The sequence below is a fragment of the Deinococcus planocerae genome (assembly GCF_002869765.1).
GTDB classification, from domain to species: Bacteria; Deinococcota; Deinococci; order Deinococcales; family Deinococcaceae; genus Deinococcus; species Deinococcus planocerae.
The window spans coordinates 1-53316 of sequence record NZ_PNOR01000021.1; the positions used below are offsets into that span (position 1 = coordinate 1).

At 70.9% G+C, this 53316-nt stretch carries 60 protein-coding genes; 32 read left to right on the top strand and 28 right to left on the bottom strand.

Going from position 1 to position 53316, the window contains the following annotated elements:
- Positions 1-1137: outer membrane protein assembly factor BamB family protein (locus A7B18_RS12890; protein ID WP_102127107.1), on the bottom strand; the 1137-nt coding region annotated here is incomplete at its 3' end.
- A 98-nt stretch (positions 1138-1235) separates the two neighbouring features.
- On the opposite strand from A7B18_RS12890, the gene A7B18_RS12895 reads away from it, so the two are divergent.
- Both A7B18_RS12895 and A7B18_RS12900 read left to right on the top strand, forming a co-directional pair.
- On the top strand, positions 1236-1856 hold the full coding sequence (locus A7B18_RS12895) for a hypothetical protein (RefSeq protein ID WP_245872864.1): 621 nt from the start codon (positions 1236-1238) through the stop codon (positions 1854-1856).
- A 240-nt stretch (positions 1857-2096) separates the two neighbouring features.
- Entirely contained in the window at positions 2097-2564 is a 468-nt protein-coding gene (locus tag A7B18_RS12900; protein ID WP_102127109.1) for a metallophosphoesterase family protein, read from the top strand.
- Positions 2565-2573: 9 nt separating this feature from the next.
- Here the strand turns inward: A7B18_RS12900 and A7B18_RS21460 are convergent, their stop codons facing one another.
- Complete coding sequence (locus tag A7B18_RS21460; RefSeq protein ID WP_146009538.1) at positions 2574-2966, bottom strand: hypothetical protein; 393 nt, start codon at positions 2964-2966, stop codon at positions 2574-2576.
- An 82-nt stretch (positions 2967-3048) separates the two neighbouring features.
- Here A7B18_RS21460 and A7B18_RS12905 point away from each other — a divergent pair, with 82 nt between their 5' ends.
- The 4 genes from A7B18_RS12905 (at position 3049) to A7B18_RS12920 (ending at position 5943) form a co-directional block, all read left to right on the top strand.
- A complete protein-coding gene (locus tag A7B18_RS12905; protein ID WP_102127110.1) occupies positions 3049-4038 on the top strand; it encodes an MBL fold metallo-hydrolase in 990 nt (329 codons plus the stop codon).
- Positions 4039-4094: 56 nt separating this feature from the next.
- Positions 4095-4802, top strand: coding sequence for a class I SAM-dependent methyltransferase (locus A7B18_RS12910; RefSeq protein ID WP_102127111.1), 708 nt, complete (start codon positions 4095-4097; stop codon positions 4800-4802).
- Positions 4803-4872: 70 nt separating this feature from the next.
- A complete protein-coding gene (locus A7B18_RS12915; protein WP_102127112.1) occupies positions 4873-5319 on the top strand; it encodes a type III secretion system chaperone family protein in 447 nt (148 codons plus the stop codon).
- A gap of 198 nt (positions 5320-5517) precedes the next feature.
- Positions 5518-5943, top strand: a complete 426-nt coding sequence (locus A7B18_RS12920; protein ID WP_102127113.1) for a hypothetical protein — start codon at positions 5518-5520, stop codon at positions 5941-5943.
- A gap of 62 nt (positions 5944-6005) precedes the next feature.
- On the opposite strand, the gene A7B18_RS12925 is transcribed toward A7B18_RS12920, so the two are convergent.
- Complete coding sequence (locus tag A7B18_RS12925; RefSeq protein ID WP_102127114.1) at positions 6006-7166, bottom strand: citrate/2-methylcitrate synthase; 1161 nt, start codon at positions 7164-7166, stop codon at positions 6006-6008.
- Positions 7167-7266: 100 nt separating this feature from the next.
- Between A7B18_RS12925 and tsaB the strand changes: the two genes are divergently transcribed.
- The 5 genes from tsaB (at position 7267) to A7B18_RS12950 (ending at position 12419) form a co-directional block, all read left to right on the top strand.
- Positions 7267-7839 (top strand): tRNA (adenosine(37)-N6)-threonylcarbamoyltransferase complex dimerization subunit type 1 TsaB, encoded by a 573-nt coding sequence (gene tsaB / locus A7B18_RS12930; RefSeq protein WP_180970149.1) that lies wholly within the window; start codon positions 7267-7269, stop codon positions 7837-7839.
- A 169-nt stretch (positions 7840-8008) separates the two neighbouring features.
- Complete coding sequence (locus tag A7B18_RS12935) at positions 8009-9241, top strand: ABC transporter substrate-binding protein (RefSeq protein ID WP_102127116.1); 1233 nt, start codon at positions 8009-8011, stop codon at positions 9239-9241.
- 18 nt (positions 9242-9259) lie between these two features.
- Positions 9260-10195 carry a carbohydrate ABC transporter permease gene (locus A7B18_RS12940; RefSeq protein WP_102127117.1) on the top strand — a complete coding sequence of 312 codons (936 nt, stop codon included), beginning with the start codon at positions 9260-9262 and terminating at the stop codon, positions 10193-10195.
- A 1-nt stretch (position 10196) separates the two neighbouring features.
- Positions 10197-11039, top strand: coding sequence for a carbohydrate ABC transporter permease (locus A7B18_RS12945; RefSeq protein ID WP_245872865.1), 843 nt, complete (start codon positions 10197-10199; stop codon positions 11037-11039).
- 246 nt (positions 11040-11285) lie between these two features.
- A complete protein-coding gene (locus A7B18_RS12950; protein WP_102127118.1) occupies positions 11286-12419 on the top strand; it encodes an LLM class flavin-dependent oxidoreductase in 1134 nt (377 codons plus the stop codon).
- Between the two features lie 57 nt (positions 12420-12476).
- Here A7B18_RS12950 and A7B18_RS12955 read toward each other — a convergent pair whose 3' ends face one another.
- A complete protein-coding gene (locus A7B18_RS12955) occupies positions 12477-12824 on the bottom strand; it encodes an FUN14 domain-containing protein (protein ID WP_102127119.1) in 348 nt (115 codons plus the stop codon).
- A gap of 73 nt (positions 12825-12897) precedes the next feature.
- Here A7B18_RS12955 and A7B18_RS12960 point away from each other — a divergent pair, with 73 nt between their 5' ends.
- Positions 12898-13473 (top strand): RNA polymerase sigma factor, encoded by a 576-nt coding sequence (locus A7B18_RS12960; protein WP_102127120.1) that lies wholly within the window; start codon positions 12898-12900, stop codon positions 13471-13473.
- Positions 13474-13535: 62 nt separating this feature from the next.
- Complete coding sequence (locus A7B18_RS12965) at positions 13536-14543, top strand: CAP domain-containing protein (protein ID WP_245872866.1); 1008 nt, start codon at positions 13536-13538, stop codon at positions 14541-14543.
- 172 nt (positions 14544-14715) lie between these two features.
- On the opposite strand, the gene A7B18_RS12970 is transcribed toward A7B18_RS12965, so the two are convergent.
- The 3 genes from A7B18_RS12970 to A7B18_RS12980 form a co-directional block, all read right to left on the bottom strand.
- On the bottom strand, positions 14716-15048 hold the full coding sequence (locus A7B18_RS12970; protein WP_102127122.1) for a DUF3060 domain-containing protein: 333 nt from the start codon (positions 15046-15048) through the stop codon (positions 14716-14718).
- A gap of 108 nt (positions 15049-15156) precedes the next feature.
- The gene (locus A7B18_RS12975; RefSeq protein WP_245872867.1) at positions 15157-16389 is read right to left on the bottom strand and encodes a sensor histidine kinase; all 1233 of its coding nucleotides are present in this window, start codon (positions 16387-16389) and stop codon (positions 15157-15159) included.
- Complete coding sequence (locus A7B18_RS12980) at positions 16386-16934, bottom strand: hypothetical protein (protein ID WP_245872868.1); 549 nt, start codon at positions 16932-16934, stop codon at positions 16386-16388. The genes A7B18_RS12975 and A7B18_RS12980 overlap by 4 nt, the downstream gene beginning before the upstream one ends.
- 139 nt (positions 16935-17073) lie before the next feature.
- On the opposite strand from A7B18_RS12980, the gene A7B18_RS12985 reads away from it, so the two are divergent.
- Positions 17074-17973, top strand: a complete 900-nt coding sequence (locus A7B18_RS12985) for a DUF4384 domain-containing protein (RefSeq protein WP_102127123.1) — start codon at positions 17074-17076, stop codon at positions 17971-17973.
- A gap of 5 nt (positions 17974-17978) precedes the next feature.
- On the opposite strand, the gene A7B18_RS12990 is transcribed toward A7B18_RS12985, so the two are convergent.
- On the bottom strand, positions 17979-18446 hold the full coding sequence (locus tag A7B18_RS12990) for a hypothetical protein (protein ID WP_102127124.1): 468 nt from the start codon (positions 18444-18446) through the stop codon (positions 17979-17981).
- Between the two features lie 318 nt (positions 18447-18764).
- Between A7B18_RS12990 and pdhA the strand changes: the two genes are divergently transcribed.
- The 4 genes from pdhA (at position 18765) to A7B18_RS13010 (ending at position 23395) form a co-directional block, all read left to right on the top strand.
- Complete coding sequence (gene pdhA, locus A7B18_RS12995; RefSeq protein WP_102127125.1) at positions 18765-19859, top strand: pyruvate dehydrogenase (acetyl-transferring) E1 component subunit alpha; 1095 nt, start codon at positions 18765-18767, stop codon at positions 19857-19859.
- A 169-nt stretch (positions 19860-20028) separates the two neighbouring features.
- Positions 20029-21030: an alpha-ketoacid dehydrogenase subunit beta gene (locus A7B18_RS13000; protein ID WP_102127126.1), complete on the top strand. Its 1002-nt coding sequence runs from the start codon at positions 20029-20031 to the stop codon at positions 21028-21030.
- Positions 21031-21132: 102 nt separating this feature from the next.
- On the top strand, positions 21133-22368 hold the full coding sequence (locus A7B18_RS13005) for a C39 family peptidase (protein WP_102127127.1): 1236 nt from the start codon (positions 21133-21135) through the stop codon (positions 22366-22368).
- Between the two features lie 55 nt (positions 22369-22423).
- Positions 22424-23395, top strand: a complete 972-nt coding sequence (locus tag A7B18_RS13010; protein WP_102127174.1) for a prenyltransferase/squalene oxidase repeat-containing protein — start codon at positions 22424-22426, stop codon at positions 23393-23395.
- 94 nt (positions 23396-23489) lie between these two features.
- Here A7B18_RS13010 and yidC read toward each other — a convergent pair whose 3' ends face one another.
- The 4 genes from yidC to rpmH all read right to left on the bottom strand — a co-directional run bounded on the left by yidC (position 23490) and on the right by rpmH (position 25937).
- On the bottom strand, positions 23490-25067 hold the full coding sequence (gene yidC / locus A7B18_RS13015; protein WP_180970150.1) for a YidC/Oxa1 family membrane protein insertase: 1578 nt from the start codon (positions 25065-25067) through the stop codon (positions 23490-23492).
- Complete coding sequence (gene yidD / locus A7B18_RS13020; protein WP_102127128.1) at positions 25064-25318, bottom strand: membrane protein insertion efficiency factor YidD; 255 nt, start codon at positions 25316-25318, stop codon at positions 25064-25066. Before yidD (A7B18_RS13020) ends, yidC begins: the two co-directional genes overlap by 4 nt.
- Positions 25315-25701 carry a ribonuclease P protein component gene (gene rnpA / locus A7B18_RS13025; RefSeq protein WP_102127176.1) on the bottom strand — a complete coding sequence of 129 codons (387 nt, stop codon included), beginning with the start codon at positions 25699-25701 and terminating at the stop codon, positions 25315-25317. The genes yidD (A7B18_RS13020) and rnpA overlap by 4 nt, the downstream gene beginning before the upstream one ends.
- A gap of 92 nt (positions 25702-25793) precedes the next feature.
- On the bottom strand, positions 25794-25937 hold the full coding sequence (gene rpmH, locus A7B18_RS13030; protein ID WP_011530697.1) for a 50S ribosomal protein L34: 144 nt from the start codon (positions 25935-25937) through the stop codon (positions 25794-25796).
- A gap of 533 nt (positions 25938-26470) precedes the next feature.
- Here rpmH and A7B18_RS13035 point away from each other — a divergent pair.
- From A7B18_RS13035 to A7B18_RS13045, 3 genes are read left to right on the top strand one after another with little or no spacing between them, the layout of a single operon-like run.
- A complete protein-coding gene (locus tag A7B18_RS13035) occupies positions 26471-27520 on the top strand; it encodes an Mrp/NBP35 family ATP-binding protein (protein ID WP_102127129.1) in 1050 nt (349 codons plus the stop codon).
- Position 27521: 1 nt separating this feature from the next.
- Positions 27522-28184 (top strand): helix-turn-helix transcriptional regulator, encoded by a 663-nt coding sequence (locus A7B18_RS13040; RefSeq protein ID WP_102127130.1) that lies wholly within the window; start codon positions 27522-27524, stop codon positions 28182-28184.
- A 23-nt stretch (positions 28185-28207) separates the two neighbouring features.
- Positions 28208-28786, top strand: coding sequence for a 2'-5' RNA ligase family protein (locus A7B18_RS13045; RefSeq protein ID WP_245872869.1), 579 nt, complete (start codon positions 28208-28210; stop codon positions 28784-28786).
- Between the two features lie 249 nt (positions 28787-29035).
- Here the strand turns inward: A7B18_RS13045 and A7B18_RS13050 are convergent, their stop codons facing one another.
- The 4 genes from A7B18_RS13050 to A7B18_RS13065 form a co-directional block, all read right to left on the bottom strand.
- Positions 29036-30130 carry a bifunctional 3-deoxy-7-phosphoheptulonate synthase/chorismate mutase gene (locus A7B18_RS13050; RefSeq protein ID WP_102127131.1) on the bottom strand — a complete coding sequence of 365 codons (1095 nt, stop codon included), beginning with the start codon at positions 30128-30130 and terminating at the stop codon, positions 29036-29038.
- Between the two features lie 77 nt (positions 30131-30207).
- On the bottom strand, positions 30208-30636 hold the full coding sequence (locus A7B18_RS13055; protein WP_102127132.1) for a globin domain-containing protein: 429 nt from the start codon (positions 30634-30636) through the stop codon (positions 30208-30210).
- Between the two features lie 114 nt (positions 30637-30750).
- Positions 30751-31755 carry an MBL fold metallo-hydrolase gene (locus tag A7B18_RS13060; protein ID WP_102127133.1) on the bottom strand — a complete coding sequence of 335 codons (1005 nt, stop codon included), beginning with the start codon at positions 31753-31755 and terminating at the stop codon, positions 30751-30753.
- Positions 31756-31862: 107 nt separating this feature from the next.
- Entirely contained in the window at positions 31863-32495 is a 633-nt protein-coding gene (locus tag A7B18_RS13065) for a YczE/YyaS/YitT family protein (RefSeq protein ID WP_102127134.1), read from the bottom strand.
- Positions 32496-32625: 130 nt separating this feature from the next.
- On the opposite strand from A7B18_RS13065, the gene ychF reads away from it, so the two are divergent.
- Positions 32626-33723 (top strand): redox-regulated ATPase YchF, encoded by a 1098-nt coding sequence (gene ychF, locus A7B18_RS13070; protein ID WP_102127135.1) that lies wholly within the window; start codon positions 32626-32628, stop codon positions 33721-33723.
- A gap of 101 nt (positions 33724-33824) precedes the next feature.
- On the top strand, positions 33825-34412 hold the full coding sequence (locus tag A7B18_RS13075) for an antibiotic biosynthesis monooxygenase (RefSeq protein WP_102127136.1): 588 nt from the start codon (positions 33825-33827) through the stop codon (positions 34410-34412).
- Positions 34413-34416: 4 nt separating this feature from the next.
- Here A7B18_RS13075 and A7B18_RS13080 read toward each other — a convergent pair whose 3' ends face one another.
- Positions 34417-35103 carry an MBL fold metallo-hydrolase gene (locus A7B18_RS13080; protein ID WP_102127137.1) on the bottom strand — a complete coding sequence of 229 codons (687 nt, stop codon included), beginning with the start codon at positions 35101-35103 and terminating at the stop codon, positions 34417-34419.
- Positions 35104-35196: 93 nt separating this feature from the next.
- On the opposite strand from A7B18_RS13080, the gene A7B18_RS13085 reads away from it, so the two are divergent.
- The gene (locus A7B18_RS13085) at positions 35197-35751 is read left to right on the top strand and encodes a TetR/AcrR family transcriptional regulator (RefSeq protein ID WP_180970151.1); all 555 of its coding nucleotides are present in this window, start codon (positions 35197-35199) and stop codon (positions 35749-35751) included.
- Between the two features lie 64 nt (positions 35752-35815).
- On the opposite strand, the gene A7B18_RS13090 is transcribed toward A7B18_RS13085, so the two are convergent.
- The gene (locus A7B18_RS13090; protein ID WP_102127139.1) at positions 35816-36928 is read right to left on the bottom strand and encodes an FtsW/RodA/SpoVE family cell cycle protein; all 1113 of its coding nucleotides are present in this window, start codon (positions 36926-36928) and stop codon (positions 35816-35818) included.
- The gene (gene murD / locus A7B18_RS13095; protein ID WP_245872870.1) at positions 36925-38235 is read right to left on the bottom strand and encodes a UDP-N-acetylmuramoyl-L-alanine--D-glutamate ligase; all 1311 of its coding nucleotides are present in this window, start codon (positions 38233-38235) and stop codon (positions 36925-36927) included. Before murD ends, A7B18_RS13090 begins: the two co-directional genes overlap by 4 nt.
- A 77-nt stretch (positions 38236-38312) precedes the next feature.
- On the opposite strand from murD, the gene A7B18_RS13100 reads away from it, so the two are divergent.
- On the top strand, positions 38313-39104 hold the full coding sequence (locus A7B18_RS13100) for an aminoglycoside adenylyltransferase domain-containing protein (RefSeq protein ID WP_245872871.1): 792 nt from the start codon (positions 38313-38315) through the stop codon (positions 39102-39104).
- A 10-nt stretch (positions 39105-39114) separates the two neighbouring features.
- On the opposite strand, the gene A7B18_RS13105 is transcribed toward A7B18_RS13100, so the two are convergent.
- From A7B18_RS13105 to A7B18_RS13125, 5 genes are all read right to left on the bottom strand, one after another.
- Positions 39115-39441: an HNH endonuclease gene (locus A7B18_RS13105; RefSeq protein ID WP_180970152.1), complete on the bottom strand. Its 327-nt coding sequence runs from the start codon at positions 39439-39441 to the stop codon at positions 39115-39117.
- Positions 39442-39551: 110 nt separating this feature from the next.
- Positions 39552-39965, bottom strand: coding sequence for a DUF5367 family protein (locus tag A7B18_RS13110; protein ID WP_102127142.1), 414 nt, complete (start codon positions 39963-39965; stop codon positions 39552-39554).
- A complete protein-coding gene (locus tag A7B18_RS13115; protein ID WP_102127143.1) occupies positions 39962-40519 on the bottom strand; it encodes a TetR/AcrR family transcriptional regulator in 558 nt (185 codons plus the stop codon). The genes A7B18_RS13110 and A7B18_RS13115 overlap by 4 nt, the downstream gene beginning before the upstream one ends.
- Before the next feature lie 155 nt (positions 40520-40674).
- A complete protein-coding gene (locus A7B18_RS13120; protein WP_102127144.1) occupies positions 40675-41295 on the bottom strand; it encodes a dihydrofolate reductase family protein in 621 nt (206 codons plus the stop codon).
- 9 nt (positions 41296-41304) lie between these two features.
- A complete protein-coding gene (locus tag A7B18_RS13125) occupies positions 41305-42309 on the bottom strand; it encodes a DUF1517 domain-containing protein (protein ID WP_102127145.1) in 1005 nt (334 codons plus the stop codon).
- A 103-nt stretch (positions 42310-42412) separates the two neighbouring features.
- Between A7B18_RS13125 and A7B18_RS13130 the strand changes: the two genes are divergently transcribed.
- The 4 genes from A7B18_RS13130 to A7B18_RS13145 all read left to right on the top strand — a co-directional run bounded on the left by A7B18_RS13130 (position 42413) and on the right by A7B18_RS13145 (position 46523).
- Entirely contained in the window at positions 42413-42811 is a 399-nt protein-coding gene (locus tag A7B18_RS13130; protein ID WP_102127146.1) for a hypothetical protein, read from the top strand.
- A 57-nt stretch (positions 42812-42868) separates the two neighbouring features.
- Positions 42869-43837 (top strand): hypothetical protein, encoded by a 969-nt coding sequence (locus A7B18_RS13135; protein ID WP_102127147.1) that lies wholly within the window; start codon positions 42869-42871, stop codon positions 43835-43837.
- Positions 43838-43951: 114 nt separating this feature from the next.
- Positions 43952-44287, top strand: coding sequence for an ATP-dependent Clp protease adapter ClpS (gene clpS / locus A7B18_RS13140; protein ID WP_102127148.1), 336 nt, complete (start codon positions 43952-43954; stop codon positions 44285-44287).
- 10 nt (positions 44288-44297) lie between these two features.
- Positions 44298-46523: an AAA family ATPase gene (locus tag A7B18_RS13145; protein WP_102127149.1), complete on the top strand. Its 2226-nt coding sequence runs from the start codon at positions 44298-44300 to the stop codon at positions 46521-46523.
- Between the two features lie 212 nt (positions 46524-46735).
- Here the strand turns inward: A7B18_RS13145 and A7B18_RS13150 are convergent, their stop codons facing one another.
- The 3 genes from A7B18_RS13150 to A7B18_RS13160 form a co-directional block, all read right to left on the bottom strand.
- Complete coding sequence (locus tag A7B18_RS13150; RefSeq protein WP_180970153.1) at positions 46736-47962, bottom strand: FAD-dependent oxidoreductase; 1227 nt, start codon at positions 47960-47962, stop codon at positions 46736-46738.
- An 80-nt stretch (positions 47963-48042) separates the two neighbouring features.
- Positions 48043-48585 (bottom strand): putative glycolipid-binding domain-containing protein, encoded by a 543-nt coding sequence (locus A7B18_RS13155; RefSeq protein WP_102127179.1) that lies wholly within the window; start codon positions 48583-48585, stop codon positions 48043-48045.
- Between the two features lie 20 nt (positions 48586-48605).
- On the bottom strand, positions 48606-49709 hold the full coding sequence (locus A7B18_RS13160) for a Gfo/Idh/MocA family protein (protein ID WP_102127151.1): 1104 nt from the start codon (positions 49707-49709) through the stop codon (positions 48606-48608).
- 463 nt (positions 49710-50172) lie between these two features.
- On the opposite strand from A7B18_RS13160, the gene yidD (A7B18_RS13165) reads away from it, so the two are divergent.
- The 3 genes from yidD (A7B18_RS13165) to A7B18_RS13175 all read left to right on the top strand — a co-directional run bounded on the left by yidD (A7B18_RS13165) (position 50173) and on the right by A7B18_RS13175 (position 51820).
- Positions 50173-50484: a membrane protein insertion efficiency factor YidD gene (gene yidD / locus A7B18_RS13165; RefSeq protein ID WP_102127152.1), complete on the top strand. Its 312-nt coding sequence runs from the start codon at positions 50173-50175 to the stop codon at positions 50482-50484.
- A gap of 110 nt (positions 50485-50594) precedes the next feature.
- A complete protein-coding gene (locus A7B18_RS13170) occupies positions 50595-51146 on the top strand; it encodes a GNAT family N-acetyltransferase (RefSeq protein WP_102127153.1) in 552 nt (183 codons plus the stop codon).
- A 44-nt stretch (positions 51147-51190) separates the two neighbouring features.
- Positions 51191-51820 (top strand): hypothetical protein, encoded by a 630-nt coding sequence (locus A7B18_RS13175; RefSeq protein ID WP_102127154.1) that lies wholly within the window; start codon positions 51191-51193, stop codon positions 51818-51820.
- An 82-nt stretch (positions 51821-51902) separates the two neighbouring features.
- On the opposite strand, the gene A7B18_RS13180 is transcribed toward A7B18_RS13175, so the two are convergent.
- On the bottom strand, positions 51903-53219 hold the full coding sequence (locus A7B18_RS13180) for a S41 family peptidase (protein ID WP_245872872.1): 1317 nt from the start codon (positions 53217-53219) through the stop codon (positions 51903-51905).
- Positions 53220-53316: the final 97 nt, after the last annotated feature.

Genomic DNA, 53316 nt, shown 5'->3' on the forward strand with positions numbered 1-53316 from the left:
CTTGGCGGCGGTGCGGGCCGTCGCTTCCGGCGCCGTCAGCACCCGGCCCCACCCGGTCGGCACGTTCCGGAAGCTCGTCCAGGGACCGTCGGCGAGGGGCCGCTGCTTCTGGATCGCATTCAGGGCCCCGCCCTCGCCCGAGAAGTAAAGGGTGCCCTGGTCGCTCACGGCGACGGGCGTGTCGATCTTCCTGCCCGTCTGAATCTTCCAGAGAGCGCCCCCGTTCGGCGCGATGGCGTGGACGGTGCCCGCGAGGTCACCCACCACCACGGTCCCGTCGCTGAGTTCGGCGGCGGACGCGGCGACCGGCGCCCCGGTCGGGTAGGTCCAGGCGTCCTCGCCGCTCGTCTTCACGGCATAGACGTTGCCGTCGTAGCTGCCGACGACGACGAGGTTGCCGCTCGTCACGATGGGGCTGGCGTTCACGAAGAGGCCGGTGGGCCGCACCCAGCGCTGTTTGCCGTCGGGGGCGACGGAGTAGATGCGGCGGTCGCCGGAGCCGAAGTAGACGTTGCCCGCGGCGTCGAGCGCGGGGCTGCTGAAGACGGTGGACCCGGCGCGGAAGGTCCACTTGAGCTCGCCGTCCGGCGTGAGGGCGTGGAGCGAATTGTTCTGCCCGCCGAAGTAGATCGTGCCGTCCGCCGCCACCGCCGGGCTGCTGAAGACGGGCGAGCCCACCTTGAAGGTCCAGAGGGTCTGACCCTGGGGCGAGAGCGCGTACACGCTGCCCCCCGCGGTGGCGACGATCACGCTGCCGTCGGGGCGCAGGGCGGGGCTGGCGAAGAGGTCGCCGTCGAGCTTGACCTTCCACAGCAGCTTGCCCGTGGGGTCGAGGGCGTACACAGAATCGTCGTACGAGGCGGCGATTACCGTGCCCTGCGGGGTCACGACCGGGTGGGCGCGGCCCAGGTCGCCGACCGCGAAGTTCCACTGCTCGGTGCCGCGCGCGTCGGTGCAGTGGACCCGGGCGTCGGAGCCCACGAAGATCAGGTCGCCGCCCTCGGTGACCGCGATGCTGGAGACGACCTTGAGGTCACCCAGTGCGGTGACCTGTGGGGCGGTGGGCGAGGTTTGGGCGAGGGCGGCGCCGACGGTGAAGGAGAGGAGGGAGAGGGAGAGGGCCAGGGTTTTCCTCATGTGAAGGTAAGCTCCTTTACAGTCCCTTTACGGGCTCTTTACCGGGCAAGGGGGTCGGTGGACGCCCGCAAGGCTAGCGTCTTAAGATGCGACTCGCTATGAAAAAGATTCTCATGCTGACCGCGTTCGCGCTCGCTGGCCTCGCCGCCGCGCAGGACACCACAACGCAACCTGCGCAGCCTGCCGACACGAGCACGACCCAGACCGACACCAGCACCACCACCGACACCAGCACCACCCAGACGGATACGAGCACCACCCAGACGGGCACGACGACGACCACCCAGACGGTCACCGCCGCCCCCGCCACCGAGGTGGACCCCACCACCCTGAGCGCGACCGAGAACTTCACCCGCGCCCAGGAGCTCGCGGTGCAGGCCGACGTGGCCTACCCGGTGCCCTTCTTCGACCGCACCCTCTGGAAGGCGTCCGTGACCCACGCCTTCTACGCGGCGAACCAGGAGGCGACCAACCGCGACTACCAGGCGTACCTCGCGCAGCTCTACACCAAGACCCAGTGGTGGATTAACGCCTACAACGCCTGGAGCCGTCTGGGCAACCTCAGCGACCAGGAGCGCCAGCTCGCGTCCCTCAGCGCCGCCAAGCTCGCCTACATCGCCCTCCAGCGCGGCGACCGCGACACCGCCCGCCGCTATGTGCAGCAGGGCCAGGCCTGGGCCGACAGCCCCAGCCTCCAGTCGATCCAGCGCCGCCTGTAAACGCGAAGTCCATCCATACGCCCTCCTTCGTGGGGGGCGTTTTGCTTGGTTCGTGGGGCCCGAGGATCGCCTCATACTTTGCACTCTCCTTCCAAAGCGCTTGACGGTAGGCGCATCACCCTGAACGAAGTGAAGGTTCTCCTCCGGCACCGGCATGTTGGAGAAGCTTCGTTGCCCTCTGCCACGCAGCTTTGCGAGTCCGCATGACAGCGTTCTTACGCAGGCGCTCTAGACTCCCCCATGCACGTCCTCGTCCTCTCCGACACCCACGGCCTGCTGCGCCCGGAGGTGCTGGCACTGGTGCGAGAGGCGGATGCCGTGCTGCACGCGGGCGACGTGGGGAAGGTGGAGGTGCTGACGGCCCTGCGGGAGGCGAACCCCGGTCCCGTCCACACCGTGCGCGGCAACGTGGACCGCACGCCGCCCCTGTCCGAGTTGCCGGAGACGCTGCTGGTCGAACTGGAGGGGGTGGGTATCTACCTGCTGCACGACCTGAACGACCTCGACCTCTCCCCCGGCGCGGCGGGCGTCCAGATCGTCGTCAGCGGGCACACCCACCAGCCGAAGGTGGAGGAGCGGGGCGGCGTGACGTACCTCAATCCCGGCTCGGTCGGCCCGCGCCGTTTCTCGCTGCCGGTGGCGTGCGCGTGGGTGCATCTGGTGAGGGCGGGTGGCATTCGAGTGGAGCCGTTGACGCTGGATGTTTGAGATACAGACTTACAAAGCGGTGATCCATTGAAGGTTGATCTTATTTTCGGCCCACACTTCTTGAGCCGACACCGCGAATGTCGAAAGTTCAATGTCTTCATGAATAGGACTGAAGTCGGCGACCAATCCGCCACTATTTAGGCTTAGTGTCATGCCGCTGCTTGACACAATATTGGTCGTACGATCCTCTCTCAGTAAGAGCGACGTGACGCCGCGAAAATCAAGAAGTACCCATCCCCAGCCTTCCTGGGACTCCTGATCCTTCGCCTCGATTTCCACGATCAATCGGCCCATCGATGCACCACCTTCAAACGACAGCTCAAGTCGCCTGACAAGGGCATCGTTAAATTCAGCAGGCCGGGCAAGAAGGGCCGTGAGGTTGTCCGGAGTCAGGCGGTACATGATGCCCTATCGTGCCCTGTCGTCTGCCACTGCCCCAGGATGCATCAGGCTCACAGACAGGGGCCGGTGGTAGCCTCCTCCCATGACCGCCTCCGCCCCCGCCCTGATCCCCGTGGTCGGCACGCTGCACGCCCTCCAGGTGCCCATCCCCTACCCGATGAAGACCGTGACGGTATTAATCGATGCGCCGCGGGGGGGCCCCGTCACCCTGATCGACACGGCGCTCGACACGCCGGAAGCGCGGCAGGCCATCGAGGACGGGCTCGCCGCCTTCGGGCTGCACTGGCCCGACGTGGAGCGGGTGATCGTGACCCATCACCACCCCGACCACTACGGGCTGGCGGGCGTGGTCGAGGAACGCAGCGGCGCGGCGGTGCAGATGCTCGACGTGGAAATCGGGCGCGGCGAGCGGTACTGGCATCTGTGGGAGGAGTGGCTCCCCGGCCACATCAAGCACATGCAGGACCACGGCCTCCCCCCCAAGCTGATCGAGACGCTGGAGCACGACAGCCGCCGGGGCAAGGCGCGCGTCCACCCGGCGAGCCGCGTTCAACCCCTGCGCGAGGGCCAGCACGTCCCCCTGGCGGGCGGGGAGTGGGAGGTGCTGTGGCTCCCCGGCCACGCCGACGGGCACCTGGGGCTGTGGAACGAGGACGAGGGCACGCTCATCGCCGGGGACGCCATCCTGCCGCGCATCAGCCCGAATGTGGGCCTGTACGCCTACACGCGGCCCGATCCGCTCGGCGACTACCTTCAGACGCTCGGCAAGCTGGAGGCGCTCAACCCGGCACGGGCGGTCGTCGGGCACCACGGCCCCGTCATGGAGGGGGTGCAGGCCCGCGCCCGGGAATTGCGGGGACACCACCACGAGCGGCTGGACTTCATCCGCGCGGAGGCCGAGAACGAGCCGCGCGACGCCTACCGCCTCTCCCTCGCCATGTTCCCGCGCGACCTGAACACCGCCGGGCGCCGCTTCGCCCTCGCCGAGACGCTGGCGCACGCCGAACACCTGCACCTGCTGGGGCAACTGGCGCGGACGTGGCAGGGCGGGGCGTGGGTGTACCACGCGTAAGGGAGGTCGCGGGCTGCCTATAACGGCCTTATGAAGCAGGTACGCTCGACCCGGAAATGAACACCTACACGCCCACCTGGTTCGAGCTCTTTCTGGCGACCATCGAGCCCGCCCAGACCGAGCGGGAGGCAGACTTTCTCGCCCGGCAGCTTCCCCTCCCCGCCTTGCGCCGTGTCCTCGACCTGTGCTGCGGCACCGGGCGCCACGCGCACGCCCTCGCCCGGCGGGGCTACGAGGTGCTGGGCGTGGACCGGGACCCGGACGCGGTGGAGAAGGCCCGCGCCCAGGCTCCCGAGGTCTGCCGCTTCCTCGTGGGCGACATGCGCGACCTCTCCGAGGTGCCCGGTGATCTCGACGCCGCCCTGGTCCTGTGGCAGAGCTTCGGCTTTTTCGATGAGGCCACGAACGCCGCCGTCCTGCGCGGGCTTCACGGACGGCTGCGGCCAGGAGGGCGGCTCATCCTCGACGTGTACCACCGCGACTTCTTCGAGGCGCACCAGGGGGAGGGGCACTTCACGCGCGGCGGCCTCGCGGTGGCCGAGCACAAGCGGATGGCGGGCGGGCGGCTGCGGGTGGAACTGGATTACGGCGGTGAACAGGAGGGGGACGCGTTCGACTGGCAGCTTTACACGCCGGGGGAACTGGAGGAACTGGCCCGCTCCGTGGGACTGACCTGCCTTCTGGCCTGCACGGGGTTCGACGAGCGGCAGCCTGCCTCGGCGGCGTCCCCGCGGATGCAACTGGTGTTCGCGCGGGAAGGCTGAGTCCCCACCCCCCTCCCCAAGGTGCCGCCGGGCCGTTTCGCCTGGAGGCGCCCGCTCTATACTCGCCCGCATGACGGAACTCCAGCGCATCGTGCGGGCGCTCCAGGCGAGCGGCATGGCCGTCGAGACGGTCGAGGACGGCGCGCTTGTCCGCAACGGGGAAAGCCGGGTGGCCCTCTTTGCCGACCCCGACCACCGGGGCGGCGTGATCGTGCGGCTGCACCTCGACCTCGACCTGTACGTCGAGGAGGACTCGCTGCCCGACATCCTGATGGGCATGAACCTGATGAACCAGGGCCTCGACTACGGCTCCCTGAACCTCGACCCCGTGGACGACGAGGACGGGGAGGACGACTCACCCCTCACCTTCGCCGTGCTGGGCCGCGCCGTGCTGTGGCTGCGCGACCTCGGCCCCACCGAGCTGGAGCGGCTGCGCGAGCACCTGCGCCGCTTCGAGGCCGAGGTGACCGAGGCGGTCGAACGCACGCTGCACGGCAGCAAGGGCATGAGCGCGTAGGGGGCAGGCCGAAGGCCGGGACGCTTCTGCCTTCCGCTTTCGGCCTTCGGCCTCCAGGTGTGTTCGGGCTCCTAACGCTGGACCGCCGCCCGGCCTTACCTTCGGGGGGACTTCTCCCGTGTCGGTACCGCGTCCGGTCGTGCGTCTGCCCAGAAGGGGGCGAGCCCGAGGGTTGCCCCTCTCGACCAGGAGGACCGTATGCCCACCCGTTCCCGTCAGGTTCAGCGTCCCGGGTACGCCCACTTCACCCTGCTCAGCCGGGGCCGGGTGTACGGCACCTTCGCCGGGCTGGAGGACGTGCAGCAGTGCATGACCCGGCTGCTCGACCTGGAGCTGGGAGACCAGGCCGTGCAGATCATCATGGGCGACGAGGGCCACCGCACCCTGGACGTCGATGGGCGTGGTCTGTGGGGCCGCTTCGTGCGGCTGATGCAGGGCATCACCGACGAGCGCTCTCACATCGAGCAGTACGCCCACGCCCTGGGCCGAGGCGAGATCGTGCTCAGCGTGGACCTCTCCGGCTCCCCGAAGAGTGTGGCCGCCGTCGCCCAGGCCTTCCGCGACAGCCGCGCCCAGTTCGTGAACCATTACGGCCCCTGGGTGGTCGAGCCGCTGGGGGCGTAGGGCACACAAGAAGAAGGCAGAGGGCCCAAGTATTCCGGCCCTCTGCCTTTTCCGGCGGGATTTCAGCCCTCGGTCTTCTGCAACTCTTGCCCGCCCCGCTCCTCGATGCGCACGTAGTGCTGGTCGCTCGCGCCCGTGTACACGGCGTCGGGCCGCAGCAGGCGGTTGTCGCGCGTGTACTCGATCACGGAAGCGCACCACCCGCTGATGCGCGCCAGGGCGAAGATCGGCGTGAAGTATTCCTTGGTGATGCCGAGGTCCGAATACACCGTACCGGAGTAGAAGTCCACGTTGGGGTAGATGCCCTTGGAGCCGAGGCGGTCCACGACCGTCTTCTCGATGGTTTCGAGAATCTGGTAGTAGTGGCTCTTGCCCTCCTTGTTGGCGACGACCTCGGCGTAGTCGCGCAGCACGCGCGAGCGCGGGTCGAAGTACTTGTACACGCGGTGCCCCACGCCCATGACCTTTTCCTTGCGGTCGAGCTTGTCCGTGATGTACTCGGCGGCCTTCTCCGGCGTGCCGATCTCGTCGAGCATGTCCATCACGGCCTCGTTGGCGCCGCCGTGGAGCGGGCCTTTCATAGCACCGATAGCGCCAGTCATGCAGGAGTACATATCGCTGAGGGTGCTGGCGATGGCAATAGCCGTGAAGGTGCTCGCGTTCATGCTGTGGTCAACGTGCAAGACCAGCGCAATGTCGAAGAGGCGGGCCTGCTCGGGGCTGGGTTCCTTGCCGTTCAGCATGTACAGGAAGTTCGCGGCGTGGCTCAGGTCCATGCGGGGGTCGACCGGCTCCTTCCCCTCACGTGTGCGGGCAATCGCTGCGATCACCGTGGCGAACTGGGCGATCATCCGCACCGAGATCGCGCGGCGGGCTTCTTCCGTCGTCTCCTCGGCCTGGGGGTCGAGCAGGCCCAGGTACGAGACGGCGGTGCGCAGTGCCTGCATGGGGTGGACGCCCCGGGGCATCGCGGCGATGACCTCCAGGAGCTGCGGGGACACCGCGCGGTTGGCCTTGAGTTCGGCGTCGAAGGCCGCGAGGTCGCCCGAGGTGGGGAGCCCGCCGTCGAGCAGGGCGAGGGACAGTTCCTCGAAGGTGCTGCTCTCCGCCCACTCCTGAATCGGAATGCCCAGGTGCGTGAGGATGCCCTCCGTCCCGTTGATGAAGGTGAGTTTGCTCTCGGTGAAGAGCACGCCTTCCAGCCCCTTGGCGATGTTCGTCATGATGCGATCACCATACCACCGGGCCGCGCCGGGGCTGATCGCGGCAAACCTCACGTTCCTGGAGGGGTGACAAGGCGGGCCCGGTCCTAGAATGCCCGCGATGCCCGACGACGTGCCCGTCACCCTCGCCCTGGACACCGCCACCCCCTTCCTGACGCTGGCCGTCACCTGGCCGGGCGGCGAGCGGCGCTTTTCCGAGGAGGTGGGCCGCGCGCACGCCGAACGCCTCGCGGACGGGGCGCGCTCCCTGTTCGGGGAGGCCGGGCTCCCCTTCCGGGCGAGCCAGATCGTGATCGGCACCGGGCCGGGCTCGTACACGGGGGTGCGGGTGGGCGCGAGTTACGCGCTGGGGCTGGGGCGGGCGTGGACCGTACCCGTCCTCGGCGTCTCCACCTTAGAAGGGCTGGTGCGCGGCCCGAGCGGGGAGACGCCGGAGGGCTGGGTCGCCGTCTCCCTCGATGCCCGGCGCGGGCAGGTGTACGGGGCGGTGTACGAGGTGCGCGGCGGTGCGGTCGTCGAGGTCATCCACGCCCCGGCGAAACGGCCCCTGGAGGAATTCGGGGCGCTCGCAGCGGGGCTGTCCCACCACCGGGACACGCCGCCGGACGGGCTCGCCCTCCTGCGGGCCGGACTGGCGCACGGGCAGGCGGCGTGGTCGCTGGCGTACCTCTGAGCCAAAGGTGGGCCGGAGGTTGGAGAGCGGGGCGGGCACGCTCTACTCTGGAGGGGCAACAACAGTCCCGCTTCGCCCCGGCACATCGGGGCAGCCTGCCGGTCCCTGATGGTTGATAGATTCGGTCGTCTTCCTACCCCGGGCCCCGCCCACCCACCGGAGGTTTTCCATGCGCACCCGCCTCACCCTCACCGCCCTGCTCGCCCTCACGGGGGCCGCCAGCGCCGCGCCCACCACCCTGACCGTGTTCATGGGGAGCCAGCAGCGGCCCGAGATTTTCCAGCCCCTCTTCGACCGTTTCGAGCGGCAAAACCCCAATATCGACGTGAAGATCGAGACGGGCGGCGCGACGAGCGAGGCGCAAAACCAGTACCTCACGACCGTCCTCGCCGCGCGGGACCCCAGCCTCGACGTGTTCTTGATCGACGTGGTGCGGACCGCAACGTTCGCCGCCGCCGGGTGGGCCGAGCCGCTCGACAGCTACCTCCCGAGCAAGGACGCCTACCTGCGCGCCTTCTTGAAGGGGCCGTTGGGCGCCGCGACGGTGGGGGGCAAGCTCTACGCGATGCCCGCCTTCACGGACGCGCAGTTCCTGTACTACCGCAAGGACCTCCTCGCCAAGCACGGCGCCAAGGTGCCGCGCACCTGGGACGAACTCGCCGCGACCGCCGCGCGGATTCAGAAGGCAGAGGGCGGGAATCTCCAGGGCTTCAACTTCCAGGGGGCGCCCATCGAGGGCACAGTCTGCAACTTCTTGCAAACGCTGTGGACGGCGGGCGGCAACGTGCAGGACGTGGACAGCCCGGCGGGGCGGCAGGGCCTGGGCTTTCTGGTCAATTCCGTGAAGAACAAAATCGCCCCCGCCGCCAGCGCCGAGATGAAGACCGACGACTCGCGCCAGCAGTTCCAGGCGGGCAGCGTCCTCTTCGGGCTGAACTGGAGCTACGCCTGGGCGCACTTCCAGGGCAACAGCCCGCAGCCCACACGGGTGAAGGGCAACGTGGGGGTGGCGCCCATGCCCGCCTTCGGCAGGAACTCCACGGCGACCTGCACGGGTGGCTGGCAGTGGGCGGTCAGCGCGTACAGCCGCAACAAGCCCGCCGCCGCGAAACTCCTGCAATTTATGGCGAGCGCCGACGTGCAGCGCGAGATGGCGGTCAAGGGCGCGTACCTCCCCGTGCGCGCCAGCCTCTACAACGACCGGGCCGTCCTCGCCGCCAACCCGCACTTCAAGGACCTGTACCGCATCGTGACGGGCGCGCGGCCCCGGCCCGTCACGCCCGCCTACCCGCGCGTCTCGGAGATCATCCGCAACAACGTGTCGGCGGCGGTGGCGGGCAGCAAGACGGTGGACGCGGCCCTCCGGGACATGCAGCGCGACCTGAGCGGCGTGCTGAAGTGAGGGAAGGGAGGTCCGAGCTTGCGCACTGAGGCTGGCAACGTCCGCACGGCCCCCGCCCCCCGGGCGCGGCGCCGGCGGGGGGGAGACGGCCTGCTCGCCGCCCTGCTCCTCGCTCCCGCCGTCCTGCTGCTGTGCGGCGTGCTGCTCTTTCCCATGCTGACGACCTTCCGTGACAGCCTGTTCGTGAACAAGCTGACCGAGCCGTGGGCGGGCACGCCGTTCGTGGGACTGGCGCAGTACGCGCAGATGGTGGGGGACCCGCGTTTCCTGACCGCCCTGCGCAACACCCTCTTCTTCGGGGTGCTGACGGTGGGCGGCTCCTTCCTCGTCGGCATCCCGATGGCGCTGCTCGCGCACACGCCCAGCCGGGTGCGGGGGCTGGCAAGGGTCGCCCTGCTGCTGCCCTGGGCGATGCCGCCCGTGATCACGGGCTTGATCTTCGCGTGGCTGTTCAACGGGCAGTACGGGGTGGTCAACGACGTGCTGGTGCGGGCGGGCATCGTCGGCGAGCCGCTTCGGTGGCTCTCCACGCCGGGCCTCGCGGTCGTGGCGATGGTGGTCACGATTGTCTGGAAGACGAGTTCCTTCGTGGCACTGATCGTGCTGGGCGGCCTCCAGGGCATCCCGCGCGAGCTGACGGAGGCGGCGGACGTGGACGGGGCGACCCGGGTGCAGACCTTCTGGCGGGTCATCCTGCCGCTGCTCGCGCCGAGTCTCGCGGTGGCCTTCATCTTCCGGGCGATCAGCGCCGTGCAGGTGTTCGACATCCCGTACACGTTCATCCAGCAGGCCCCGGCGCAGGGACTTCTGGAAACGCTCGGCGTCTACATCTACCGCACGAGCATCGAGTTTCTGGACTTCGGGTACGCCGCGACCCTCAGCGTGGCGCTGTTTGCGGTGAGCCTCGCCGTCACCCTCGTCTACGTGCGCTTCGTGCGCGGCGGGGAGGGCTAGGGTGGAACAGGCGCCCCGGCTGAACCTGAGCGAGCGGGTCATCCGCGCCCTCGGCCTCGCCCTGCTCGTTTTCGGCGGCTTCTTTCCGCTGGTGTGGATGCTGCTCACGAGCCTGAAGACAGAGGGGGAACTCCAGCAGTTCCCGGTCCAGTACCTCCCCTCGCAGCCCGACGTCGCCAACTACGCGCGGGTGTTCTCCGAGCAGCCCTTCGGCACCTTTTTCATGAATTCCTTGATCGTCAGCGTGCTCAGCACCCTGCTGTGCGTGGCGGTCGCCGTACCTGCCGCCTACGCCCTCGCGCGGCTGGAGATTCGGGCACGCGGCCTCCTGCTCACCCTCGTCGTCGCCTTCTCCATGCTGCCGGTCGTCAGCCTGCTCGTGCCCCTCTTCCGGCTGATGCGGAGCGCGCAGCTTCTCAACTCTTACCCCGCCCTCATCCTCCCCTACGCGGCGCTGAGCCTGCCCGTCGCCATCCTCACGCTCGTCGCCTTTTTCAGCGCCATCCCGCGCGACCTCGAATCGGCGGCGATGGTGGACGGCTCCACCCGCGTCGGCGCGATGACCCGGATTGTGCTGCCGCTGAGCCTGCCGGGCGTGGTGACGGCGGCCCTGCTCGTCTTCGTCAACTCGTGGAACGAATTCCTGCTGGCGCTGAGCTTCAACACCAGGCTCAACATGCGGACAGTTTCGGTCGGCGTGACGCTGTACCAGGGGGAGTTCGCGTTCCCGTGGCCGCTGATCAGCGCGGCGGTCGTGATCGCGGTGGTGCCCATCGTCGTCTTGATCGCCGTGTTCCAGAAACGGTTCGTGGCGGGGTTGACGGCGGGGGGGGTGAAGGCGTGAGGGACGGGCAGAACAGCTTAAGCTTTGGCGTTTTTACCCCTCCCCCTTGAGGGGGGAGGCTGGGAGGGGGTGAGCGGGCGCGGCGTCGAGAGGCCAGTCGGAATGTCCAGGCACTTCTCTTTTCAGTTCGCTTGGAAGACAAAGGGCAAGCTGACGCTTGCCACCCCCCTCCCCGGCCCTCCCCCACAAGGAGGGAGGGAGATACAGGAGATACATCAGAATCCCTTTCCCTTCACTGAGGCTCCCATGACCCAACCTTCCCAGTCCGAATACCTCTGGTTCCTCCAGCTCTCCCGTGACGGCGAGTTTATCGGCACGCGGGAAAAGCCGCCGCGCAGGCCCACGCTGCCCTACCTCTCCAGCCTGATCACGACGGCGGGCGAGGCGGGGTTTACGGCGCTGCTGACGGCGACGAACTACCACTCCGAGCACGAGAACTACACGGCGGCGATTGCGGCCCTCGCGCGGACGGCGCAGACGGACCCGGGGCTCCTCATCGCGGTGCGGCCCGGCATGTTCCACCCGGCGATGTACGCGAAGATGCTTGCCACGGCGCAGAACCTCTTCCCCGGACGGGTGCGGGTGAACATCGTGACGGGGAGCAGCCCCGCCGAGAACGCGATGTACGGCGACTTCGAGCCGCACGCCCAGCGGTACGAGCGGACGCGCGAATTCATGTCCATCCTGCGGCAGCTCTGGACCCAGGCGCCGCCCGTGAGCCACCGCTCGGAGCTGTTCGCCTTCGAGAACGCGGTGCTCGACCCGCCGCCCGTGCAGCCTATCCCGATCTACTTCGGCGGCGCCTCGCCAGTCGCGCAGCGCATCGCCGCCGACCTCGCCGACGTGTACCTGATGTGGGGCGAGCGGGAGGACATGCTCGCCGAGCGGATGGGCCAGATGCGGGCGTTGGAGGCGGAGACGGGCCGGTCCCTGCGCTACGGCCTGCGGACCCACGTCATCGTGCGCGAGACGGAGGAGGAAGCGTGGCAGGCCGCCGAGAGGTTGATCTCACGGGTGGACCCCGAGGTACGCCGCGCCTTTGTCGAGAGCTACAAACACGTGGACGGCGTGGGCCAACTGCGCCAGATCGAGATGCTGCGCGGGCTGGAGGAGGGTAACCTCCTTGTCGAGCCGGGCCTCTGGGCGGGCGTCGGCATGGCCCGCAGCGGGGTGGGCGTGGCGTTGATCGGTAGCCCCGAGCAGGTCGCTGCCAAGATTCGGCGGTACGAGGACATGGGCTTTTCCTCCTTCATCTTCAGCGGCTACCCGCACCTGGAGGAGGCGCGGCGCTTCGGGGAACTCGTCATGCCGCTGCTCAAGGGGCAGGCGGGCGAAGGCGCGCGCGCCATTCACACGGACACGGTGGCGCCGGTCGCCTGAGTCCTCCTGTGATCCTCAGCCCTGGAGGCGGCCTCGTGGGTCTGCCTCCTCTTTCTTTCACCCCCGCGCCCGCAGCCCCACCAGCAGCCCCGCCGTGAAGGCCCCCGCGAAGGGCAGCCGCGCCGTCAGCACCCGGCCCAGCCACCCGGCGCCCGCCTCCCCTCCCTGCCGCAGCCACGGGTCGGCGAGGGCCTGCACGCGCGGCCAGTTGACGGTCACGAGGTCGAAGTGGGCCAGGAGTTGTAGAGTCAGAACGAGCAGGCCCAGCGCGACGAGGGCCACCCGCCCGAGCTTTTTCAGGGCGAGCCCGGTGGCAAATCCCAGCAGGGCACCGACGCTGAGGTCGGGAAGGAGGGGCCGCAGGGCCTCGGCGAGGGAGGCGGTGGACAGGGTGTCGGGGGGCACGGGCGGGGGGCAGCCTAGCGTCCGCCGTATGGCTGACTCCTTGCACGGAACGAGGCGGTATGGTGGGCGGGACGTGACCGAAGTGCCCGATGTCCTCACGCCCGAGCTGCTCGCCCGCCTCAGTGACGGGGAGGAGGCCGCGTGGTACGACTTCGTGAGCGCCTACGAGGGCCGGATGTACGCCTACCTCTACCGTCTGGAGGGCAATGCCGAGGACGCGCTCGACCTCACCCAGGAGGTCTTCTACCGGGCGTGGCGCAGCATCCGCACCTTCCGCGCAGGTGAGCGGGTGCTGCCGTGGCTGTACCAAGTCGCGCGCAATACCCAGATCGAGTCGCACCGCCGCAAGCAGCTCCAGCGCTTCAGCCTGGAGGAGGCGCGCGAGGACGTGGGCTTCGAGGTGACGAGTGCCGCGCGCTCCCCGGTGCAGGCCGCCGAGAGCGCCGACGCGCAGGACCGGGTGCAGCGGGCCCTGATGCGGCTGCCGGAGGAGTACCGCGAGGCCGTCGTGCTGCGCTTCGTCGAGGACCTGCCCTACGACGAGATCGCCCGGATTCAGGAGGTGGCGGTCGGCACGGCCAAAAGCCGCGTCTTCCGGGCCAAGGAGCAACTGGCGGAGCTGCTCGCGGACGTGACGGACGTGCATTGAGGGGCGGGCCGTGGTGGCTTCCCTCACGCCGGACGTGGCCCCCGGGCCGCTAGGCTGTCCGGGTGACTCGGTTGAGGATGCAAAGGGGCCTGCTGGCGCTGCTGGCGGGCGTGCCCGGGATGGCATTGATGGGGGCGTGTGCGGCGCAGCCCGTGGGGTTCCGGGTGAGCCTCTCGATGAACGAGGAGCAGCGCGCGCCGCTGAGCGTGTCGTTCACGGCGCAGGCCCCCGCCGAGTACCGGGTGGAGTGGGACTTCGGGGACGGCGGCACGGGGCAGGGACGGCGGGTGACCCACACGTACTACCGGCCCGGGACGTACACCCTGCGGGCGAGCCTGCTCGACTCGCGTGGCCGGGTCCGCTCCACGGCCACCAGCCAGGTCGAGGTCGCCAGCAGCGGGCCCGAGCGGGCCGGGCTGGTGCTGCTCTTGGGAGACGGCGAGGTGCGTCTCAGCGCGGCAGGCAGCGTGGTGTACCGGCCCGCCACGCCCAGCTTCACGCTCGACGGGCGGGCCGTGGGGGCGGGCCCCGTCCCGGTCGCGGCGGGGCCACACCGCGCCTCCGTGCGGATGACGGGGACGGGCGGGGCGCTGGAGCAGTCGCTCACCTTCCGCATGGCCCCGCTGACCCTCAGCGTGCCCTTCGAGACCGAGGTGCTGCGCCTGACCAACCAGGCCCGCGCGCGCGGCTGGAACTGCGCCACCCTCAAGGAGGGCGGCCCCGCCCTGCCCCCCCTCACCCGCGACCCGAAGCTGGAGGGGGCGGCCCTCGCGCAGTCGGCGGGCATGGCCCTGCACGGCTACTTCGACCACGAGAGCCCGGTGGACGGCAGCAGCCCGTGGCTGCGGGTGCAGGCGACCGGATTCGAGGCGCAGACGACCGCCGAGAACATCGCCGCCGGGCAGACCACGCCGCAGGAGGTCGTCGACGGGTGGCTGCGCAGCCCCGGCCACTGCCGCAACATCATGGGCGACTTCACCCGCCTCGGCGTGGCGTACGTCAACCGCCCGGACTCCGAGTACGGGCGCTACTGGACCCAGGTCTTCGCCACACCGGCACAGGGGCAGTGAGGGGCACTCCCGTCCGACTATCTCCCGCCTGCGGCTGATCCGTCGCGCTGCCTTCGTTTCCTAGAGCATTCGACGGAAGAAGTGTCACCCTGAACGAAGTGAAGGGTCTTGTCCGGCGCGTTGGAGATGCTTCGCTCGCGCTCAGCATGACAGCTTTATCGCGTCAAACGCTCTACCGGGCCTGCTCCGCCGTGTTCCCGGTCGTGCGGGCGTTGGTGAAGACGTAGCGGGGGCGTTTCGTCCAGGTCACGCGGTTGTCGTTGCCGAGGAACTGCAAGGCGCGCGCCCCCTCCAGCGTGATCACGTTGCCGCTCCCGGTGACGTTCACGAAATCGCAGACGCCTTGCAGCGAGAGCGTGTTCCCGCCGCCCGCGACGGTCACGCTGCGGCCCGCGCAGTCGAGGGTGAGGGCCCCGGCGGGCGCCTGGACCGCCCGGTTCAGGGTCTGCGGCTGCGCGAGGACGGGGGAGCCCGACAGCAGGGCCAGCGCGAGGAGGTGTCTCATAGGTCGCCCAGCGAACCGGCTCCCGTGAGGGCGACGGGCGCGGGGTTGCTCAAGGGCCGTTGCGCCGTCCTTGGCGGCAGTTTGAGGGCGGGCCAGGGAGCCGGGCCCTCAACCTCTCCCCACCCCCTCGTCCACCAGAGGGGGCTCGCCCAGGGTGACGCGGGCGAGGGTGCCGCCGCCGGGGGCGTCGTCCAGGGTCACGTCGCCGCCGTGGGCGCGGGCGTAGCGGCGCACGAGGGAGAGGCCCAGGCCCTGCCCGTCCGCGAGGCCGCGCGGTCCGCGCTCGTAGGGGAGAAAGACGCGCCCGCGCAGCTCGGGGGACAGGCCGGGGCCGTGGTCGCGCACGGTGATCTCCGGCCCCCCGGCCCTCATCCCCAGGGTGACCTCGACCGGGCCTGCAGTGTACTTCAGGGCGTTCTCGACGAGGTTCTCGACGATCTGACGCACCCGGCCCGGGTCCACGAGCCAGGACACGGGCTCCCCCGGCAGGTGAATGCTCACCCGTCCCCCTTTGAGGCGGCCCAGCAGGGGACGCAGGTCGGTGCGGACGGCGCGCAGGGTCACGTCGAGGTACAGGTCGTTCAGGCGGGTGAGGTCGGCGCGGCTGGCGAGCTGGGTCGCGCTGTCCTCGATGAGGGCGAGGAGGTGCTGGCGCTGTTCGGGCGTGTCGGCGTGCCGGAGCAGGTCGCTGGCGAGCATCAGGGCCTGGAGGGGGCGGCGCAGCTCGTGGCTGGCGAGGCTGAGGGCCTCGCGCTGGCGGGCCTCGCGGCGCGCGCGGCGGTCACGCTCGGCCCGCCACAGCAGCAGGGCCCGCCCGGTCAGGACCATGCTCAGCAGCCCGGTCACGAAGGCGGTGAAGACCAGCGCGCGGCGCATGTCCTGAAGGGCGCGCAGGTACGCCACGCCCGTCTCCCCGGCGTAGCTCCCTGCCTGCGCGTTCAGGCGGACGGCCTCGCGGGCGGCGGCGGCCACCGAGGCGGGCGTGTTCTCTCTCAGCAGGCGCTCGACCCGGGCGAGCCGGGCGTCCCCGTAGTCCTCCACCGTCGCCAGCGCCGTGAACTGGGCCGGATTCCCGGCGCTGGAGAGCGCGCGGTCGCCGATGTCCCGCCGCTCCTCGTCGCTGAGGGTGGGGTCGAGCCGCGCCACCTGATAGGCCTGCACGTCCTGCGCGAGCCCCTGGTAGGCATAGGGAGACCAGCCGTTGCCGTTGCGCAGCAGGGTGTCGTACGCGGGCTGGGTGGCGAGCATCAAGAGCGCCACGGTGAGCAGCGCGGGCAGCGCGGCGAGCAGCCCTTCGCGCACCACGACCGCCCGGGGAACGCGGTGGGCGGCGGGGGTCACGGGGCGGGCGTGATGCGCTCGGCGAACCACACCCACGCCGCCCCGTACAGCCGGGCCGGGAAGCGGGCGGGGTCGTTCGGCAACACCACGGTGAGGGGCCCCTTCTCGAGGACGGGAATGGGCCTCCCGTTCGCCGTGTGCGCGAGCATGATGGGCGCCGCCAGGTAGTCGGGCGCACGCAGGGTGGTCACGAAGCCGTTCGACGCGTAGACCCGCAGGTCCTGCCCCGCGAAGCCCCCGAGCGCGGCGAGGTTGCGCAACGGCACCCCCTCGTAGGTGAAGGTGCGCCGGAGCTGGAGATGCTCGGTCGTGTACCGCACCGTGGGCAGCGCGAGAAGCTGGGCGCGCGTGAGCCGCCAGGTGCGCGGGCCGCCCTCCAGGGTCAGCAGCACGCGCTCGCCGGGCCGGGCGGGAGGCAGAGGGCGCCCCGCCCGGACGTAGCTGAACGGGCGGAAACCGGAGTCGTCCCCGGCCTGGGGCACGCCGAGCGCCAGCCCGGAGGCGAGCGCCGCCAGCGCGAGCAGGGCGCGAAGCTGTGCGGACACGCGCCGAGTCTAGTGCGCCCGCCCCCGCCCCGTCTGCGGGTGGTCTGGGGAACGCGATGAACCCCGGGTGAGGAAGCCGGGAGGGACGGCTGAGAGCCGGGGTCAGCCCCCCGTCAAGTGGTCCCCGCACAGTCGGGGCATGAGACCCCCCTCCGCTTGGTTGATTCCCGGCCTCCTCTGCTCGCTCCTGGGCACGGCGGGCGCCGCCCCGCGGGTCAGCGCCCAGAGCATCATCGTGAACCCGGTGCCCACCTCCCTGAGCGTAAGGGTCTGGACGGACCGCACGCCGGGCGGGACCGGGACGGCGATCTACGCCCCCGGCGACCGCATCCGGCTCTTCACGAGCGTGAATCAGGACGCCTACGTGTACCTCTTCAACGTGGACCCGCGCGGGAACGTGGACCTGATCCTCCCCAACCGCTACGGGGGCGGGGGCAACTTTCTCAAGGCGAACACCACGAAGGTCTTTCCCGACGCGGGCGATCCCTTCTCCTTCGACATCGCCACGCCCTACGGCCTGAACAGGGTCCTCGCGCTGGCGAGCCGCACGCCGCTGAACCTGGGGCAGATCGCCTCGTGGGGGGCCAAGCAGAACACCTTCGCCACCGTGAACGTGCAGGGCCAGGAACGGCTCGCGCAGGCGCTGAGCATCGTCGTGACGCCGGTGGACCAGAGCGGTTGGGTGAGCGGCACGGCGTCCTACAGCGTGGTGCCGCGTGCGGTGGGGGGACGGCCCGCTCCCCTGCGCCCGGCCCCCGTGCCGCCCGTGCGCCCGGCGCCCACCCGGCCCGCCCCGGCCCATCCGGAGGACTTCCTGGACCGCGACTGGCAGACCTCCTTCGAGCGCCAGGGCCGCGTGGAGGACGTGTACGCGGAGTACGCCGCCCGCCTGCGCCAGCAGGGCTACCGTCAGGTCGAGCGGCGCGAGAACGGCAACGGCCTTCGCCTGCGCGGCGAGTTCCGCCGGGGCCAGGACCGCGTGACCCTGGAGGTCCGCCAGCAGGGAGGCCGCTTCGAGGTGAAGGTCACCCACCGCTGAGTCCGTCAACCCCGCACGCCGCCCTGGGAGCGACCGGGGCGGCGTGCCTCCTTGACCGGACCGCGCCGCGCTCCCCTCTTGTGGGTGGCCTTCCACGCGAGGGCGAGTTCCTCGTCATACTCGCGCACGCTCTCCACGGCCACGTCGGCGAGGTCGCCCGGGCCCGCGACGCTGCCGTACCCCGAGGAGGACCACAGCTCAAGGGCCTTGGCGTCGAAGGTGTGCGTTCCCAGGGTCAGGCGCGCGGGTTTGGCCGCCCTCACGCGGAGGTCGACGGCGTAGAGCATCCGCCCGTCGCGGGCCTTGAAGGCGTCGAGGGTGAAAATCTGGTCGACCGTGCAGGTCTTGGGGTCGCCGTAGGGCACGCCGGAGGGGGTGGCGTACCGGTCGAGCTGCCCGCCAAGCGCGACTGCGAGGTCCCGCTGCTCCTCGTCGTCGTCGGTGACGTAGGCGACGGGCGGGCACAGGGGCACAGGTCGGCACCCGTGAGGGGCCGCAGGTTGCCCTGCTGGGGATCGGCCCGGGCCGTGCCGAGCAGGAGGGCGAGGGCCGTCAACCCCAGGAGCGCGCGCCCGCTGAGGGCAGTCTCCGCGCCGGGAGGCCGGGCCCGGGGAGCATCTCTGCTAGGCTGGACGCCTTCCCCCTCCGGGTGGTCCGCCCACCCTCCGCACTCCCTTTCCCCCGCTTGCCGTGCACCAGGCCGACGCCGCGTCCCCCTCCTGTCCGGGCCCCCACCGCCGGAGAGGCGCCGCACGCCCACGTGACGAAGCCGGTCCCGCCGTGGAGGCCCCATGACCTCACCCGACACCGCCCGCCCCGACCTCCTCTCCCCAGACCTGAGTGAACACGAGCCCTTCCGGCTCCTCGCGCCCGACGGCACAGCCACCCGACCCGCCGAGTTGCCCGACCCCGGGACCCGCCTCTCGCTCTACCGCCACATGCGCCGCATCCGCCACTTCGACGAGCGCGCCTGGGTGCTCTACCGCACCGGGCGGCTGGGCGTCTTCCCGCCCTACGGCGGCATGGAGGCGAGCCAGGTCGGCACGGCGGCGGCGCTCGGCGCGGGCGACTGGCTTTTCCCCACCTACCGTGACACGGGCGCCGCACTCACCCACGGCCTTCCGGTCGCGCAGACCCTCGCGTACTGGCGCACAAGCCCGCACGGCTGGGCGATGCCGCCGGACGTGAAGGTGCTGCCCTTCTACATCCCCATCGCCACCCAGTACCCGCACGCGGTCGGGGCCGCCCTCGCCGAGAAACGCCGGGGCACCCGCAACGTGGCGCTCGCATACATCGGCGACGGCGGCAGCTCCGAGGGCGACTTCCACGAGGCGCTGAATTTCGCGGGGGCCCTGACCGTCCCCTGCGTCTTCATCCTCCAGAACAACGGCTGGGCGATCAGCGTCCCCACCCGCACCCAGACCCGCGCGGTCAACCTCGCCCGCCGCGCCGACGGGTACGGGATTCCCGGCGTGCGGGTGGACGGCAACGACGTGCTGGCGACGTACCTCGTCACCACCGAGGCCGTGAACCGGGCGCGCGACGGTCAGGGCCCCACCCTCATCGAGACGGTGACCTACCGCGTCAAGCCCCACACCCTCGCCGACGACCCCAGCCGCTACCGCACCGACGCCGACAACCACGGCTGGGAGGAGAAAGACCCCATCACCCGCCTGCGGGCCCACCTCATGAGCGAGGGGCTGCTGACGGAGGACGACGACGCCATCCTCACCCGCGAGATCGAGACCGAGTTCGAGGCGGCGCTGAAGGAGGCCGACGGCTACCCCGAGCCCACCCCCGCCGAGATTCTCGACCACGTGTTCGCCGAGCCCACCCCGACCTTGCGCCGCCAGCGCGCCCAGATCGAGGCGGAGGAGGGGGCGTGAGGGGGGCTGCGCCCGTGAGTGGTGAGTGGGAAGTGGTCAGTGGAGGGGACCCCATGTTGCTCCCCAGCTTCCCGGCTCCTCCTTCCCCCCCTCCTCACGGTGGAGATGACTGTCCCCGCACCCACTCACCACTGACCACTTCCCACTTCCCGTCCCTCGAGGTTCCCGCATGACCGCCACCGCCACCCCGACGAAGACCATGACGATGGTCGCCGCCATCAACGACGCGCTCGCCCTCGCGCTGGAGGCGGACGAGACGGTCCACGTCTTCGGGGAGGACGTGGGCGTGATGGGCGGCGTCTTCCGGGCGACGGACGGCCTGCAAGCGCGTTTCGGGGCAGAGCGCGTGTTCGACACCCCGCTCGCGGAGGCGGGCATCGTCGGCATGGGAATCGGCATGGGGCTGGCGGGCTTGAAACCCGTCGCGGAGATTCAGTTCGCGGGCTTCCTCTACCCGGCGCTCGATCAGGTCCTCTCGCACTTGGGGCGCTACCGTCACCGCACCCGGGGCCGCTACCACCTGCCGATGGTCATTCGCGCGCCCTACGGCGGAGGTGTGCACACGCCCGAGCAGCACGCGGACAGCCCCGAGGCGATCCTCGCCCACACGCCCGGCGTGAAGGTCGTGATCCCCAGCACCCCCGCCGACGCGAAGGGCCTGCTTCTCGCGGCCATCGAGGACCCCGACCCGGTGTTCTTCCTGGAGGCGATCAAGCTCTACCGCTCGGTCAAGGGGGAGGTGCCGGAAGGGCCGTACACGGTACCGCTCGGCCAGGCCCGCGTGGTGACCCAGGGCGACGACGCGACGGTGGTCTGCTACGGCGGCATGGTCGAGGTGGCGACGAAGGCCGCCGAGGCTGCCCAAGCCCACGGCATCGGGGTCGAGGTGATCGACCTGCGGACGCTGGTGCCGATGGACACGGAAACCGTCCTCGCCTCCGTCCGCAAGACGGGCCGCGCCGTCGTCGTCAGCGAGGCGCCGCGCACGAACGGCTTCCACTCGGAGGTCAGCGCGACCATCGCCGAGGAGGCCATCGACTTCCTGCGCGCGCCCGTGGTCCGGGTGACGGGCTTCGACGCGCCTTACCCGCCCTTCACCTCGGTCGAGGACGTGTACCGCCCGAACCCGGTGCGGGTGGCGCGGGCGATCCGTCAGGTGATGGGGTACTGAGGGAGGAGGGACGCAGACCAAGAACCGTGCACGGCTTGATTCCCGCCTAGCGCACGTTTGCGCCTCAAGCGGAAATCATGAAGCCTGGGAAAGATGGGAAGGATGCGTGCTCCCTTCCTCCCCGCCCTGCTGCTGACCGGTGGCCTGCTCGTGGGGGCGACCGTCTTCGGCGCGAGCCTCCTCCAGCCCGAGACGGGCGCGTCGGGAAGAACCCCGGCGGCGTCTGCCCCGGCTCAGGCGGAGGTTGTCGAGACGGTCTCCGAGGGGGAAGCGGCGCCGAATGTCGTTTCCGCCGCGCCGGAGAGCGCGCCCCAGGAGGCCATTCCCCCGGCACCCGAACCCGAGGCCGCCCTGCCCCCGCCGCCCCCTCCCCTGCCTGCGTCCGCCAGCGTGTCCGGCATCCGGCACGAGTACCAGCGGCTGAACAACTGCGGGCCGGTGACGGTGGGCATGGCGCTCAGCCGCTGGGGCGGAGGGCTCGACCAGTACGACATCGCCCCGCGCCTCAAGCCCAACCGCGGGGACGTGAACGTCTCGCCGGAGGAACTGGCCTCGTTTGCCCGCTCGCAGGGGATGGACGTCCACCTCGCCACGAACGGGGACCGCCCCCTGCTCAAGCGGCTGCTGGCGGCGGGGTATCCGGTCGTCGTGGAGACGTGGTTCGTCACCCACGACAGCGGAGGGATGGGGCACTACCGCCTGCTCACCGGGTACGACGACGCGAAGGGGGCCTTCAGCGCGCTCGACTCGTACCTGGGGCCGCTGTCCATGCCCTACGCCCGCTTCGACGAGCTGTGGCGCTCCTTCGGGCGGACCTTCCTCGTCGTCTCTCCGCCCGAGCGGGCGGGGGAGGTGCGGGAACTGCTGGGCTTCCGCGCGAACCCGGTGGCCGAGAAGCGCGAGGCGCTGCGGGTGGCCCTGGCCGAGGCCGGACGGCGGCAGGACGCGGTGGGCTGGCTCAACGTCGGGCAGGCGAAACTCGCCCTGGGGGACGCGCGGGGGGCGGCGCGGGCCTTCGATCAGGCGTTCGCGGCGAAGGCGGACCCCACCCTCGACCCCACCCGATCGGCGCGCGTGGTGGGCGGGTTGCCGTGGCGGGCGCTGTGGTACACCTTCGGGCCGCTGGAGGCGTACACCCGCACGGGTCGCTACGCGGACGTGCTGCGGCTGACGGGCGCCGTGCTGCGCGACGCGCCCGCCCACGAAGAAGCCCTGTACTGGCGGGGCCGCGCGCTGAGCGCTCTGGGCCGCACGGCTGGGGCCAAGGCCGCCTACCGCGAGGCGGTGCGGCTCAGGCCCGGGTACGTGAGGGCACAGGCGGCGCTCGCCAGCCTCTGACCGCCCGCTTCCCAAGGCGGCTCCGGTGGGCCTGCCCCGGTGTACGCTTCCCCCCATGACCCCGCTCGCTGACGCCCGCCTGTCCCCGGAAGCGTTCGCCCGCGCCCGCGCCTTCCTGCTCGAACGGGGCCGTCCCCTGGAACGCGCCCGTTTCCTGCACGCCTTCGAGGGCGGTGGGGTGGAGGCCGTCCTGGACGCCCTGCGCGCCTACCGCAATCCGGACGGTGGCTTCGGGCACGCGCTGGAGCCGGACGTGCGCGCGCCGCACAGCAGCGTGCTGGCGACCTCGGTGGCGCTGGAGGTGCTGCACGGCCTGAACGTGGGGGCGGACGAGCCCCTCCTGCGGGGGGCCGTGGCGTGGTTGCGCTCGCAGCTCCGGGTGAGCCCGGACGGCACGGTCTGGCCCTTCCTGCCCCCGGGAGCCGAGGCGCACCCCCACGCCCCGTGGTGGAATCAGGACAAAGAAGGGCGGCTCGAGGCGACCTTCGGGGGCTTCCGGGTCAATCCCCGCGCCGGAATCGTGGCCCATCTCCACCGCTGGCCGGGGCTCACGCCCGACGTGCTGCCGGAGGGGCTGCTCGCCCTGCTCACCGTGGAGACGCGCGACGACATCCTGGCGGGGCTGGAGCCGGGTGACGTGAATGGGCACATCGTCGCGTCCGTCTTCGCCCAGGCGCCGGAGGTTCCCGAACTTCACCGCGCTCCCGTCCTCGACTATCTGGACGAGGTGCTACCGGGCCGGGTCCAGCGCGACCCCCACGCCTTCGCCGGGTACGGCCTGAGTCCCCTCAGCGTGGCCCCGACGCCCGCCTCCCCCCTGGCCCGCGCGGCCCTGGAACCCCTCGCGGCGGCCCTGACCCACCTCCTCACCTCGCAGGGGGAGGACGGCAGTTGGGCCCCGAACTGGTCGTGGGGCGGGCAGTTCCCCGACGTGTGGCCCCAGGCCGAGCGCGACTGGCGCAGCGTGCGGACGCTGGAGGCGTTGCTGACACTGCGGGCGTGGGGGCGGCTGGAGCCGGGTCTGTAGCGTAGGGCGGGGAGCTCGCGAAAGAGACCCCCTCTGCTCCACAAGCCTAAAAAACCGCCCCACCAACAGGCAGGGCGGTCTTCGGCGAACCGACTTATTTCTTCGGCGCCTCGATGGTCTTCGCGGCCTTGGCGGCGGGGCGCGGCGGCGCCTTCTGCACGCTCTGGCCGATGGTGGCCGTCTCGCGCTCGACCTGCTTGTTGATGAGGATCTGCTGGCCGATGCCGATCAGGGTCGAGAGGATGATGTAGATCGTTACGCCCGCCGGGAAGGTCAGCGCGAAGTACAGGAAGATGATGTAGATAAAGGCCTGCTGCCGGAACATCTCGGGTGTCTTGCGCGTCATCACGTAGAGCTGCCCGATGTTCACGACCAGGTAGATCAGCGCGAGGATGTAGAAGGGATCGGGAATCGCCAGGTCGGGCAGCCACAGGAAGCCCGAGTCGAACTCGAAGTTGCGGATGGTGGACCACAGCGCGATCAGTACCGGGAAGGGCAAGAAGGTCGAAAAGCACCCCGCCGGGTTGAAGTTGTAGTCGCGGTAAAGTTGCTGCATCTCCGTCTGCATCGCCCGCTGCGAGTCGGCATCGCGCTTGCCCTTGTACTTCTCCTGGATCTCCTTGATCTTCGGCTGCATGACCTGCATCCGGGCGGTCGTGCGGCCCTGCGCCTGCATCAGCGGCCACATGATCAGCCGCAGCAGGATGGTCAGCAGCACGATCACCAACCCCCAGTTCCCCACGAAGCTGTAGAGCCTCTCCATCAGCTTCACGATGAGCAGGCTAATCTGGCCGAAGAAGTTGGGGGCGAAGAGACCGGGCAGGGTGCTGTAGCCGCTCTGGTACAGGTGGATGAGTTCGTTCTTGCCCCCGTAGACCTCCAGGTTGCTGTTGCCCTGGAGGGCGACGCTGATCAGGCCCTGGGCGCCGCCCGTCAGCGTCGCGCTTGCTGTCGTGCCCCCCTGCGGGCGGACGATCAGCGCGTGAGCGACCTGGCTGGGGTTTTCCTGAAGGGCGGCGTACAGGATGTTGGGCACGCTCAGGGTGCCGCTGCCCTGCACGGCGGCGGGCTGGCCCCCGACCGGCACGGCCTGCACGCGGGGATTGTCCGCCTTGCCCAGCCCCGGGAAGAGCATGTTGTAGCGCTCGGGCCCGCCCTCCACGGTGGTCCGCACGTCCACCTTGAAGTTGCGCGGGTGCAGGGTGACCGTCTTGGTCACCGCCGCGCCGTTCTGGGTGTAGCGGAACACGGCGTCCTGGCGGTTTTGCGGCAGGTTCTGGGTCAGGGTGGGCGCCGTGACCTGGGCGGGCTGCGAGGGACCGAGGCCCTCCCCCACCACGGCGAACGCGCGGCGGCTCCCCACCATGTTCACGATGCCGCGCTGGTCTTTCAGGGCGCTGAAGTCGTAGGTCCCGTCGGGCCGAGTCCGGATGAAGGGCGTGCCCGCGTAGCTCTTGACGTACCAGCCGATGACCTCGCCGCGCGCGTTGAACACCACGTCCTGAAGGTTGCTCGTGGCGATGTATTCGTCGCCGGGGCGCCCGTCGAAGTCGGCGCGAATCCACTCGGGGGTGATCGCCTTGCCGAAGGTGGGAAGGGGGCCGGTCGTGCCGCAGCCCGTGAGGAGCAGGGCAGCGAGGGCCGTCAGGGGAAGGAGGGTTTTGATCTTCATGGGGTTGTCTTTCTGCCTTGCGGAAAGCGGTCCGGCACGGGGTCGAAGCCGCCCGGCACGAGGGGGTTGCAGCGCACCACGCGCCACGCGGCGAGCCAGCCGCCCCTGAGGGCACCGTGCCGCTCGACAGCCTCCACAGCATACTGAGAGCAGGTGGGGGTAAAGCGGCAGGTCGGCGCCGGTTTGCGCGGCGAGAGGTGGCGCTGGTACCCCCTCACGACCCGCACGAGTCCTCTGGCAGCGAGACTCATGATGAACCTCCCGGGGCCGTCTTCTGTCCCTTGCCCCCGCCCCGCTTCACCCGGCCCGGCACCTGCGACAGCACCCGGGCAAGGGCCGCCTGCAACTCCGGGAAGGGCGCGGTCAAGACGCCCGGATTGGGCAGCAGGACCCCGCGGCAGGGAGGCAGGCCGCCGGGCAGGGTCCGCAACGCCTCGCGCACCCGGCGGCGGGCGCGGTTGCGGTCCACGGCGCGGGAGAGGGTCTTCTTGGGCACCACGATCCCGATGATGGCGCGCGGACGCCACGCCTCACCGTGCCGGGGGCGATAATCGGTCACCCGCAGGGTGAAGAGCGGGTCGCGCAGGGCCACCCCATGCTGCCGCACCCGGCGGAACTCGCGGTCCCCCTTCAACGAGGCCAGCGCCACCGGACGGCGGGGCCGCTCCTGCATGGCGCTGGTCTGTTCCGGAATGGCGATAGAGACCGCTCCTTCGCGGCGAAGATTTACTCGTCGCTGACGGTGAGGCGGTGGCGGCCCTTGGCGCGGCGACGCGCGAGGACGTTGCGGCCCGCCTTGGTCTTCATGCGGGCGCGGAAGCCGTGGGTCTTGGCCCGCTTGCGGACGTTGGGCTGATAGGTACGCTTCATCTCGGTGCTCTCCTTCTCGCGTCGGGGGACATGGGGCCCTTGCTTCCCGGCAACCCGCCGACCTTGTGCGCGAAAACTCGCCCCCTGGGGAGGCAAACTGGGGAAGTGTACCACGGGGGCGGGCGGGGCGGGAAGAGCGGGACTGCAGCCGTCACGCCGAGCCCCGGCGCAGCCTGTCGAACGGTGCCCAGGGCGAGGCCCTTCATTGCACTCAGGGCGTGTTTGAAAAGCCTCCTGATGGGGAGTGGAGCGCGTTGAGATGGCGCTTGCGTTCCCCCCTCCCAGCCTCTCGCGGTGCGAGCTGTACCAGTCCCCCACAAGGGGGGAGGGGTAAAAAGACCGTCCCCATCCTAGAAATGAGCAACACTGCCGCACTCTTCACGCCTCAAGGCGACAACTCCGACCTTTTCGGCCTGTGGGGGAGCCCGCATCCTCCCGAGAAGCCCACATCCCGCCAGAAGCAATCGTAGTGCTTGCCCACTGTGAGGCCGTGTCTTGCCGCCTCCCCCCCGAACGCGCTACTAATGCGGGGTATGCGTGACGCCCTGTGGACTGCCCTGAAGACCGTGAACGACCCGGAACTCCACCGGGACCTGGTGTCGCTGGGCATGATCGAGCGCGCCGAGGTCGAGGGCGGCGTGGCGCACGTCAAGGTCAACCTCACGACGCCCGCCTGCCCCCTCAAGGGCCAGATCGAGGGCGACGTGCGCGCGGCGGTCCTCGCCGTGCCGGGGATCGAGGACGTGGCGGTGACCTTCGGGGCGATGGTGCGCCCGCCCGCGCAGCCCGCCCTGCCCGGGGTCAAGCACGTCATCCTGGTGGGGAGCGGCAAGGGCGGCGTGGGCAAGAGCAGCGTGGCGGTCAACCTCGCGGCGAGCCTGGCGATGGAGGGCGCGCGGGTGGGCCTGATGGACGCCGACGTGTACGGCCCCAGCGTGGCGCACATGCTGGGCCAGGGGTCGGCGCGCATCACCGCGAACGCCGAGCGCAAGATGCAGCCTATCGAGGCGCACGGCCTGCGCTTCATCAGCATGGCGAACCTCTCGCCCGCCGGGCAGGCGCTGGTGTGGCGCGGGCCGATGCTGCACTCGGCCATCCAGCAGTTTCTCAAGGACGCGGCGTGGGGCGACCTCGACTACCTGATCGTGGACCTGCCGCCCGGCACCGGGGACGTGCAGCTCTCCCTGACCCAGACGGTCCACGTCACGGGCGCGGTTCTGGTGACCACGCCGCAGGACGTGGCCCTGATCGACGCGGCCCGGGCGCTGGACATGTTCCGCAAGGCCAGCGTGCCGGTGCTGGGGGTGGTGGAGAACATGAGTTATTTCGTGGCGCCCGACACGGGCCTCACCTACGACATCTTCGGGCGGGGGGGCTCGCGCAAGCTCGGCGGGCTGCCGCTGCTGGGCGAGGTGCCCCTCGACGTGGAGGTGCGGCAGGACGCGGACCTGGGGGTGCCCGCCGTGCTCTCGCACCCGGACTCGCCCGCCGCCCAGGCGATGCGGCAGATTGCGCGCAACCTCGCGGGGCGGGTGAGCGTGCAGGCGCTGGGTTCTCTGCCCGAACAACTGCCGGTGGTCTGAGATGACCGCCGCCGCGACCTTTCCCGCCGCGCCCCTGCCGCCCGCGCCCGAGCGCACCAAACAGCGCGTCCTCGAACTCCTCAAGCGGCACGGCACGCTGACCGCCCAGGCGCTCGCCTCGGGGCTCTCGGTGAGCGTGCCCGCCGCGCGGCGCCACCTGCAAGACCTCCTGGAGCAGGGACTGATCGAGACGCGCACCGAGCGGCCCGGCGGGCGCGGGCGGCCCCAGCACGTCTTCGGGCTCACCGAGCGGGGGGAGGCGGCCTTTCCGAAGACATACTCGACCCTGTGCGTGGACGTGCTGCGGCACGTGGAGGGGCTGTTCGGGGAGGGGGCCGTGTTGCAGGTCTTCGATGCCCGCAGCGCGGAGGTGGCGGCGGGCTGGCGGGCCGAGGTGCCGGAGAACCTTTCCCTGGAGGAGCGGGTGCGGCATCTGGCGGCGCGGCTGTGCGGGGCGGGCTTCGACGCGGTGGTCGAGCCGGGCCCGGGCGGGGCGTGGTACATCGTGGAGCGCAACTGCCCGAACCTCACCGTCGCGCGGCAGTACGGCGAACTGTGCGCGAGCGAGTTGAAGATGTTCGTGAACGTGCTCGGCGTGCCCGTCGTCCGCGAGACGCGCATCGCGTGCGGTCAGGGCGCGTGCCGCTACCGGATCGGCCCTTGACCCGCACGCCCACCCTGTCCCCCGTGACGGCCACGCCCCAGGCCCTCCACAGCCTCGTCGCGTGGCCGCCCGAGGTGCTCGACACGTGGCTCAGGCGGACCCAGGAGCGGCTGGGCGTGCGCGGCTTCGGGCTGCCGCACCTCAACCTGCGGGCGCCCTTCCAGACCCCCCTCGGCGGCCCCGATCTCGTCGCCGCCTTCCGGGACGTGCTGCGCGGGCAGGAGGCGTTCGAGGTCCACCTCAAAGGCTGGAAGCGCCTGCCGCACGTCATTTTTCTGGAGTGCGACCTCAGCCCCACCTTGAGCCGCCTGCACACCCGGGCCCTGAGCGTCGGCCCGTCGAGCCGCGCCCCCCACGACGGTGCCGACTACACGCCGCACCTCACCCTGGGCCTGGGCATCCTCCCCTGGGCCGAGGAGCTGCTGTGGGACGAGGTGAAGGGCCTGACCCCTCCGGTGGACAGCTTCATCGTCACCGCCCTGAGCCTCACCCGCGAGGAGCGGGGCGAGGTACTGGAACTGCATACCTTCCCGCTGGAGTGCCCGGAGGAGGCCGAGGAGCGGCGCCGGGTCGCGCGGGGGGCGGAGGCGGCGTCGGGGTGAGGCGGGGGTGCTGGTGGGCGCTTGCGTTGGTATGCCCCCCTCCCAACCTCTCGCGGTGCGAGCTGTACCAGTCCCCCACGAGGGGGACTCGCAGAGCTGCGAAGCAGAGGGCCGGGGACTGGTACAGCTCCGCAGGAGAGGAGGCACACGTCACCGCCCCACCCAGCTCCACGACTAACCTCCCCGCGCCAAACCGCCTAACTAAAACCAGGCCACCCGCGAGAGCAGCCCGGCTTTCCCTCCAACCGCTTACACCCCGACCGGCTGCCTCAGCATCGGCGCCAGCGCGTCCATAAAGCGCTCGTACCCGGCGAAGTCGAGTTGCTGCTCGTTGTCGCTCAGGGCGGTGGCGGGGCTGGGGTGGACCTCGACGTGGATGCCGTCGGCGCCCACCGCGAGGGCCGCCTTGGCGAGCGGAATGAGGAGGTCGCGGCGTCCGGCGGCGTGGGTCACGTCCACGATGACGGGGAGGTGCGTCTCCTGCTTGGCGAGGGCCACCGCCGAGAGGTCGAGGGTGTTGCGCGTCCACTTCTCGAAGGTGCGGATGCCGCGCTCGCAGAGGATGACCTCGTTGTTGCCCTCCGAGAGGATGTACTCGGCGGCGTAGAGCCACTCCTCGATGGTGGCCGAGAGCCCACGCTTGAGGAGCACCGGGCGCCGGGAGCGGCCTACCTCGCGCAGCAGGGCGAAGTTGTGCATGTTGCGCGCGCCCACTTGCAGGATGTCGGCGTGCTCGGCCACCACCTCCACGTCGCGGGTGTCCATCACCTCGGTCACGAAGAGCATCCCGTTGTCGCGGGCCGCCCGCCCGCCGATGATCAAACCGTCCACGCCCATCCCCTGGAAGCCGTAGGGGCTGGTGCGGGGCTTGTACGCGCCGCCACGCAGGATCTTGACCCCCCGGGCGGCGAGGAAGCGGGCGGTCTCGTCCATCTGCTCCGCCGACTCGATGGAGCACGGCCCGGCCACGATCATGGGCGGGGCGTCGCCGCCGATGCACACGCCGTCGATGTCGAGCACGGTGTCCTCGACCTTCACCTTGCGGGAGACGAGAAGCTGCTTCTTGTCGTTGCTCTCCTCCAGCGCGAGGCTCGCCTTGAAAATCTCCTTGAAGATCGTCTTGACCGCCGCCCCCGTGAAGGGACCGGGGTTGAGGGCCTCCATCTCCTTGAGCTGCTGCTCCTCGCGGGCGGGGTCGTAGTGGTTGGGGCGGCCCTCGCTCGTCTTGGCGTGGCCGATCTGCGCGACGACCTCACCCCGGCGGGAGAGCAGGGTCAGGAGGTCGCGGTTGATCTGGTCGACTTCCGAGCGGAGGTCGTCGATGCTGCGCTGGGGCTGGGTCATTCCCGCAGTGTAGGAAAGCCGCCCCCCGCAGGCCCCAGGCCGTGCTAGTCAATTGAAAAGACTTGTCCAGGTCCGGGTCAGGGACTCGGCGTCAGCCCCTCGCGCCCCGGCTCCGGCGTGTTCACCATATGGGCCGCCACCCGGGCGAGCGTCGCGTACAGTTCGCGGGCCTCGGCCTCCCCGATCTCCGGTGTCTCGCGCAGGGCGGCGTTCATGCACCCCAGCCACGCGCGGGCCCGCGTGGGCGTGATCTCGTGCGGAAGGTGCCGGGCGCGCAACCGGGGATGCCCGAACCGCTCGTGGTAGAGGGGCGGGCCGCCCAGAAAACCCGTCAGGAAGGCGAGCTGCTTCTCGGCGGTCAGGGTCAGGTCGGCGGGGAAGATGGGCGCGAGGTCGGGGTCACGGGCGACGCGGGCGTAGAAGCGCCGCACGAGCGCCGCGAGCACCTCCGGGCCGATGCGGTCGTACAGGCTGCCGCCCTCGGTGAGGGTCAGAGGGGCCGTCATGGGAGTCAGGGTAGCGCGGGGAGGAGGCCCGGCCTCCCGCGAGGCTCACAGACGACAGAGAAAGGGCGCGGGCCTCCATCTCCTCGCCCGCGCCCTCCTCATGTCAGGCCCCGCTCAGCTCCACTGCCACACCGTCGGCTCGAACTCGTAGTTCCCCGCGACAATCCGGCGGATGTGCCCGAGGGCCGGGAAGGGGAAGTGGTAGCCCGTCACCCACATCTTGTCGGCGACCGCCTGATCGAAGAGGCGCTGGCGGGTGCGGGCGGCGAGGGGGCCGTTGGTGTCGAAGCCGATGTAGGCGCCCCGGTGCCGCAGGCTGAGGAGGAAGTGCCCGGCGGCGTCCCCAAAGACCATCAGGCCCTGATCGCCGCTCCCGCCGCGCACCGCGAGGTGCCCCAGCGTGTGCCCCGGCGAGGCGACGGCGGTGAGACCAGGGACGATCTCGGCGTCCGGCTGGATCAGGGTGAAGCGGTCGCGCAGGCCGATCAGGTTGGCCTGCACGGCGGCGTTGGGGCTGGCCTGGGTGGTCCAGAACTGGAACTCCGAGGCGCCCATGACGTGCCGCGCGCCGGGGAAGGTGGGCTGCCCGCCCGTCGTCAGGCCGCCGATGTGGTCGGGGTGCCCGTGGGTGATGAACACCGTGTCGATGGCCGCCGGGTCGATGCCCGCCCGGCGCAGGTTGGCGACGAGCTGCCCGTTCGCGCCGCCGCGCCCGGTGTCGATCAGGACGCGGTTTCTCCCCGTCTCGATGACCACCGGGTTGAAGTGGTTGACCGTGTTCGTGGCGGGCACCCCGTACTCGGCGAGGGTCGCGGTGAACTCCTCCTGGCGGCCCGGATTGGCCCCCCAAGTCGGCAGCAGGGCGGCAAGCGGGGCGGTGCCGTCGCTCACGACGTAGACGGTGAAGTCGCCGACCCGCTGGCGGTAGAAGCCGTTGCCGTTGAGGGGCGCGGCTGGGGTGGTCGGGGCCGCCTGCGCGGGGGCCGCCGTCTGCGCGCGGGCGAGGGGCGCGGCGGCGGTGACGAGGCCCGCCACCCCCAGCAGGCGCAGGGTGTCGCGGCGGTTGACGGGTTTCTCGGCGGCTTCGGGCGGGGCGGGCGGCTGGGGCTGGTCGCTCATGGGTGAATCCTCCTGGGGGTGCGGTGTCCCTTCGACATTAAACGGTCAACCCGGCTCCATGTGTGCGGTCGCCTTCGATGTTCGTTCAGGCTGGCGTGATTCCGCGCCTACCGGGGCTGGCCGCGCCTCAGCCCGTAGAGCGCGAGCCCCGCCGCCATCGCCGGGCCGCTGCCGAGCGCGAAGACGAGGGTGCCCCAGCCCACCAGCCCGCCGAGCGCCCACCCGAGGGCGAGCACGGCGAGTTCGATCCCGGTGCGCACCCGGGCCACGTCCCAGCCCGTCACCCGGCTCAGGCCCAGGATCAGCCCGTCGCGCGGCCCGGCCCCCAGCCCGGCGGCGACGTAGGTGCCCGTGGCGAGCCCCAGCAGCCCCACCCCGAGGAGGAACTGCGCCCAGCGCCCGCCCAGGGTCGCAGGGTCGGGCACCAGCGACCCCAGCACATCGAGGAACAGGCCGATCAGGAGGACGTTGATCACGGTTCCCGGGCCGATGGGCTCCCGCAGCCGCAGCGCCGTGAAGGCGACGATGAGCACGCCCGTCAGGATGCTGACCATGCCGATGCTCAGCGGCAGGTGCCGGGTGACGCCGAGGTGCAGCACCTCCCAGGGGGCCACGCCGACCCGCGCGTCGAGCATCAGGCGCAGGCTCAGGCCGTACAGGAAAAGACCGAAGACGAGGAGAAAATACCGCTGCCACACGGGCCGGGCAGTGACGAAGGCGAGCGGGGCGGCGCGGGTCACGCGGGCGAGGGTAGCACCCCCTCCTCCGCCTCACCGTCAGGCGGCGCTCCACGGTAGACTTCCGAGGTTGCACCCTCGACGCCGCGCGAACCGGCTCGGGTGCCCACGGAAGACACGGACAGGAGACACTATGGGACTTGCAATCGGAATCGTCGGTCTGCCGAACGTCGGCAAGAGCACGCTGTTCAACGCCATCACCCGCGCCGGGGCGCTCGCCGCCAACTATCCCTTCGCCACCATCGAGCCCAACGTGGGCCGGGTCCCCGTGCCCGACGAACGGCTCGCGGCACTCTCCAAGGTCTTCACCAAGGGCGAGCGGGTGCCGCCCATCATCCCCACCTACGTCGAGTTCGTGGACATCGCCGGGCTGGTCAAGGGCGCCTCGCAGGGTGAGGGCCTGGGCAACCAGTTCCTGGCGAACATCCGCGAGGTGGACGCCATCGCCCACGTGGTGCGCTGCTTCACCGACGACAACGTGATCCACGTCGCCGGAAGGGTCGATCCCGTCGACGACATCGAGACGATCAACACCGAACTCATCCTCGCGGACCTGGCGGGGCTCGAAAAGCGGCTCGTCAACCTCCAGAAGAAGGCCAAGGGCAACGACAAGGACGCCCGCGAACAGGCCGCTCTCGCCGAGCAGATTCTCGCCGTGCTGGGGGAGGGCCAACCCGCCCGCGCCGGGACGTACGACGCGCCGATCCCCAAGGACTTCGGGTTGATCACCACCAAGCCCGTGATCTACGTGGCGAACGTGGGCGAGGACGAGCTTCAAGAGGACAACGACGCCGTGCGGCAGGTGCGCGAGTACGCGGGGCGGGAGGGCGCCTCGGTCGTGAAGATCAGCGCCCAGATCGAGGGCGAACTCGCCGAGATGCCGGAAGGCGAGGCGCGCGAGTTCCTGCACGACCTCGGCGTGGAGGAAAGCGGCCTCGACCAGCTCGTGAAGGTCGGGTACGAGACGCTGGGGCTGATCACCTTCATCACGTCGGGCGAGAAGGAGGTCCGCGCCTGGACGATCCGCCGCGGCGAGAAGGCGCCGGGGGCCGCCGGGGAGATCCACTCCGACCTGGAGCGGGGCTTTATCCGCGCCGAGGTGATCGAGTGGCAAAAGATGGTCGAGGCGGGCGGCTGGGCGGGCGCCAAGGCGAAGGGCTGGGTCCGCACCGAGGGCAAGGAGTACGTGATGCAAGACGGCGACATCATGAACGTACTGCACAGCAGCTAGGGGCACCGGGCGGAGGGCAGAGGGCGAAGGCTTCCCGGGCGCCCTCTGCCTTCTGCTTTCGGCCTTCTGCCCTCCGCCCGCCGGGGTAGAGTGCCTTCCCGATGGCCGACCTGCCTCTCTCGCCCGACGCCGCCCCTCCACCCGCCCGCGAGGGGGTCACGCTCGTCGTGACGGAGTTCGTGCGGCCCTCGCGGGTGCCCGAGTACGAGGCGTGGGCCTCCGACCTCCACGCCCGGGCCGCGCGGCAGGCGGGCTTCGTGGGGGTTCACGTGTTGCGGGGCCAGGAAGGCACTCTGGCCGAGTACGTGACGCTGGTGCGCTTCGCCTCGCCGGGGGCGCTGGCGGCGTGGCGGGCGTCTCCCGACTATCAGGCGGCCCTGGAGCGGTTGCCCGAGTTCACGGCGGGCGAGGTCGACTACCGCGAGTCGGTGGGGCTGGAGGCGTGGTTCGACCGCCCGGCCCGGCCCACCGCCGCGCCGCCCCTCTGGAAGAACGTGGTGCTGGGCTTCGCGGGCGTGTATCCCCTGATCCTGCTGTTCACGTGGTTGTGCCGCCCGCTCGTGCAGGGCTGGCCGTGGTGGGCCGCGATCCTGCCCTCGGCGCTGCTGGCGACCGTCTTCCTGAACTGGCCGGTGCTGCCGCTGCTCTCGCGTCTGTTGCGCGGGTGGCTGTACCCCGAGCGCCGCTAGCCCTTTAGTTTTCCAGCCGGGCCACAGCGCCCCGCATGGCCGGGACGGGGTTCTCCACCACCCGCCCGTGACCGGGAGCGAGCCGGGCCGGATTCAGGTCGGCGAGGCGGCGGGCGCTGGCAAGAGCCGTGGGCGCGTGCCACGTGGCGAGGGCCGGGAAGGGGAAGATCGGGCGGCGCTCGCTGACGACGGTCACGCCGCCGACGGTGTGGTAGGCATCTCCCGCGATCAGGGTGCCGTCGCGCGTGTCGAGGAGGGCAATCTGGCCGGGAGTGTGGCCGGGCGCGGCGACGACCTCCAAACTCCTCACCCGGTCGCCCTGGTGGAGAGGCCGCACGGGGACGGTGCTGGGACGCCAGCCGCCGCGCAGGGGAGAGAGGGGCTCGTCCGGGTCGAGTTGCCTTTCGTCCCGCAGCAGGCGCACTTCCCGGGAGGAGAGCAGGACGGGAACATCGGGCAGGGCCGCGTGCAGCGCCCCGAGACTCCCGGTGTGGTCCACGTGCGCGTGCGTCAGGACGATGCGGCGGATGGGTTGCCCGAGCGTCCGAGCCGCCTTCAGGATGCCGGGCGCACTTCCGCCGATCCCGGTGTCCACCAGCGTCAGACCGTCCTTTTCTCCCACCAGATAGACGTTGACGAGACCCAAACGGGTGAGCCGACGAAGATACGGACCGTGACGGGTGTGCCGCATGGGGCGCCTCCTTCTCAAGGCAAACGCTCTTCGTCTTGAGACCGAGCAACGTGTGTCCTCAATTTTCCGTCGTCAAGACGTACACTGTTCGGCATGGTGTACCCGGCGAAGCTCAGCCCGGAGGCGATTCTCCAGACGGCCCTCGACCTGCTGGAGGGGGGAGGCGAGGAGGCCCTGAACATGCGTTCGCTCGCCGAGCGGCTGGGCGTGCGCCCGAGCAGCCTCTACCGGCACTATCCCGACCGGGCAGCCCTGGTGGCGGCGTTAGAAGATCGGGCGGCCCTCGCGCTGGACGGCGCGCTGAGGGAAGCCAGCCGGGATCGTCCTCCCGGGGAGGCCCTGCGCGCCGCCGCCCACGCCTACCTCGGCTATTCGCGGGCGCACCCGCACCTGTACGGCCTGCTGCTCGCCCCACGTCCGCCTGCGCCCGCCGGACCCGGACCGGGCAAGGATCTCTGGAACGTTGTCCTGCACCTCGTCGGGGCCGTCACCGGGGACCCGGACGACACGGCGGCGGCAGTGGCGTACTGGGCCTTCCTGCACGGCTACGTCCAGCTCGAACGCAGCGGCCAGTTCGGGGCGAGCGGTCCCCGGGGCGGCTTCGAGCGCGGGCTGGACGCGCTGGTGCGGGGCTTTTCTCCCTCATGACGAGAGGGGCGGGGACCACCTCTCCCCCACCCCCTCCCTGGCCTTCTGACTTCGACCCTCCGCCTCAGTCCGCGGGCGTCGCCACCAGATCGGCGCCCTCCTCCGCGGCGGGCAGGTGGCGCCGCACCTCGCGCATGGCGCTGTGGATCACGCCCAGGGCGAGGCTCATGGTGAGCATGGAGGAAAAGCCGTAGCTCACCAGGGGCAGGGGCACGCCCGTCACCGGGAAGATGCCCGCCGCGACGGCGAGGTTCACGAAGGCCTGCCCGACCACCATGAACATCGCGCCCGTCGCCAGGATGGTCGCCCCGTGAATCTGCGGGGTCATCGGGCGCACGCGGGTGGCGAGCTGCGAGACCTGGAGGGCGGTGGAGACGATCAGCCAGTAGGCGAAGAGGAGCATGGTCACGCCGAGCAGGCCCGAGGAAAAGCCCACCGAGGCGACCACCATGTCGGTGTGGGCGGCGAAGTACCAGTAGCGGGGACCGTCGGGGCCCAGGCCCCACAGCCCGCCGAAACTCAGGTCGCGGTGGGCCATGCCGATCTGGTCCAGGCCGACCTCCAGGTTCTCGGCGCGGTTCACGTGCCCGAAAAAGCGTTCGAGGATATAGGGGTGCGTCTCCAGGTAGCGCCCCGCGAAGGGGATGGCGACCAGCCCCAGCGCGAGCAGAAAGCCCGTGATGTTGGTGATCCGCACCCCGGCGGCGTACATCAGGATGATGCCGAGCCCGAACATCAGGACGCTGGTGCCGAGGTCGGGCTCCAGGAGGACGAGCGCCGTCGTGCACACGATCATCAGGGTCGCGCTGATGAGCTTGTGCTGCACGCCCCGCCGCGAGAAGAAGGACGCGAGTTGCAACACCAGCCCCAGTTTCGCCAGCTCGGAGGGCTGGAAGCGCACCGGGCCGAACTCCAGCCAGCGTTTCGTGCCCGGGCTCGTCTCGGTGCCCTGCCCGATAAAGAGGGTCAGGATCAGCAGCACCAGCGTGAAGAGCCAGAAAGGCGTGGCGAGGCGCAGGAAGACGCTGGGCCGCAACCGCGCCACCAGGAAGGTCAGCCCCAGCGCGATCAATGCCTTGCTCCCGTGGTCCACGATCAGGTCGGGGCGGGCCGTCGCCACCCCCAGCAGCCCCAGCGTCAGCAGCAGAATCTGCGCGATCACGAGTTGGGTGCTCATGCCTTTACCCCCTGCCCGGCCAGCGACCGCGCCGCCCGCGCGAAACTCTCCCCGCGCGCCCGGTAGTCGCGGAACAGGTCGAAGCTCGTCCCGACCGGCGCGAGAAGCACCGTGCCCCGCCCGCCCGGTCCGCCCAGCGCGGCGAGGCCCAGGGCAGCGGCCCGCCGCATTACCTCGTCACCGTCCACCCCCGCCTCGAAGGGGAGGAGATCGAAGGGGAGGCCGAGAGCCTGCGCCATTTTCCCCCCGTCCTCCCCGAAGGCGATGACCCGCGTCACCCGGCCCCGCGCCGCCTCCCTCAACGGAGCGAGGTCAGCCCCCTTGTCCCGCCCGCCGACGAGCCAGGCAACCGGAGGCGTGGCGCGCGTGAGGGCGGCCTCCACCGCGATGGTGCGGGTGGCGATGGAGTCCTCGATAAACCGCACCTCTCCCACGCGGGCGACCGTCTCGAAGCGGCCCGCGACCGGGCGGGCGGTGCGGAGAGCTTCGGCCAGCGTCTCCACGTCGGGCACCCGGCCCAGCCGCTCCAGCAGGGCCTCGGCGGCGAGGACGGCGGCGGCGGCGTTGGCGGGGTGGAGGCCTTCGGGGAGGTCGGCGGCGGGCAGCACCTCCCGGCCATCCGCCAGGGAGATTCGCTCGGGAGAGAAGGTCCGCACGATGGCGCGGGTGGGCACGTTCAGCCCCGCCGGGACGACGAGCACGTCCCCCTCCTCCTGCCCCGCCGTGATATTCAGTTTTGCCGCGTGGTACGCCTCCACGGTGCGGTGGCGGTCGAGGTGGTCCACGCCGAGGTTCGTGATCACCGCGACGGGCAGGCGCAGGCCGGGCACCCGCTCCAGTTGGAAGCTCGACAGCTCAACGACGCCGACCTCCGCCTCGTCCACCACGTCGAGGAGGGGGGGGTCGATGTTGCCGCCCTCGCGCGCGTTCAGGCCGCACGCCCTCAGCAGGTGCGCCGTCAAGACGGTCGTGCCCCCCTTGCCCGCCGTGCCCGTGATGCCGACGAGCGGGAGGTGGGGGCGCCTGCGGGCGGCGAGGGCCACCTCCCCGATGATCTCCGCGCCGCGCGACCCGAGCGCGAGCAGGTCGGGGTGGTCGATGGGCACGCCGGGGGCGGCCACGACCGTCCCGTAGGTCCCCGCCGCGTCGCCCTGCGCGAAGCCCAGCTCCCGCATGAGCGCCCTATCCTCGTCCGAGGGCCGCGCGTCGTGCCACTCGGCGCTCATCCCCTCCCGCGCGAGAAACCGCGCCACCCCCCGCCCGCTTCGCCCCAAGCCGTACAGCAACACCTTTCGCCCCCCATTCACGCTCCCAACATAAGGGAAAGACCAAGGGGCGGGGCCGGACGGGTGAGCGACGCGGCCTGACCAGCTAGGCTCTCGCCATGCTCTCCCCGCCGAACGCCGAGGTCGGCGCGTTGCTGGACCGCCTGGGCGCGGACATTCGGCACGCTCTGGGTGACCGTCTCGTCGGCCTGTATCTCTACGGTTCGCTCGTCGCGGGGGACTTCGACCCCGCACACAGCGACGTGGACCTGCTCGCGGCCCTCTCTTCCGGGGTCGGTGGAGAGGACGTGGAGGGGCTAGGCCGGATGCACGCGCGTCTCGTGGAGGATTTCCCCGCCTGGAACGACCGCATCGAGGTCGATTATGTGCCGCTCGCCGCCCTGCGGACGTTCCGGACCGAGCCCGGCGTGATGATCCGGATCAGCCCGGGGGAACCTCTCAACCTCCTCAAAGCCGGGCCGCATTACCTCGTGAACTGGTATACGGCGAGGCAAAGCGGCGTCGCGCTGTTTGGCCCACCGCCGCTGGAGCTTCTTCCCGAGATCACGCGGGCGGAGTTCGTGGCGGGCATTCGGGGACACGCGGACGCCTGGCCCCAGTGGGTGACGGAGATGCACCACCCCGGCGGGCAGGCGTACGCCGTCCTGACGCTGTGCCGGGCGCTCTCCACGGTGACCCACGGCGAGCAGGTCTCCAAGCGGCGGGCGGGGCTGTGGGCGCAGGAGCGGCTGCCGGAGTGGCACTTCCTGATCAGTTGGGCGCTGGCTTGGCGGTACGGGGGCGGAACGCAGACGCCCGATCAGGACCACTTTGCGGAGACGGTGCGCTTCGTCCGTGAGGTGGCAGGCCGCATCGCCGCCGTCCCACCCTGGCAGGACCGCTCCGACTGACGACTGACCTCTACCGCACCCGCACGGCCTTCGTCGCGGGCTGCTTGCGGACCCACGCGACGAACCGGTGCACGTCCTCGTGGGCGAGCAGGGCGTCCACGCTGTTGTACTCCCCGGCCAGCTCCGCGTTCGTGAAGGTGCGGTGGAGGAACTTGTGGCAGGCGGGGCACAGGGGCACGGTGGGCAGCTCGTGGATCTTGACCCCCTGCCGCCGACCCTGCGATTTGGGGACGAGGTGATGCTCGGTGAGCACGGGGGTCTCCCGCCCGCACAACCCGCACCGCTCCGGCTCGGCGGGGGGCGGGGGCCAGTTGGTCTCGGGTCGGCGGCGCGACATCAGGGAGGATGATCGCGTGTGGGGGCGTGAAAAACCGGGTGAGGAATTACGGGGCACGCCGGGTGGAAAAGAGGGCCAGAGCTTTCACTCCTGCCCTTCCAGCGCCCGGGTCACTGGGCGCGGCGGGGCCACACGAAGGCGATGACCTGGGTCAGGGCCACGCCCCACAGCAGCCAGGCTGCGGCCAGCAGGAGCGATGCGGGGGGCAGGCCGTACAGGGCCGGGAAAAAGGTCAGGGCGAGGCCGTCGAGAAGCATGGCGGTGAACGACATGACGACCACGGCGGGCAAGACCGCCGCTCCTCTCGCGCCGCTGAGGGTGAGGCCGACCCACAAGAACGCCCAGGCGACAGGCAGGGAGAGCACAAAGACCAGGGGAAGCGCGGCGCTGCCCTGCACGAAGACGGACGGTCCCAGGAACCGGATCATCATCGCGGCCAGGAACCACAGCGCGGCTCCGAGCGCGACGAGGACCGGCAGGCGCAGGGCGGGGCGAGGCGGTGAGGAAAGGGGGGCAGTCGTCATAACAAACCTCCTGCGTGCAGCGCGTCTTTGAGCGCGCGAAACGCCTCGTCGGTGCGCTCCTCGTCCCCAGTCGAAAAGCGGTCGATCAACAGCCCCGTCAAGGCGGCCAGCACGACGTTGACGGTCGGCCCCGGCACGTCCTCGCGCAGGTGCGCGGCGACCACGCCCAGCCAGGCGGCGATGGCGCCCCGCGCGAAGTGTCGGTAGTGCTCGTCCCCGCCCATGGCGTGGAGTTCCACCTCGAACAGCGAGCGCAGGAAAGGCGTGAGTTCGGGGGAGGTGAGCCGCGCCCAAAGCACGGCGAGGCGCGTGGCGGGGTCGGCAGCGGGGTCCACCGCGGCGAGGGCGACTTGCTGCTGAGCGGCGATGGCAGACAAAACCTCGACGACGAGCCCTTCTTTGGAGCCGAAGTGATACAGCAGCAGGCGAGGACTAACCCCCAGGGCGGCGGCGAGGGGTCGGAGGCTGAGGTCGGTCAGGCCGTGCTCCAACACATAGGCGGCGGCGCGCTGGAGCAAATCGGCCTTGGCCTGCGGATTCGGCGGTCGTCCCATATCCTCCCCGTTCGTTACGTGAAACGAGTGTGGAGGATAGGCGGGTGAAAGTCAAGACCGCATGGCGGGGGAGGTGGTACATGGGAACAAGAAGAGGTCGAGCATGACCTCCGCCCCTGCCGCCCCCTGCGGCTTACAGCGGTACGAAGTTCGGCTCACCCCTTCGGGCGGGTCATCCCGTAACAGGCGAGGATATTCCCGGACCCCTGCCACGTGCGGGTGTGCAGGAGCTTGGGGGATACGGGCGGTCGCCCCACGAACAAAGGCGTCCCCTCCCCCGCGACCAACGGAAAGATCATCAGGTGCAGCTCGTCCACCAGGTCGTGCGCCAGGAGATGATTCCACAGCACACGGCCCGCGAACATAAACACGTCACGGCCCGGCTCCTGTTTCAACGCGGCGACTTCCCGGGCGGCGTCCGCCACCTTAACGATGCGCGTGTTCCCATCCCACGGCGACAGCTCCTCGCGTGTGAGGTGGTCGGAGACGACGATCTTCTCCATCTGCCTCTGAAGCTCCGCCATCTCCCGCCGCACTGCCGTGGCACCCTGGTCGTCTGGCACGCCCGTCCAGTACCGCATGTTGCCCAGGAAGTTGGTGCGGCCACTGAGCAGCAGGGTGTCGGCGGCGCGCATCCGCTCGGCCATGTAGCCGTCGAAGGTCTGGTCGCCCGCGTAGTCCGGGTGGAAATGGTCGAAGAGGGCGTCCAGGCTGCGGTCTTTTCCCTCGTAGTAGCCGTCGAGCGTGACGAGGTTGCCCACGATCAGTTTCCGCATCGCCCAACCCTACAGCTTCGTGAGCTTGGGGTACTTCAAGATCGCCTCGTCCTCGCTCAGGAACTCGCCGGGCGCGTCGGGGCTCCAGACGACCTCGGCGCGGATCAGGTCGCCGGGGCTGACCGAACTGATCGCACTCAGGGCGGCGCGGGCCTCCCCGGCGGTGGTCACGCCCGCGGGCGGCAGCGAGGCGAGGGCGTGCGCGGCGACGGCGATGGTCACGGCGAGGTAGAGGTCGCCCGTGTCTCCCTGGAAGGTGTAGTCGCCCCGCTGCTCGAAGCCGGTGTTCACGTCACGGTTCTGGTAGTTGCTCGTGGTCTGCTCGGTGAAAGCGGCGCGGGCCTCGGTCGCCCAGGCGCCCACCTGGGCCTCGGCGGCGCTCGCCGATCCCTGGGCACGCTCGACGTTGCCGTACACCCAACGCTCGGGGTGGCGCAGGGCGACGAGGGCGGCTTCCTGAAGCATCCGACTCAACCCCTCGTTGGTGTCGGGGTCTCCGCTCTGGGCCACGCGCTGGAGCGAGCGCTTCACCTCGTCGCCCTCGGCCATCAGGATTTGCACGCACACGGCCTGCGCGGTGCCGCTCAGGCTCCCCAGGCCGCCGCCGCCGAGGGTCTGCGCCCCGCCCCCCCCGCCCAGGCTGCGGCGCATGAAGCCCACCACGGAGAAGACCACCAGCCCGAACAGGAGCAGGCCGATCAGCCCGAAGCCCCCGCCCCCGTAGCCGTACCCGCCCCCGCCGACGATGACCGGGCCGCCTCCCCCGATGATCACGGGCCCGCCCCCGTAGCCCCCGCCGTACCCGCCGCCCGGGAAGCCGCCGGAGTACCCTCCACCCCCGCCGCCGTACCCGCCGCCCCCCACCGAGCCGCCCCCGCCGCCCGCGCTCCCCCCGAAGCCCCCGCCCGACTGCGCGCCCGCGTGGCTCAGCAGGGTCAGCAGGGCGAGGCACAGGGCGAGGGCGGCGAGGAGGGTCAGGGCGCCCCGCAGGGTCCTTGGGGAGAGGCTCGGCATACTGGCCCCAGTGTAGGGGCTGGGGACCCCGAATGCCTCCCAGCGCGTGAAGTATCGGCAAAGACCCGTCCTCCTCCCGCGGGCGCGCCGTACACTGCCCGCCATGAGCGGCGAGACGGGCGGGGGGGGGCAGACGGTGGAGCTGACGCAGGCGGGGTGGAACGCTTTCCTGGCGGGCCTGTACGAGCGGGACGACCAGCTTCAGAGGCGCGTGCCGGGGGCGGAGTACCTCCCCGAGGAGGCGGTGGACGCCTACGTGCTCAGCGGCCACGCGGAGGCCCTGCGCAGCGCGGAGGTGGAGGGCGACGTGTGGGGGACCCTCTTGGATATCGAGGAGGAGGCCGGGGACGAGGAGGAGGCGTGGGCGAAGATCGTCGCCTTCTACCTCGACCGGGGGTGCGTCCTCGTGCGGGTGCAGGGCGCCCAGGAGCCCGAGGAGTGGCTGCTCGCCGACACGCTGGCCGGGCGGCTGGGACTGACCGAGGCGGCGAAAGGGCCGTGAATTCGGCCTGAACAGGACCTCATCCGCCCCCGGACGGGGGGGACTAGGCTGACTCGTATGTCCGAAAGTAACGACCGCCACTTCCCCCTCAAACGCCTCCTGCTGTTGGGTGCGCTGATCGGCGCGGGGGCCTACTACCTCAGCCGGGAGCAAAACCGCCGGGCCCTCGACCAGAAGCTCGGCGAGCTGGGCCTCAAGGACGCCGCCGAGAACGTGGGCGAGAGCGTCTCCCAGGGCTGGGAGAAGACAAAGGACGCCGCCGTGAGCGCCGGGCAGGTCATCGCCGAGAAGGCGGGCGAGGTCCAGCAGGCCGCCGCCTCGGGCGGAACCGAGGCCGGGGTGGACCGCGCCAAGCAGGTCGCCGACGACGTGAAGGCCGCCGTGGCCCGGGTGGCGGGCGAGGTAGGGGACGCGGCGGGCGACGTGGCCGCCACCGCCGGGCGCGAGGCGAAAGACGTGAAGGGCGAGGTGAAAGACGCCGCCGGGGAGGCCCGCAACGCCGCCCGTCAGGCCGCCGAGCAGGCCCAGAACAAGGCGCAGGACGCGGTACAGGGCGCGAAAGCCGCCGCCCAGAGCGCCAAGGACGACGTGCAGCAGGGCGCGGGCCAGGCCAGGGACAAGGCCCAGGACCTCGCGCGGGAGGCCAAGTCCACCGCGCAGGACGTGAAGTCGGACGTCAAGGACGCGGCGAACGCGGCCCAGGGCAACGCGGGCCACCTCCAGCAGGTCACGCAGGACCTGAGGATGGGCGAGCAGAGCGGCGCCACCGTTCCCGCTTCCGCCCAGCAGGCCAAGAGTGACGCCCAGGCCGCCGTGAGCGGCGCGACGGTCGAGGTCAAGGACGCGGCGCAGGACGCCAAGGCGGGCGCCCAGAGCGCGGCGAACAAGGCGCAGAACGCGGCCCAGGACGCGAAGAAGGACGCCGGGCGCGCGGCGAACGACGTGAAGGCGGACGTAAAAGGCGCCGCGCAGGACGTGAAGTCCGACGCCAAGAACGCCGTGCAGGACGCCAAGCGCAACCTCTGAATCCGGCAAGACTCTCAACGAACCTCCCGCCTGGGGGGTTCTTTTTCGTGCCCCGCCAGCCTGACCGTGACGTCCGCCGCGCCCCTTTTTCCGGCGCGCGGGTAGACTCCCCGCATGACGCGCCGGGACAACGAGACGGGCGGGCGCACCGGGACGCTGGAACGCACGGGGACCCAGAACCAGACGCAGCGGCCCCGGCTCTACCGCGTGCTGCTGCTCAACGACGACTACACGCCGATGGACTTCGTGGTGCGGGTCCTGACGCGCTACTTCCGCAAGTCGGGGTCCGAGGCCGAACTCATCATGCTCGCCGTCCACCACAAGGGGCAGGGGGTGGCGGGCGTCTACACCCGCGACGTGGCCGAGACGAAGGTCGCCCAGGTGACCGCCCACGCGCGGCGCGAGGGTCACCCCCTGATGGTCGTCGCCGAGCCGGAGCCGGGCGAGTGAGGAAGCGGAAATGATCGGAGACCACCTGCAAGTCACCATCGGGCGAGCCGCCGACTACGCCCGCGAGGCTGGGCACGAGTACGTCACCCTCGAACACCTCCTGCTGGCGCTGACCCACGACCCCGAGGCGCGCGAGGCCCTGCTCGCCGTCGGCACCGATGTGGAGCGGCTGCGGGGCGACCTGGAGGACGTGCTCGCCGAGTACGAGTCCGTGCCGGGGGCCGAGCCCGACTTCACCCTGGGCGTGCACCGGGTCGTGCAGGGCGCCGTGCTGCAACTCCACGCCAGCGGCAAGGGAAAGGAGCAGGCGGACGGGGCGCGGGTCCTCGTCGAACTGCTCGAAGAGGAGGACTCCCCCGCCCGCGCGGCCCTGGAGGCGCAGGGCGTGACCCGCCTCGACGTGCTGGGGTACGTCTCCCACGGCGCGGCCAAGGTGGCGGGCCGCGAGCGCGAGCGCCGCACCGGGGGCGTGGATCCCGAGCCGGACACGGAGGGAGCAGAGACCGCCCAGAACCCCCTCGAAGCCTACGCAACCGACCTCACCGCCGGGGCGCGGGCCGGAGAGTTCGACCCGGTGATCGGGCGCGAGGTGGAGCTGACGCGTGTCGTCCACATCCTCGCCCGCCGCGTCAAGAACAACCCCGTCCTGGTGGGCGAGCCGGGCGTGGGCAAGACCGCCCTCGCCGAGGGGCTGGCGCAGCGGGTGGCGGACGGGCGGGCGCCGGGGTTCCTGAAAGGGGCCTCCGTCTACGCCCTCGACCTCGGGGCCCTCCTCGCCGGGACCCGCTACCGGGGCGACTTCGAGCAGCGGCTGAAAGCCGTCCTCGCGGCGCTCGACGGGCAGAACGCGGTCCTCTTCATCGACGAGCTGCACACGCTGGTGGGCGCCGGGGCGACCGAGGGGGGCAGCGTGGACGCGGCGAACCTGCTCAAGCCTGCGCTGGCCCGGGGACGGCTGCGGGTGCTGGGGGCGACGACGCCGGGTGAGGTGCGTTACCTGGAAAAAGACCGCGCCCTGTGGCGCCGCTTCCAGACCGTGGATGTGCCCGAGCCGTCCGAGGAGGACGCCCTCGCCATCCTGCGGGGCCTCGCGCCGGGGTACGCCGCTCACCACGGCGTGACGTACACCGAGGGGGCTTTGGACGCCGCCGTGCGCCTCTCTGCCCGGCACCTGCGCGACCGCTTCCTGCCCGACAAGGCCATCGACGTCCTGGACGAGGCGGGGGCGGCGCGCTCCTCCACCGGCCAGGGCGGCGAGATCACCGAAGAAGACATCGAGGCGACGGTCGCCCGCATGGCCCGCGTGCCCGTCGGCGCCGTAAAGGCCGAGGACGCCCTCTCGCTCGCCACGCTGGAGGCGGACCTGAAGGGGCGGGTCTTCGGGCAGGACGCCGCCGTGAACGCGGTCGCCAGCGCGGTCAAGCTCGCGCGGGCGGGGCTGCGCGACCCCCAGAAGCCGCAGGGGGCCTTCCTCTTCGCCGGGCCGACCGGGGTGGGCAAGACCGAACTCGCCCGCGCGCTCGCCGACCGGCTCGGCATCCACCTCGCGCGCTTCGACATGAGCGAGTACCAGGAGGCGCACACGGTCGCGCGGCTGATTGGCGCCCCTCCCGGCTACGTGGGCTTCGACCAGGGCGGGCTCCTCACCGACGCGGTGGCGAAGAACCCGCACGCGGTCGTCCTCCTCGACGAGATCGAGAAGGCGCACCCGGACGTGTACAACCTCTTCCTGCAACTGATGGACCACGGCACCCTGACCGACCACACCGGCAAGAAGGTGGACGGTCGCGGCCTGATCCTGATCTTCACGACGAACGCCGGGGCCGCCGACGCCTCGCGTCCCGCCCTGGGCTTCTCTCGGGAGGGCCGCGCGGGCGAGGAGGCCGAGGCGGTCAAGCGCACCTTCACCCCCGAGTTCCGCAACCGCCTCGACGCGGTGATCCACTTCCGCCCCCTCGCACCCGAGGTCATGGAGAGCGTGGTGGACAAGTTCTTGCGGCAACTGGAGGCGCAACTGGGCGAGCGGGGCGTCTCACTGACCGTCACGCCCGCCGCCCGCGCCCTGCTCGCCAAGCTCGGCTACGACCCGCAGATGGGCGCGCGGCCCCTCGCCCGCGTGATCGAGGAGCGGGTGAAGCGTCCACTGGCCGACGAGCTGCTGTTCGGGCGGTTGAAGGATGGCGGCGCGGTGACGGTGGACTCGGAGGGGGAGGGGTTCAACTTCGGGACGGCGTGATCGCCTTCTCCCTCTCCCCTTGCGGGAGAGGGCCGGGGTGAGGGGGCGTGTGACCAACTCAATCGACAAAAAGATGCCTTTCCCCTGCCCGCTGGCCCGAAACGCCGCTTCGGTTCACCCCCTCCCAGCCTCCCCCCTCAAGGGGGAGGAGCAAAAGAACATGTCTCGGACGGCTTGCCTCTCTGTCAGGTATGGATCGTGGGTGCTCACCCTCACACCCGCTCCACCGCCCACCGCGGGTGCAGCCGCACCGGCTTCAAGCCGTACGCCGTGACGTAGCCGGGCAGGTGGCGCAGCCCGGGCAGGCCGTGCAGCACCCGAATCAGGGTGGTCGGCACATGGAGCTGGGCCCCGGCGTGGATGCCCACCACCTCGCGCTCCTGGATGACCTGCTGGGCCTGAAGCACGGCGATCTGCCACGCGCGGCCCCGCTGCACCCGCGCGAGATGCCGGGGCCGCACCCGCCCCGAGCGCAGGGGACCCGAGAGCACGTTCGCCGCCGCCACGGCGTCCTGCACGGCCATGTTGATGCCCAGGCCTCCTATCGGGGAGATGGGGTGCGCCGCGTCCCCGATCACGAGCAGCCCGGGACGCCACCAGCGCCGCACCCGCGCCACCTCCACCGCGAGGAGGTGCAACTGGGCCCACTCGGTCAGCAGCCCCACCCGGTCGGAAAGCCAGGGGATCGTCTCGGCCACCGCCTGCCGGATGGGGGCGACACCGCGCTCCCGGGCCTGCGCGTAGCTGTCTTTGCGGATGGAGTAGCCCACCTGCCAGCGTTCGCCGTGGTCGGTGGTGACGATGCAGTGGGGACCGCCGAGGTGCAGGTCGATGCTGCCGCCGGGGTCGTTCTCCCGCCGGGGCAGGGCGAACCACAGCACGTCCTGCCCCGGCGAGAGGCGCCGCAGGGTCAGGCCCGAGAGGGCGCGCACCTTGGAAAACCGCCCGTCCGCCCCCACCGTGAGCCGCGCGGGGAGGTCGTGGAGCGTCCCGTTCTGCCGGTAGCGCACCCCCGTCACCCGTTCGCCTTCCTCCAGCAGGCCCTCGACCCGCGCGCCCATGACGACGCGGGCGTGGGGGTACCGCCCCAGCTCCCCGGCGAGGAAGGTCAGGAAACGGGCCTGCGCCATCACGGTGAGGTAGGGATAGGGGGTCCGCAGGCATGAGAAGTCGGCGATGACCTGGGTGCGCGCGGGCGTGATGAAGCGGGCGCGGTGGGCGCGGGTGTGCGCGAGGCGCAGCAGGGGCGCGGCGAGGCCGAGCTGCGCGAGGAGTTCCATGATCGCGGGGTGAAGAGTATCGCCCCGGAAGGAGCGCTCGAAATCGCGGGCCGCCTCCAGCACCGTCACGGGGATGCCCTGGCGCGCGAGGAGCAGGGCCAGGATCATCCCCGCCGGGCCGCCCCCCACGATGCACACGTCTCCCCCACCGAACAGCATGGCGGGCATTCTGGCGGGCGGGAGCGGGCGCGGTTGTGGGGGATGACGCCGGTTTGCCGGTTTCGCGGCTTGCGCCTCCGTTAAGACTGAGGGCCCGGCTGCACTCGCTCGAACGCGCCCGGGTAGGAGGTGACGAGGCCCGCCGCGTCCACGGTGAGCTCCGCCGCGTACCCGCTCTCCAGGTTCTCGTAACGGTAGGTGTGCTCTCCCAACCGGGTGTACCGCTGCCGGACGGCCCGCACCCCCAGCTCCGGCACCCCCACCCACGCGGCGAGGACGACGGCCCCCGACCCCACCGGCAGGTTCAGGCGGCGCAGGGGCAGGGTGTTCGTGAAGGGGGTGGCCTGGATGTCCACGTCCGTGCAGCCTGTCAGCTCGGGGAGGGGCCGCCCGTGGGCATCGCTCCAACCGCCGTCCCAGGCCCGGCGCAACTGGAGGGTGGGGCCGTCCACCACCCGCAGGGTCGTCAGGCGGGGGTGGCCCTCCGGGCTGATCTCCACCACGTAGCCCAGGGTGAAGACCCCGCCGCCCGCCCGCGCGATCACCGTGCCGCGCGCCCGCGACGGCTCGAGCCGCAGGTGCTCCAGGCTCTCCCCGCGCGGGCCCACGCCGCGCCACAGCACGTCCACCCCTTCTGACCCGTCTATTGCCCCGCCGCCTCGGGCTTCTCGCCCCGGAAAGCGTCTCGGCCCGGCACGGGGGTCAGGCGCACGACCTGTCCCGTGCGGGCGCTCTCGTAGATCGCGTCCATGACGCGGTGATCCTGCACGCCCTCCTCGCCGGGGGTCCACGGCGCCCTGCCGTCGCGCACCCGCTGGGCGAAGTGGTCGAACTCCAACCCGAACTGGTCCTCGTCGGGGAGCTTGGGTTGGAAGTCGCCCTGCGGGTCGGAGATCGTCAGGCTCAGGCCCTGGTAGGTGAAGGCGGGGTCCATCAGCACCGTGCCCTCCTCGCCGAGGACGCGCAGGGTGGCCGTCTTGTGGATGCCGTAGCTCGTCAGGCAGTTGGCGACCACTCCGCCGGGAAAGCCCAGCATGAAGCTCACCGACTCCTCGACCTCGCGGAAGCGCTCGTCGCCCTCCGGCTGGTGCAGGGTGGAAAAGACCCACTCGGGCTCGGTGCCGAGGACGAAGCGCACCGTGTTCAGGCTGTAGATACCCACGTCGGGAAGGGGACCGCCACCCGCGAGGTCCAGCCGCATCCGCCACGCCTCCGGGTCGTCCTCCGACTGGCCGTGGACGCTATCGAGGAGCTTGACCTTGCCGAGCCGCCCGCTCTGCACGGCCTCGCGGGCGGCCCAGTGCTGGGGCGTGTACTGGCAACGGTAGGCGGTCATCAGCAGCACACCCCCCGCCCGGCAGGCGTCCACCATCGCCTGCGCCTCCTGTGCGTTGACCGAGAGCGGCTTCTCGCACAGGACGTGCTTGCCCATCCGCGCCGCGCGCTCGGTAAAGTCGCGGTGCAGGCTGTTGGGCAAGACGATGTAGACGGCCTCCACGTCCTCGCGTTCCTTCAGGTCCTCGAAGCGTTCGTAGGTGTACACGTCGTCTTCGGTGAGGTCGAGCGCCCGGGCGTAGGCGCGGCCCTTCTCCTCGTCGTCGGTGACGAGGGCCTTGATCGTCGCGTGCTCGCTCGTGCGCGCGGCGGGGATGAGTTCTTCCACGCTGAGCTGCCCGAGGCCGACGATGGCAAAGCCCACGCGGCGGGCTCCGGATTCGGGAAGGGGCAGGTCCGGTTTCAGGGGCATGGCTGCACCGTAGGCCCGCCGGATGGGTCCTGCCGACCGGGCACGATGAGCGCGCCTTCACCTTTCGGCCTCTCCCGTGCGGTCCGGGCAGAACCGCCCCGACCGTTCCTTCGCCGTGCCGCTCATGCAGGCGACCCTCGGGGAAATCGGGCTCGCCCTCATGGGGGCGCGTGGGCGCCGGGGCTGGCCGTCGCCGACCCGGGCTCGGAGGCGCCCGCCTCCTCCGCGAACGGCGGCGGGCCCTGGGTCTCCAAGGCCGCATCGACCCCGGGGCTACGCCGGGCGAGCTGTGCCTCGACAGGCTGGCGGTGGCGGCGCGGGCCCGCTCGCCGAGCAGGAGGACCGGGCGGCGGGGGGAGGTCCCGGCACCTCGTCCTGGAGCAGACCTGAGCCCAGGCGCCTCCCGGCTTCACCGTCGGTTGACTCACCCCCCTGGGCCGCCGCGCACCCGTTACGGTGGGGCATGACCCCGCTCGACCGCCTCACCCTCCTCGGTATCGGCCTCTACCGGCGGCGGCTCTCGCCCCACAAGGGCTTTCGCTGCGCGCACGCCGCACTCCACGGCGGCGAGTCGTGCTCGGCGGCGGTGGCCCGCATCGTGCGCGAGGACGGGGTGATTGGGGGCCGCGCCCGCGTCGCCGCCCGTTTCGGGACCTGCCGGGCGGCCCACCGCGCCCTGCATTCGGGCTCGCCCCTCGCCCTCGGGACGGACGGGCCGCGCGTGCGGGGGCTGTGCTGCTGCGGGCCGATTCCCATTCCCTTCCGCTGCGGGTAGGGGTTGGTCCGTCGCCGCGCTCTCCCGGAGGCATGTCCACGGGAGCCTGGGCGAGGTGAGATGACCGCGCGGGCCCGGACTCCGGTCCAAAGTGTGGCATGGTGGGCCCGATGTCGTCCGACTCCCTCCACGTCACCCTGCGCGACCGACGACCCGGCGACCTGCCGGTCCTCACCCGCTGGCTCACCGACCCGGGGGCCGAGTGGCGCTGCTGGGACGCGCCGTACTTCCACGCCGACACCACGACGGAAACGATGCAGGCGTACGTCGCCCACCTCGCAGAGACCCCGCCCGACCCCGACGAGCAGGTCATCGACGTGGACGGCGAGTGCGTGGGCATGGTCAACCGCTCGGAGGAACCCCCGGAGGGCGGCGGCTGGTGGGACCTGGGCATCCTGATCTACGACCCCCGGCACTGGGGCGGCGGGGTGGGCACCCGGGCGCTGAGGCGCTGGGTGGCCGACACCTTCACCTGGACGGACGCGCACGTCGTCACCGTCACGACCTGGAGCGGCAACGAGCGGATGATGGGCGCCGCGCGGCGGGTGGGCTTCCGCGAGTGTCTGCGGGTGCGCGAAGCCCGCGTGGTGAACGGCGAGCGCTTCGACAGCGTGCGCCTCGACCTGTTGCGGCGGGAGTGGGAGGCGGGCGCGGGGCGGTAGGGTAAGGGGGTGAGGGCCCCCCACCTGTCTGCCCCGTCCCGGTCATGAGCCCGCGCCCGTCCAAGTCGCCCAGGCCCAAGGGCCCGCCGCCCCTCAACCCGCCCGGCTTCCTGGCGACCCAGGACCTCAAGGAGCGGGGCTGGACGCCGCGATTGATCGAGAAGTTCCTCGGCGAACACGACGCCAAGCGCGAGAACGGCCTGAAGATGGGCCGCCGCCGTCTCCCACCCGTCAAGCTCTACCGCGAGGAGCGCGTGGTGGAGGCCGAGCGGGACGAGACCTTCCTCGTCGCCCAGGCCCGCGCCGCCGACGCCCGCGAACGGGCCGAGCGCAGGAGGGCGACCCGGCAGGCCGAACGCGCCGCCCTCCTGCAAGCCGCCGCCGCGACCTACGTCCCGGTCGTCCACCCCGGGCCGCTGCGCAAGGGCGCCGTCCGCCTCGCCCGCGAGCCGCACCTCCCCGGGCTGGAGGCCACCCTCACCCACCTGACGGGCGGAATCGAGAAGGTCACGGCAGCGGAGGAAGCGACCCTGCGCGCCCTGCTCATGGATCGCTTACACGCCTCACTCGCCGCCACCTACCCGTGGTACCCGGCCCCCGACGCCGCGAAGGTCAGGAAAACGGCCAGCCGCGAGGCGAGACCCAGCGACTGGCGGGAGTGGGAGTGGGACTGAAGGAGCTTTCAGCTCTCAGCCGCCAGACCCAAGCAGCGAGGGCGCCCCAGTGAAATGAGGCGCCCTGCTGACGGCTGACCGCTTACTGAAGCAGCTCAACCGCCTTCTTGAGGATCGCGTCGCCCTGCGTGTCCACCACGGCCTCGCCCTGGGTGGTCGAGCGGGTGGGGCGCTTGACCTCGGCGGTGTAGGTGAACTTGCCGTCCTTGTCGGCGGTGACGGTCACGGGCTTGCCGTCCACGGTGACCGTGAGCTTCGCGTTCGCCGTGAGGCCGCTGCCGCTGAAGTTCAGGGGCGTGGTGTAGCGGGTGTCGGTGATCACCGTGTCGGGCGTGATGCCCTTCTTGTGGATCTGGCGGCCCGAGGGGGTCAGCCACTCGCTGTTGACGATGGCGACCTTGCCGCCGTCCGCCGTCTCGAAGGGAAGCTGCGCCACGCCCTTGCCGAAGGTCTGCTCGCCGACGACGGTCGCGCGCTTCACGTCCTGGAGCGCGCCCGCCACGACCTCACTCGCGCTGGCGCTGTTCTTGTTCACGAGCACGACGAGCTTGCCCGTGTAGTCGCCCGCCTGACGGGTCGCGCGGCCATACACCTCGGTGCGCCCGCTGCGGTCGCGCAGGCTGACGATGTTGCCGCTTCCCAGGAACTGGTCGGCCACGTCCACGCCCGCGTTGAGCAGCCCGCCGCCGTTGTCACGCAGGTCGAGGATCAGCTTTTGCACGCCGCGGCGCTTCATGTCGGCGACTGCCGCGCGGAACTGTTCGCTCGCCTTCTCGTTGTAGAAGGTGTTCAGGCCGATGTAGCCGATGCCCCCCGGCAGCACCGTCTGCTCCACGCTGACGACGGTCACGGGCTGGCGCTCCATCCTCACCGTGTAGGGCTTGCCGTTCCGGGCGAAGGTCACCGCCACATTCGTGCCCCGCTGGCCGCGCACGAGCCGCACGATCTCGTTGAGCTTGCTCGTCAGGACTTCCGTGTCGCCGATCTTCACGAACACGTCGCCGATCTGCACTCCGGCGTTCGCGGCGGCCCCGCCCTTGAACACGTTGTCCACCTTGCCGCCCGTGCCGTCGGGGTTGGCGCCGACCAGCGTCACGCCGATGCCGTAGAACTCCCCGGCCAGGTTTTGCGCGTCGATGGCGTTGTCGGCGGGCTCCGAGTAGTAGGTGAACTCGTCGTCGAGGCTGCCGAGCGCCCCGTTGATCGCCCCGCGCAGCACCTTCTCGTCATCCACCTTGTAGAGGTAGAAGCGGTCGAGGCTGCCCAGAACCTGAAGCAGCGACTGGCCCGTCTTGGACCGGGTGAGTTCCGATTCGGAGTACCCGCCGAGCTGGGCGTACCCCACGGCGGCGGTGGCGGCGAGCGCTCCCGCCACGAGCGTCATGCGTTTGCGGTTCACGCGTTCAGGATAGGGCGGTGGGGTGAAGGCCGTTTGAGTCCCCTGTCACCAGCCTCGCCCCCCCTCGGTGGGGGCCTTCGTCATGAGGGGGTCTTCA

Excerpts from the sequence above, each read along its gene's own strand:
- A7B18_RS12895 (WP_245872864.1), top strand. The coding sequence starts at position 1,236 with ATGAAAAAGATTCTCATGCTGACCGCGTTCGCGCTCGCTGGCCTCGCC.
- A7B18_RS12900 (WP_102127109.1), top strand. The coding sequence starts at position 2,097 with ATGCACGTCCTCGTCCTCTCCGACACCCACGGCCTGCTGCGCCCGGAG.
- A7B18_RS21460 (WP_146009538.1), bottom strand. The coding sequence starts at position 2,966 with ATGTACCGCCTGACTCCGGACAACCTCACGGCCCTTCTTGCCCGGCCT.
- A7B18_RS12905 (WP_102127110.1), top strand. The coding sequence starts at position 3,049 with ATGACCGCCTCCGCCCCCGCCCTGATCCCCGTGGTCGGCACGCTGCAC.
- A7B18_RS12910 (WP_102127111.1), top strand. The coding sequence starts at position 4,095 with ATGAACACCTACACGCCCACCTGGTTCGAGCTCTTTCTGGCGACCATC.
- A7B18_RS12915 (WP_102127112.1), top strand. The coding sequence starts at position 4,873 with ATGACGGAACTCCAGCGCATCGTGCGGGCGCTCCAGGCGAGCGGCATG.
- A7B18_RS12920 (WP_102127113.1), top strand. The coding sequence starts at position 5,518 with ATGCCCACCCGTTCCCGTCAGGTTCAGCGTCCCGGGTACGCCCACTTC.
- A7B18_RS12925 (WP_102127114.1), bottom strand. The coding sequence starts at position 7,166 with ATGACGAACATCGCCAAGGGGCTGGAAGGCGTGCTCTTCACCGAGAGC.
- tsaB (WP_180970149.1), top strand. The coding sequence starts at position 7,267 with ATGCCCGACGACGTGCCCGTCACCCTCGCCCTGGACACCGCCACCCCC.
- A7B18_RS12935 (WP_102127116.1), top strand. The coding sequence starts at position 8,009 with ATGCGCACCCGCCTCACCCTCACCGCCCTGCTCGCCCTCACGGGGGCC.
- A7B18_RS12950 (WP_102127118.1), top strand. The coding sequence starts at position 11,286 with ATGACCCAACCTTCCCAGTCCGAATACCTCTGGTTCCTCCAGCTCTCC.
- A7B18_RS12970 (WP_102127122.1), bottom strand. The coding sequence starts at position 15,048 with ATGAGACACCTCCTCGCGCTGGCCCTGCTGTCGGGCTCCCCCGTCCTC.
- A7B18_RS12985 (WP_102127123.1), top strand. The coding sequence starts at position 17,074 with ATGAGACCCCCCTCCGCTTGGTTGATTCCCGGCCTCCTCTGCTCGCTC.
- pdhA (WP_102127125.1), top strand. The coding sequence starts at position 18,765 with ATGACCTCACCCGACACCGCCCGCCCCGACCTCCTCTCCCCAGACCTG.
- A7B18_RS13000 (WP_102127126.1), top strand. The coding sequence starts at position 20,029 with ATGACCGCCACCGCCACCCCGACGAAGACCATGACGATGGTCGCCGCC.
- A7B18_RS13005 (WP_102127127.1), top strand. The coding sequence starts at position 21,133 with ATGCGTGCTCCCTTCCTCCCCGCCCTGCTGCTGACCGGTGGCCTGCTC.
- A7B18_RS13010 (WP_102127174.1), top strand. The coding sequence starts at position 22,424 with ATGACCCCGCTCGCTGACGCCCGCCTGTCCCCGGAAGCGTTCGCCCGC.
- yidC (WP_180970150.1), bottom strand. The coding sequence starts at position 25,067 with ATGAAGATCAAAACCCTCCTTCCCCTGACGGCCCTCGCTGCCCTGCTC.
- yidD (WP_102127128.1), bottom strand. The coding sequence starts at position 25,318 with ATGAGTCTCGCTGCCAGAGGACTCGTGCGGGTCGTGAGGGGGTACCAG.
- rpmH (WP_011530697.1), bottom strand. The coding sequence starts at position 25,937 with ATGAAGCGTACCTATCAGCCCAACGTCCGCAAGCGGGCCAAGACCCAC.
- A7B18_RS13035 (WP_102127129.1), top strand. The coding sequence starts at position 26,471 with ATGCGTGACGCCCTGTGGACTGCCCTGAAGACCGTGAACGACCCGGAA.
- A7B18_RS13040 (WP_102127130.1), top strand. The coding sequence starts at position 27,522 with ATGACCGCCGCCGCGACCTTTCCCGCCGCGCCCCTGCCGCCCGCGCCC.
- A7B18_RS13050 (WP_102127131.1), bottom strand. The coding sequence starts at position 30,130 with ATGACCCAGCCCCAGCGCAGCATCGACGACCTCCGCTCGGAAGTCGAC.
- A7B18_RS13055 (WP_102127132.1), bottom strand. The coding sequence starts at position 30,636 with ATGACGGCCCCTCTGACCCTCACCGAGGGCGGCAGCCTGTACGACCGC.
- A7B18_RS13060 (WP_102127133.1), bottom strand. The coding sequence starts at position 31,755 with ATGAGCGACCAGCCCCAGCCGCCCGCCCCGCCCGAAGCCGCCGAGAAA.
- ychF (WP_102127135.1), top strand. The coding sequence starts at position 32,626 with ATGGGACTTGCAATCGGAATCGTCGGTCTGCCGAACGTCGGCAAGAGC.
- A7B18_RS13075 (WP_102127136.1), top strand. The coding sequence starts at position 33,825 with ATGGCCGACCTGCCTCTCTCGCCCGACGCCGCCCCTCCACCCGCCCGC.
- A7B18_RS13080 (WP_102127137.1), bottom strand. The coding sequence starts at position 35,103 with ATGCGGCACACCCGTCACGGTCCGTATCTTCGTCGGCTCACCCGTTTG.
- A7B18_RS13085 (WP_180970151.1), top strand. The coding sequence starts at position 35,197 with ATGGTGTACCCGGCGAAGCTCAGCCCGGAGGCGATTCTCCAGACGGCC.
- A7B18_RS13090 (WP_102127139.1), bottom strand. The coding sequence starts at position 36,928 with ATGAGCACCCAACTCGTGATCGCGCAGATTCTGCTGCTGACGCTGGGG.
- A7B18_RS13100 (WP_245872871.1), top strand. The coding sequence starts at position 38,313 with ATGCTCTCCCCGCCGAACGCCGAGGTCGGCGCGTTGCTGGACCGCCTG.
- A7B18_RS13105 (WP_180970152.1), bottom strand. The coding sequence starts at position 39,441 with ATGTCGCGCCGCCGACCCGAGACCAACTGGCCCCCGCCCCCCGCCGAG.
- A7B18_RS13110 (WP_102127142.1), bottom strand. The coding sequence starts at position 39,965 with ATGACGACTGCCCCCCTTTCCTCACCGCCTCGCCCCGCCCTGCGCCTG.
- A7B18_RS13115 (WP_102127143.1), bottom strand. The coding sequence starts at position 40,519 with ATGGGACGACCGCCGAATCCGCAGGCCAAGGCCGATTTGCTCCAGCGC.
- A7B18_RS13120 (WP_102127144.1), bottom strand. The coding sequence starts at position 41,295 with ATGCGGAAACTGATCGTGGGCAACCTCGTCACGCTCGACGGCTACTAC.
- A7B18_RS13125 (WP_102127145.1), bottom strand. The coding sequence starts at position 42,309 with ATGCCGAGCCTCTCCCCAAGGACCCTGCGGGGCGCCCTGACCCTCCTC.
- A7B18_RS13130 (WP_102127146.1), top strand. The coding sequence starts at position 42,413 with ATGAGCGGCGAGACGGGCGGGGGGGGGCAGACGGTGGAGCTGACGCAG.
- A7B18_RS13135 (WP_102127147.1), top strand. The coding sequence starts at position 42,869 with ATGTCCGAAAGTAACGACCGCCACTTCCCCCTCAAACGCCTCCTGCTG.
- clpS (WP_102127148.1), top strand. The coding sequence starts at position 43,952 with ATGACGCGCCGGGACAACGAGACGGGCGGGCGCACCGGGACGCTGGAA.
- A7B18_RS13145 (WP_102127149.1), top strand. The coding sequence starts at position 44,298 with ATGATCGGAGACCACCTGCAAGTCACCATCGGGCGAGCCGCCGACTAC.
- A7B18_RS13150 (WP_180970153.1), bottom strand. The coding sequence starts at position 47,962 with ATGCTGTTCGGTGGGGGAGACGTGTGCATCGTGGGGGGCGGCCCGGCG.
- A7B18_RS13160 (WP_102127151.1), bottom strand. The coding sequence starts at position 49,709 with ATGCCCCTGAAACCGGACCTGCCCCTTCCCGAATCCGGAGCCCGCCGC.
- yidD (WP_102127152.1), top strand. The coding sequence starts at position 50,173 with ATGACCCCGCTCGACCGCCTCACCCTCCTCGGTATCGGCCTCTACCGG.
- A7B18_RS13170 (WP_102127153.1), top strand. The coding sequence starts at position 50,595 with ATGTCGTCCGACTCCCTCCACGTCACCCTGCGCGACCGACGACCCGGC.
- A7B18_RS13175 (WP_102127154.1), top strand. The coding sequence starts at position 51,191 with ATGAGCCCGCGCCCGTCCAAGTCGCCCAGGCCCAAGGGCCCGCCGCCC.